The organism is Nocardiopsis xinjiangensis YIM 90004 (genome assembly GCF_000341145.1).
GTDB classification, from domain to species: Bacteria; Actinomycetota; Actinomycetes; order Streptosporangiales; family Streptosporangiaceae; genus Nocardiopsis; species Nocardiopsis xinjiangensis.
In genome coordinates this window covers 1-56,728 of the sequence record NZ_ANBE01000004.1, presented here as the reverse complement: position 1 = coordinate 56,728, position 56,728 = coordinate 1, and the positions used below count along the sequence as shown (strand labels likewise).

Sequence of the window (56,728 nt, the reverse complement as noted above, 5' to 3'; positions counted from 1 at the left end):
GGCTATCTCATCAACTCCTTCCTCTCACCCGTGGCCAACCACCGCACGGACCGCTACGGCGGCAGCCTCGACAACCGCATGCGCCTACCCCTCGAGATCGCCCGAGCCGTCCGCGCCGTCTGGCCCCAGGACCTGCCCCTGTTCTTCCGCACCTCGGCCACCGACTGGCTCACCGAGAACCCCGACGACCCCCGCGACGGTTGGACCGGCGACGACACGGTCCGCCTGGCCAAGGAACTGCAGGCCGTGGGCGTCGACCTGCTCGACGTCTCCAGCGGCGGCATGGTCCACGACGCACAGATCCCCGCAGGCCCCGACTACCAAGTGCCCCTGGCCGCCCAGGCCCGCCAGGAATCGGGCATCGCCACCTGCGCCGTCGGCGTCATCGTCGAACCCCGGCAGGCCGAGGAGATCATCGCCACCGGCCGGGCCGACGCCACCATGCTCGGCCGCCAACTCCTGCGCGAGCCCTACTGGGCCCAGCGCGCCCGCACCGAACTCGACGAAGTCCCCACCTGGCCCGAGCAGTACGGCTACGCCGTCGTACGCTGACCCCGTCCGACCCCGAACGAACCCCCGACACGGCAAAGGCCCGGGACACCACGTCCCGGGCCTTTGCCGTCCACTCACTTACCGGACTTCTCCTCAAGCCGCAGAGCCACACCCAGAGCGAAGAAGGTCGGCGCCCACTCACCGATGAACAGACCCCACCGGTCCGCACGATCCGTGCCGGCCTTCTCCCCCTGCCTGGACACCACCCAACTCACGACCGAAAGCCCGATACTGGCCGTCCCCGCGGCATAAGCCATCTCCGAGGTGACTCCCATCTCGGAAAGCTTGGCGATCATGGAACCTCCCTGTGCGCATGTGTCACTGACAGTTCCGTTCCCCTCTTCCCCAGTACAGGCCAATGCATTGGCCTGACCAGGCAAACATCCACAAGACCTCCGCGCCCCGGTCCCGCAGCAGCGTAATTCGGATCACCCCGCCCACACCCTGATCCGGGGATTGCCACCCCTTGGTCCTGTGTTGGAAGCAGGAGTCGCCCCGAGTGACAGCCCGCTCCCGCGAGCAGGCCCCTCCAGCCCCGGCCAAGGCCCCGCGCCCGTCCTCACGTAACTCGAATCACCGTGACGACGAGCCGAACCCGGGATTGCCACCCCTTGGTCCTGTGTTGGAAGCGGAGGTCGCCCCACGTGGGCACCTTCCACGCGCCCCGCCCGAAGGCGGTTCACGGCGCCCTTCTTCAGACCTCATCCCAGACGCACGGGAGATCCTGGTGAACTTCACCTCCGTTCGTCCGCGCCGCCGTGCCCGGACCACCTCCGCCCCGCGGCGCGGTGCGGTGCTGCTCGTCCTCGTCCTGGGCGTGCTCTCCGCACTGGGCCCGCTCGCCACCGACCTGTACCTGCCGGCCCTGCCGCAGATCTCCGACGACCTCGCCACGACCGAGTCACGGGTCAAGTTCACCCTGACCACCGTCATGATCGGTATGGCCCTGGGCCAGCTCGTCATCGGTCCCCTCAGCGACCGGTGGGGACGTCGCCGCCCGCTGCTGGTCGGCATCGCCGTGTTCACCCTGTCCACCTTCGGAATCGCTCTGGCCACCAGCGTGGAGACCTTCACCGTCCTGCGCTTCCTGCAAGGCCTCTCGGCCGCCGCCGGCCTGGTGATCTCACGCGCCGTGGTGCGTGACTCCTTCGACGGCGACGCCGCCGCGACCTTCTTCTCCCGGCTGGTGCTGCTCTCGGGCCTGGCCCCCATGCTCGGCCCCGTCCTGGGCGGACAACTGCTGCTCCTGGGGCCCTGGCCACTGCTCTTCGTGACCCTGGGTCTGGCCGGAGCCGCCTCCTTCGTCCTGGTCCTGACGGTCCTGCACGAGAGCCTGCCCGCCGACCAGCGCGAACAGGTCTCGGTACGGAACCAAGCAGCCCTGTTCGGCAGCCTGCTGCGCGACATGCGCTTCATCGGCCCCACACTGGTCGTGGCGCTGAACTTCGCGATGAGCTTCACCTACATCTCGACGTTCTCCTTCGTCGCCCAGTCCGAACTGGGCGCCAGCGCACAGCAGTTCAGCCTGGTCTTCGCCGTGACCACACTCGGCATGATCCTGGGCAACCAGGCCAACGCCGCCCTGGTCCCCCGCATGGAGGTGCACCGCCGCCTCGTGCTGGGCCTGACCGGCTCCCTGGCCTCGGTCCTGGCCCTGATCGCACTGGCCGCCACCGGCGCCGCCGGGCTCGTCTCGGTCACCGCGGCCCTGTTCGTGATGATGGTCTTCACCGGGCTGGTCGTACCCAACGCCACCGCCCTGGCCCTGACCGGACAGTCCCCGCGCGTGGCCGGCAGCGGATCCGCCCTCCTGGGCACCCTGCAGTTCGGCCTGGGCTCCACCCTGGCCTCCACCGCGGGCATGGCCGGTCCGGTCACCCTGGCCAGCATGAACACCGTCATGCTCCTCACCGCGATCGGCGCGTTCGTGGCCTTCGCCCTCTCCGCACGGCACACCTCGCGCCCCGCGGTCGAGAACACCCCGGGCGCGCAGGAGCACGTGTCGGAAGAGACCGCGCCCACCGCCGAGGAGGTGGCCGCGGCCGAGACCGTGGCGGTCCTCGACAACGTCCCGCACACGCAGGACACCGACGGGGAACCGGCGGAGCGTTCCCGGACCGTCGGCATCTGAGAGCAGGTTCGTGGCCCGGTCCCGTTCGGGGCCGGGCCACACCTGTATCCGAAAGGTGCAGGCCCTAGAGGTCGAAGACCAAGCAGCTGGAGGAGGCGGTGGCCACGGCCTTGCCCGCTCCGTCACGGATCTCCCCTTCGGCGAAGGCCATCCTGCGGCCCGGTTTGCTCACCCAGCCGCGCGTGTACAGCGGCGTGCCCGCGAAGACCGGGCGCAGGTAGCTGACTTTGATCTCCACCGAGGTGCGACCCGCCCCGACCGGGAGTGTGCTCTGGACCGCGCATCCGGTGGCCGAGTCCAGCAGGGTGCACATCATCCCGCCGTGCACGGCCCCGACAAGGAAGTTGGATATCCAAACCACTGGGTGGTGTGTGACATCCTGAGAACCATGACCGAGCCCGACCGGCGCCGCCCGCTGCCCGCCACCCCCCAGGCCCCCGGCCGTCCCTGTCCCGCAGCCGCCGCCCTGCAGGTCGTCGGCGAGAAATGGGCCCTGCTGGTGGTCCGGGAACTGCTCTTCGGGGTCGGCCGCTTCACCGACCTCGCCCGCAACACCGGCGCGCCCCGCGACCGGCTCACCGCCCGGCTGCGCACCCTGGAACAGGCCGGGGTCGTGGAACGGTACACCGACGGCAGCCGCAGCCAACGCCAGGAGTACCGGCTGACCGAAGCGGGCCAGGACCTGGCCCCGGTACTGTTCTCCCTGGTGCAGTGGGGCAACACCTGGCTCTTCGACCGGCCCCTGACACACCTGCACCACCACGCCGACCACGCCACCGGCCCCGAGGACCACCGGCACGAACTCACCCTGGCCACCACCTGCGCCACCTGCGGCGAGGCCGTCCGCCCCGGCGAGATCACCACCGTCCCGAACGGGGAGGGGACGCCGCAGCAGGGATGAGCTTCGACGCGGGCGCAACACGCCGAACCCCCTGGCCTGATGGAACATGGCGGCGCACACGTGACCTGGATCTTCGGCCTCACCCGAACAGCAGCCCCGGGCGAAGACAAGACACCCGGTCCCACGCCACGGCACAATCCTGTGCCATGTCCGTACATCACCGGCCCCGCGCCGGCCTCCGACTCGCCGTCCTCGCCGCCCCCACGACCCTGCTCCTGACCGCGTGCCTGCCCGACCAGGGCCACATCGGCCTCGAGGCCAGCGGCCATTTCACCGCCGAGCAGAAGTTCCCCACCGCACTCATCACCTGGTGCGGGGACTCCCCTCCGGCCCAGATCGATCTGGTCGCCGACGACCACCAATGGCGCCTGACCGCGACCGAGGAATTCACCGGCGGAGAGGTGGAGGTGGACCTGTCCGCCCCGGGCCAGAACTGGGAGATCACCGACGGCGAGGGCGGGGCGACCTACCGGGTCGTGCCCTCCTCCCCCGGGACCGAGTACACCCTCGGGGTGTCCACCGAGACCGTCGAAGCCGGCGAGGAACCCAGCAACGACATCGCCGACCTCGTCTTCACCACCGGCGACCTGGCCGCCCAGGAAGGGGTCTACGCCAGCGATTCGGAGGAAGGCGAGATGGTATCGGTCGAGGATTTCCCACCTGAGTGCTGAACCTTGCCTGATGGCACCGTTCGGGGTTTGCTCCCGTGGATGGTTCCAGTGAGAACAAACCGATACTTTTACGACGTAGATTCCTATCGGGATGCTTGTGCCCCGGCAAGAGCCACCCCAGTAGTCTTCGGTGCGCACCACCACAGCCCCCGCACATGGACAACACGGTAAGGATCACGTTGAACGCGCCGGAGGAGAGACCGCCCGCAGCCCAGGACACCCCGGCCACCGTCTGGCCACCCTCGACAGCCGGCGCTCAGCGGTCCGTGCCGTAGTACGCACCTACCCCCGTTATTCGGGTTCCCTGTTGGCTGCGGCGGTGCTCCCCTACTGCCCGTGGCCCTGGCGCTCCGGTCCCTGCACTTGTGGACTCTGCACGACGCAGCGATCGTCGACGGGCAGGTGCAGTCCTTCAGTCCCCTCGGCGCCCCCGCCTCCGCGCCCGAGCCGGAAGCGGATCCATGCCCGCCTGCCCGCGACCGCGGGGCGGGCGCCGGCGAGGGCCGCTGGGCCCTGCGGGCGGTGGCGGCCGTGCCGGTCCCCGTAACCTGGCTCCATGGACGCACCGCGACACCGGCCCCGGCGATGGACGGCTCCCGCCGCCGATCTCCTGTTGTGGACGGTGCTGGGATGGGCCGCCGTGGCCGAGTTGTCGGGCGACCCCGACCGGGCCACCGTGCCCGAGGCCGCGGTGGTTCTCGTGGTCTCCGCGATCGCGGTCGGACTCTTCCGGTGGTCGCCGGCCTCGACCCTGGCCCTGGTGACCGCCTACGCCACCGCACAGGCGGTCTCCACCGGGCTGGTGCTGTTCTCCTCGACCTTCCTCGTGGTGCCGGTGTTGTGGCAAGCGGTGTTCGCCTTCCGGCACGGCTCGCGTGCGGGACGGGCGGGGCCGGTGGTGGCCTCGGCGGCCATGGCGGCGGTGACCACGTTCGCAGCGATGGCCGGCTCAGCGGCCTGGGCCGGCCTGGACACCCGGACGCTCCTGTCGTCGTTGGTCGAATGGTCGGGCGGTGCGCTGGCGCTGGTGCTGGCCGTGGTGGCGCCGTGGCTGGCGGGACGGTACCGGCACCGGCTCCTGGAGCTCACGCGCGGCGGTTGGGAGACGGCCGCGCGGATGGAGCGCACTCGCGCCGCCGAGGCCGACCGGTCCCGGTTGCGCGAACGTGCGCACATCGCCGCCCGTATGCACGACTCCTTGGGGCACGAGCTGTCGCTGATCGCGGTACGCGCGGCGGCCCTGGAAATGGCCTCCCGGCACGATCCCGGGCAGATCGCGGCCGCCTCGGAGCTGCGTGCGGCGGCGCACGAGGCCAATCTGCGGCTGCGGGAGATCATCGGGGTGCTGCGCGAGGACCCCGACGACGACCCCGAGGACGTTCCCGGCGAGAGCCTCTCGGCCTTGGTGGAGCACGCCGCGGACGCCGGGCTCTCGGTTCATCTGCTGAGGGAGGGGCCCGGACCGGAGTCCGGCTCCTGGACGGGCCGCACGGTCCACGGGGTGGTCCGGGAAGCGCTCACCAACGCCGCCAAGTACGCACCCGGTTCGCGAGTGTCGGTGTACACGGTGCGCGAGGAGGACGCCGTCCGGGTGACGGTCTCCGACACCGGTCCGGGCGAGGTCCCCAGTCTGCCCACACGTGCCGGCCACGACGGCACGGGCGGACTGGCGCACCTGTGTTCGTGGCTGGAGGAGGCAGGCGGGCATCTGACGGCCGAGCCCGAACGGGAGGGGTTCGTGGTGCGCGCCCTGGTCCCGGACGGTTCAGGACCCCCCGAGCGTTCCCAGGCACCGGATCCTGCCGCCGCCCCGCCGGGCTCGGAGACCGGCCGGCTGCGCTCGCGGGCCGGCGCCAGGGCCTCGCGGAGTCTGGTCACGGCGCTGGTGGTCCCGGCCGCCCTGGGCGCACTCGTCCTCGGCGCAGCCTTCTCGACACTGTGGTGGGTGGGCGCCGAATCGGTGCTGCCCCCGCAGGATTACGAGCACCTCTCCGTCGGTGCCCCCGTGGACCGCGTCGAGACGATACTGCCCCGGTTCGAATACCCGCCGGACTCGGTAGAGGACCCGCCTCCGGCACCGGGCGGCGCCGACGAGTGCCGCTACTACCTGGTGTACCAGGAGAACGGGCTCCCCCCGGTGTACCGGTTGTGCTTCACCGACGGCGTTCTCGTCAGCAAGGAGGAGATCGAGCGGGCACCGTGACCCGGTTAGCCTGGACCCGTGGACGAGAGCGACGGCGAAGCGGCGATCCGGGTGGTGGTGGCCGACGACGAGGCCATGATGCGTGCCGGGATCCGGGCCATCCTCACCTCCGTTCCCGGGTTCGAGGTGGTGGGTGAGGCCGCCGACGGCGACGAGACGGTGTCCCTGGTGGCCGAGCTGGCCCCGGAGGTGGCCCTGGTCGACGTCCAGATGCCCGGGACCGGCGGGCTCGCCGCCACCGAGGCCATCTCCGCCGAGCACCCGGACACCGCCGTGGTCGTCCTGACCACCTTCTCCGAGGACACCTACATCGCCCGAGCCCTGTCCGGGGGCGCGGCCGGTTTTGTCCTCAAGTCGGGTGATCCGCGGCAGTTGATCTCGGGGCTGCGCGCCGTGGTGGCCGGCGGTGCCTACCTGTCCCCGGAGGTGGCCCGCCGGGTCAGCAACGAACTCGACGGCGGCCGGCTCTCGCGCGCCACGGCCGCCCGTGAACGGGTCGCCGCCCTGAGCGAGCGCGAACGCGAGGTCTTGGCGCTGCTGGGCGAAGGCTGCTCCAACGACCAGGTGGCACGTCGGCTCCACATCGCCCCGGGCACCGCCAAGGTGCACGTGCGGTCGATCCTCACCCGATTGGACCTGGGAAACCGGGTACAGGCCGCGGTGTTGGCGTACGAGGCGGGACTGACCGTCGGTGCCTGACCCGGCCCGCACGGCACCGGGCCGGCCACCCGCCCGGAAACGGTCGTCTACGCCTTTGTGACGAGTAGGTCGCCGCCGTTCGGGCGATGTGCCGGGCAGCACGGGCGTCGCAGGATACGGGCATGGTCGACACGAACACCTCCCGCACCGACATCCGCCACCGGGCCCCGACCCGCCTGTTCGCACATTCGGCCGCCGCCCTGGTCCTGACGGCCTCCTTCTGCGTGCCCGCCGTGCACTCGGCCGCCACCACCGGGGACCGTGTGGTCCTGGAACCGCCCGAGCCCACCGGCCCGCACGCGGTGGGGCGCACCGACGTGCACGTGGTCGACCCCTCACGGGGCCACCCGTGGGTCGAGGGTGTACAGGAGCGCGACCTCATGGTGGGGCTGTGGTACCCGGCCGAGGAGGACTCCGGCGCCGAACCGGCCCCCTACGTGTCCCCGTCCATCGCCGATACCTTGGTCTCCGCCCTGTACGGCTCGGGGGTGCCGCGCGGCGCGGTCGACCTGGAGGCCTCCACCGCCAACGCGCTCGCGGACGCACCCGTGGCCGGGGACACGGAGGACCTCCCGGTCCTGCTGTACTCCCCCGGGTTCGGCGAGTCACGGTTCACCGGCGCCGCCAACCTGGAAGAGCTGGCCTCGCACGGGTACGTGGTCGTGGCCATGGATCACCCCTACGAGTCCACTGCGGTGGACCTGCCCGACGGCCGGGTCCTGCGCCAGAGCTACCCGGACCGGGAGACCCCCACCTATCGGGAGGCGGTCTCCGTGCGCACCGAGGACACCCTGTTCGTCCTGGACGCACTGACCGGTGGCTCGCTCCTGCCACCGCCCCTGGCCGAGGCGGCCGACACCGCCACGGTGGGGATGTTCGGGCACTCGGCCGGCGGGCTGACCACCGCCGAGGCCATGCTGGAGGACGATCGGATCGCCGCCGGGGCGAACCTGGACGGGAGTATCGCCTACCACGTGGACGACGAGGCGTGGGCGGAGGTGACCACACGAGGGGTGGACCGCCCGTTCGCCTACTTCGGCGCCGGCCTGTCCGGGGCCGATCTGCCGCACCACAGCCGCAACCACCAGGACCTGAGCTTGTTCCGGTCCGCGTCCACCGGCCCCTTCCACGAGGTGTACATGGCCGACGGCGAGCACCGTTCCTACATCGACGACCAGTGGGCGCTGCCGGCGCTGCAAGCCGAGCACGGGCTGTCCGGGCGTTCCTGGGGCAAGAGGCTGGAGGGGATCGGACCGATCGGCGCGGCGGCGTCGATCGCCGCCCAGCGTGCCCACCTGAGGGCCTTCTTCGACGCCCATCTGCGCGGCACGGAGGAGCCGCTGTTGGACGGCCCCTCCGAAGAATATCCGGAGCTGGAGTTCATCGGCTGATCCCGGGCGCGGGTCCGGCCTCGGGCCGCGCCCGGGCGGCTCACACGTCGCGCAGGCGCAGTTCGGTGCGGGCCACCAGTAGGCCCGCCACCGCCCACCCCACGACCACGGCGATGTTGGCCGGACCGTCGAAGGGCGCGCTGTAGAACCCGACGTCACCGGCGGCGTAGAACTCGATCCCCGCGAGGCCTGGGGTGAGGGCGGCCAGATCGTCGACGGCGTCGACACCGGACAGCTGCATCACCAGCGGCAGCCCCAACAGCAGCAGGAACCCGGTCATGACGGTGCCGGCGGTCCCGCGCAGCGCGGTGCCCACCCCCACGAACAGGGCAGCGAAGAGGGCCATGCACACACCTGCACCGAGCACGGTGGTCAGGACCTCGCCCAGGGGCAGGCTCACGAACCGGGACAGCAGGGCCGCCAGCACCCCGGTGCCGGCCAGCCCCGCGACGACCGCGGTGGCGAAGGCGAGAGCGGCGGTGACGAGGGTGCGGGCCAGGAGCACCACGGAGCGGTCCGGGTTCCAGGTGAAGGTCCCCGCAGCGCCCCGGTTTCCGAACCCCCCGGTCGAAGCCAGCGCGGCCAGGATCAGGACGCTGAACTGCACCAGGTAGAAATAACCGTGTGACGTGAGTTGGGCGAACTCCGCCCCTTGGCTCGCGAGGGGATCCTCCAAGGCGTGTGCGAGCTGCGACCACCCGCTCAGGCCGGCGAAGGCCGCCATTCCGGCCACGGCCGCCGCCGCGCACCACCACGTGGAGCGCAACGAGGACTGGCGGATCCATTCGGCCGCGATCTCCCGGCGCAGTGCGTGCTGCCGCACCGCCCATACGCTCGGTTCCTTCATACTGCTCGCGCTCATGAGCCCACCTCCTCGGGGACACCGGCCCCGTACTCCACGGAGCCGTCGGTCAGTTCCAGGTAGGCCTGCTCGAGCGAGGCGCGGTGCGACCACAGCCCGTGCACCGGAACGCCGGTCTCGTGTGCGAGGTCGCCGATCCGTTCCGCGGACAGTCCGCTCACCCGCAGGGCCCCCTCGCAGGCCTCCTCCACGCGTATGCCGGTGTCCGCCCGCGCGGCCTGTGCCAACCGCAGCCGCAGGGGTTCGGTCCGCGGGCTGCGCACCAGCACGTGGGCGTGCGACCAGGCACCGATGAGCTCCTCCACGGAGGCGTCTGCGACCAGGCGGCCGCGCCCGACCACCAGCAGCCGGTCGGCGACCTGTTCGACTTCGCCCATCAGGTGGCTGGACACGAGTACGGTCCGCCCTTGGCCGGCGAGGCGGCGGATGAGTTCGCGCATCCACCGGACCCCGTCCAGGTCCAGGCCGTTGGCGGGTTCGTCGAAGAGCAGCACCCCGGGATCGGCCAGGAGCGCGTCGGCGACCCCCAGCCGTTGCCGCATGCCGAGCGAGTAGCCGGCGATGCGACGGTCGGCGGCCTCGCTCAGGCCGACCTCGTCGAGGACCTCCTCGATCCGTGTCCGGGGGAGCCCGCACACGTGGGCCTTGGACCGCAGGTGGGCGCGTCCGGTGCGGCCCGGGTGGGCCGAGCCGGCGTCCAGGAGCGCGCCCACTTCACGGGCGGGCCAGGCCAGGTCCGTGTAACGGCGCCCGTTGACCAAGGCGCGGCCGGAGGTCGGCCGGACCAGATCGAGGAACATGCGCATGGTGGTGGTCTTGCCTGCGCCGTTGGGTCCGAGGAACCCGGTCACGCGGCCGGGTTCGACGGTGAAGGAGAGCCCGTCGACGGCGGTCCGTGGTCCGTGGCGTTTGGTGAGCGTGTCTGCGGTCAGCACGGGATCGGTCCCTTCGTGGCCTTGCCGTTGGAAGGTCCACGCTAGGGAGGGACCCCGCGCCGCCGCATCGCCGTTCCGGCGGCTCTTGCCTACCCACTTGTGCGTACGCACGCGGCCGTTCCGGGTTCCCGCCACCCTTCGCGCTGCCGCCTGATGCGGGTATGGGCCGAGGCCGACCAGGGCCGACCGGGGCCGGCCGCCGACGCTGGACCGTCTCCACGTGTGCGCTGTGGGTCTCGTGGGTTTGGAGGGACCTGCGTCATCTCTTGTCACGAGTTTCGGTGTCTGCCTGGACTCACCGAAACCTAACACTGGTAGGTTTGCGCGTCCCCGAGGCGCCCGGAAAGCACGGTCCGCCCCTGCGCGCACGCTGACAGCACCGGTGAGCCCCCGCCCGCTCCCTCTTCGAAGGCGCACCGATGGAACGAACGACGATCCCGGCCCTGGCCACCGCCCTGGCCCTGGTCGCGTCCGGGCTCGGCTTCATCCCGATCGCGATGGGGTTGTTCGGGTTCGGCGAGGTGCTCTACAACATCGACAAGAGCCCGACCGGGACGCGAATCAAGCACAAGATCTCCCGGATCCGGCCGACCCGCTCCGACTTCCGGCAGGTCGGGGGCGCGCTGGCCCGCGGCACCGTGTTGGGAAGCCTGTTGGGGTTGATGCCGGGCGGAGGCAGCGTGGTCTCCTCGATGTCCTCCTACGTAGCCGACCGGGGCTGACACGGAGCGGGCCGGTGCCCTCCAGCACCGGCCCGCGCGCCCGCCCTCAAGGACGGAAGAGCACCTTCAGCGCGTTGTCCTCCTTCTTCTGGAACATCTCGTAGGCATGGGCGGCCTCCTCCAGGGGCACGTGGTGGCTGGCGAAGCTCTCCGCGCCGAGGACGTCGTCGGCGTCCAGCAGCGGGAGGATCTCCGGGGTCCAGTGCCGGACGTTGGCCTGGCCCATACGCAACTGGATCTGCTTGTCGAAGAGCGTGAGCATCGGCAGCGGATCGGCCATACCCCCGTAGACGCCGCTGAGCGAGATGGTTCCGCCCCGGCGGACCAGGTCGATGGCGCTCTGCAGGGCGGAGAGCCGGTCCACCCCAGCGGTCTCCATCATCTTGGCCGCGGTGTCCTTGGGCAGGAAGGAGGCCATACGCTGGGCGAACTTGGCCGACCCGTGTCCCGCGGCCTCCATCCCGACGGCGTCGATGACCGAATCGGGGCCACGACCGTCGGTGCGGTCCCGGATGTGGCCGATGACTTCGTCCATCCCTTCGGAGGGGTCGTAGACCTCCGTTCCCCAGCCGGCCACACGGTTGCGGCGCTCGGGGACCGGGTCGATACCGAACACCTGCCCTGCCCCTTGGTGCTGGGCGATCCGGCAGGCCATGTCACCGATCGGTCCCAGACCGAGGACGGCCACACTCCCGCCCCGGGGGACACCGGCGTAGGCGACCGCCTGCCATGCGGTCGGCAACACGTCCGAGAGCAGCACGTACCGGTCGTCGGGGCCCTCACGGGGTACCGGGACGGCGTTGGCCTGGGCCCGGGGCACCCTGAGGTACTCGGCCTGAGCGCCGGGAACGGAACCGTACAAGGCGCTGTAGCCGAAGAGTCTGGCCCCCGTCCCCTGTTCCTCGACCCGGGTGTTGTCGCACTGGGTCTGCAGCCCCGCCTCGCACATGTCGCACTGGTTGCACGAGATCTGGAAGGGCACGACCACCCGGTCCCCCGGTGCCAGGCCGGCGACGGCGCTGCCGGTCTCCTCCACGATCCCCATGGGTTCATGGCCCAGGATGTCGCCCTGGCGCATGAAGGGCCCCAGGACCTCGTACAGGTGCAGGTCGGATCCGCACAGCCCCGACGACGTGACACGGATGACGGCGTCGTCGGGCTGTTCGATCCCCGGGTCGGGGACGGTCTCGGTCCGTACGTCTCTGGTTCCGTTCCACACGACAGCCTTCATCGCAACCCCCGTGACGAGTGTGTCCGTCTCCTCGGGGATCGCCCTGCCCGGCCTTACCGCCGGGAACACACCCCGGAAGGGACCGCTTGTAGACCAGGAACCCCGCAGGTCAGGCCCCCGTACCCCCGCTGAACGCACGCGCGTTGGGGTGGTGCAGATCGAAAGCCGGACGCTCGGACCGGATCCGCGGAAGCGACGCGAAATTGTGCCGCGGCGGCGGGCACGAGGTCGCCCACTCCAGGGAGCAGCCGTACCCCCACGGGTCGTCGCTGCCCACCTTGGGCGCGCGCCGTGCAGTGTGCACGATGTTCCAGAAGAAGAGGAGCGTCGAGGCCCCCAGCACCAGCGAGGACACCGACGAGATCTGGTTCAGCGTGGTGAAGCCGTCGCCGGGCAGGTAGTCGGCGTACCTGCGGGGGAAGCCGGCCGCACCCAGCCAGTGCTGGACCAGGAAGGTGCCGTGGAAGCCCAGGAACAGCAACCAGAACTGGGCCTTGCCGATCTTCTCGTTGAGCATCTTCCCGGTGAACTTGGGCCACCAGAAGTAGAACCCGGCGAACATCGCGAAGACCACGGTGCCGAACACGACGTAGTGGAAGTGCGCCACCACGAAGTAGGAGTCGGTGACGTGGAAGTCGATCGGCGGGGAAGCCAGCAGCACCCCCGTCAGGCCGCCGAAGAGGAAGGTGGCCAGGAACCCGAGGGTGAACAGCATCGGTGTCTCGAAGGTGAGCTGTCCGCGCCACATGGTGCCGGCCCAGTTGAAGAACTTCACCCCGGTCGGGACCGCGATGAGGAACGAGAAGAAGGAGAAGAAGGGCAGCAGCACCGCGCCGGTGGGGAACATGTGGTGCGCCCACACGGTCATGGACAGGCCGCCGATGGCGATCGTCGCCGCCACCAGGCCCTTGTAGCCGAAGATCGGTTTGCGGCTGAAGACCGGCAGGACCTCGGTGACGATGCCGAAGAACGGCAGCGCGATGATGTAGACCTCGGGGGGTCCGAAGAACCAGAACAAGTGTTGCCACAGGATGGCGCCGCCGTGTTCTGGGTTGAAGACCTGCGTACCGATCATGCGGTCCGCGCCCAGGGCGACGAGCGCACCGGTCAGCACGGGAAAGGCCAGGAGCACGAGCACGCTGGTCAGCAGCGCGTTCCAGGTGAAGATCGACATGCGGAAAACCGTCATGCCGGGCGCGCGCATGCACACGCCGGTGGTGATGAAGTTGACGCTGCCCAGGATCGTGCCCAGACCGGAGACGAGCAGGCCCAGGACCCACAGGTCACCGCCCAGACCCGGTGAACGCACCGCGTCCGAGAGCGGGTTGTAGGCGAACCACCCGAAGCTGGCCGCGCCTCCGGGCGTGGCAAAACCGGCAATGACCATGAGCCCGCCGAAGAGGAACAGGTAGTAGCTGAACAGGTTCATCCTCGGGAACGCCACGTCGGGTGCACCGATGTGCAGCGGCATGATGACGTTCGAGAACCCGATGAAGAGCGGGGTCGCGAACAGCAACAGCATGATCGTGCCGTGCATCGTGAAGAACTGGTTGAACTGCTCGTGCGTCCACAACTGCATGCCCGGTTCGAACAGTTCCAGACGGATGAACAGCGCCAGCAGGCCTGCGAACAGGAAGAACCCGAACGAGGTGATCAGGTACATGTACCCGATCACCTTGTGGTCGGTCGACGTCAGCCAATTGACGATCATCGACCCCTCACGGGTGCTCTCCCCGGTCCTCTGCGGCGTCTCCTGGTCCAGCGCCACGGCGTCTCCTTCGAATGCTCCTCGTCGGTCGGCCCGCTCACCGGGCCGACTCGGCTCTCGTTCGCCGCGCCGTCAGCTACCGCCGCGGAAGGTCAGCCGTCCGGTCCTGTCCCTGCCGTAGCGCGCCCGCTCGCCGTCGAAGGTGCGCACGTCGAGGTGTGCACCGGGCAGCCGGCCGTTGGGTGCCACACGCACGCGCGCGCCGTCCATGGGGCCGCCGTGCAGCTGGACGCTGCGCGAGGAGCACCACACCAGGGCACAGCCCACGACGAGGGCGGTGGCGGCCGCGGCCGCCACCGCGAAGTACACGAGCCCGGTGGCGTACCAGGCGGTGAGGGACGTGGTGGCGGCGAGCATCAGAGCGCAGAGCACCAGACGTTGCCCGTGTTGCTCGCGCGCGATTGCGGGTCGCTCCATCTGAGATCCTCCCGGCGGCGGGGACGCGTCCGCGGACTCGCGCACCCCGGAACGGACGACAGAGGCCGACGCTAGAGCACTGCGGGCGGCGGGACCGAGCTCCGTGGCCAACCGGGAGGGTCGTCACCTCCCACCCCGAACCGGGTCGAACCCGCCGGAGTGGGGCCATAACAAGAACGTGTTCCAGTTCGGTGTTAGGTGCCGGATATGCGAGTCGACGAGTGCCTGAAACACGATGCGGTGGGCCTGGCCGGGCTGATCCGGGAGGGGCAGGTCGGTGCCGGCGAGGCGCTGAGCGCGGCCCTCGCCCGGTCCGAACAGGTCGATCCCCACATCAACGCGACCGTCCTGCCCATGCACGCCGAGGCGCGCCGGCTGATCGAGGAGGGGCGCCAAGGGCCGTTGGCAGGTGTGCCGCTCCTGATCAAGGACCTCTTCCAGGACTACGCGGGGTTCCCGACCTCGGCGGGCGACCGGGCCATGCGGCGCGTGCCGGCGGCCCGGCACTCGGAGGTGGTGCGGCGTTGGCTGCAGGCCGGTCTCGTGCCGTTCGCCAAGACCAACGTGCCCGAGTTCGGGGCCAAGGCCGTGACGGAACCGCGCGAGTTCGGCCCGGCCCGCAACCCGTGGAACACCGGGCACACACCGGGCGGGGCCTCGGGCGGGTCGGCGGCGAAGCAGGAAACCGGGCCTGTGAGGGCCGGGCCGTAGGGCCCGTGCACGCGTGAGCGTGTATCGCGATCCCCGTTCTTCACAGCGGGGAGGAAGCCAAGTTGACGGCCGACCTGACCGGGACCCCGGCGATGTCGGTGCCGCTGCACCGGACCTCTTCGGGACTGCCCCGGGCAGCTCATCCCTTGGGCGGGGCGGTGCTGTGCCTCTCGATCAGGCGGGTGGACAGTTCCACCCGGGTGGTTTCGGGTTCGTTGCCGTTGATGAGGTCGAACAGCATGCGCGTGGCGAACTGGGCCATGTCACGCAGCGGCTGGCGGACGGTGGTGAGCGAAGGGGTTACCTGCCGGGCCTCGGGCAGGTCGTCGAAACCCACCACCGAAACCTCTTCGGGCACGCGCAGTCCTCGTTTGTGCAGGGCGTCGTAGACACCGCTGGCCATCTGGTCCGAACCGGCGAAGATCGCCGTGGGCGGTTCGGGCAGGTCCAGGAGCTCCTCGGTCAGTTCCTCACCGGTCCCGGGCAGGAAGTCGCCGTGGCGGATGTAGCCCTCCGGGACGCCGAGCCCGGCTCCGCGCATGGCGCTGCGGTAGCCGTCCACACGGGCCCGGCTGCACATGACCTCGGGCGGTCCGGTGAGGGTGGCGACGCGCTCGTGGCCCAGCCCGAGCAGGTGTTCGGTTGCTGTCAGGCCCCCGTCCCAGTTGGCCGCGCCCACAGCGGGGATGCTGCTCGCCGGGTTGCCGACGGGGTCGACGCTCACCACTGATATGCCCAGGGCATCGAGCTGGTCCTGCTGCTGGGCGGAGAGCTCGGAGTGCGCCAGGACCACACCGTCGCAACAACGTGTGCGGACGTTCTCCAACCACTTGCGGCCCGGCCTGCTGCGTTTTCGGTCGTGGACGGCGGAGACGACGACGCCGAACCCGGCCTCGTGCGTGACCTCCTCGACCCCTGCGATGATCTCCAGCGCCCACGGACTGGTCAGGTCCGGGAAAACGAGATCGATGAGGCCCCCGGCACGGCGTTCCCCGTTGCCCCGCGGTTGGTAGCGGTGTTTCTCCAGGAGTTGTTCCACTCGGCGGCGGGTGGTCGCGGCAACGTCGAGATGGCCGTTGATGACCTTGGAGACGGTGGAGACGGAGACCCCCGCTTCACCTGCGATCTCGGTCAGGGTGGGGTGCTGCTTCGCCATGTGTCTCCTCGTCGCTGCGGGGGCGGGTCCCGCCTCCCCCTCTTCGGTAGATCCTATATCGAAAATTTTTCGGTACCCCACATCGCAACCTTCTCGCGACAACAGACCCTATTGACGTGGGAACGGCAGCGACTTAGCGTCAATCTTCCCGGTCGAAACTTTTCGGACCGTACCCCCCAGAAGATCGGTGTCAACACCATGAACCGCACCTACCGAGCTCCTGTGATCAGCAGTGCCTCCCTGGCCCTCTGCCTGACCCTGACCACCGGCTGCGGGACCTCCGGTCCCGCGGACTCGGCCTCCATGCAGGTCTGGGCCCTCGAGGACGCGGCGGTCAACGAGATCGTCGAGCAGGGGATCGACGCACACAACGAGACCCGGGAAGTTCCCGCCGAACTCGTCACCTTCGTCAACGACGCCTACAAGCAGCGCCTACAGGTAGCGCTCGGCTCACCCGAGGCCCCCGACGTGTTCTTCAACTGGGGCGGCGGCAACCTGGCCGAGTACACCGCGCAGGGCCAGGTCCACGACATGACGCAGGACCTGGACGACAACCCCGAGTTCCGGGACGCCTTCCTCCCGAGCGTGCTCGACGTGGCCCGGATCGACGGCTCCTACTACGGGGTTCCCCTGCTCGGGGTCCAGCCGGTGGTCATGTACTACAACAAGCCCGTCCTGGAGAGCGCCGGACTGGAGCCGCCCGAGACCTACGAGGATCTCCTGGCTGCGGTCGAGACCCTGAAGGAGGAGGGAACCACCCCGATCACCCTGCCCGGGGCCCAGGGCTGGACCCAATTGATGTGGTTCTCCTACTTGGTGGACCGGGTCGGCGGGCCGGAGGTGTTCCAGGCCATCACCGAGCAAGAGGAGGGTTCCTGGAACGACCCGGCCGTCCTCCAGGCCTTGGAGATGTGCCAAGAGCTGGTCGGGTCGGGGGCCTTCGGACCCAACTTCTCCTCCATCGACTACGACAATGGGAGCGCCTCCGCGCTGTTGGCCACCGGTGAGTCCGCGATGTTCCTCATGGGCAGCTGGGACCTGGCCCAGCAGATGGAGAACAACCCCGAGTTCGTCGAGAACGGCGATCTCGGCTACACCTCCTTCCCCGTCCTGGAGGAGGGCGCGGGCGAGCCCAACGCGATCGTCGGCAACCCCAGCAACTTCTTCTCCGTCAACGACACCAGCAACCACACGGACGCCGCGGTCGACTTCCTGGTCGAGACCATGGCCTCCGACGAATACGTGGACGAACTCATCGATGCCGGCCAGGTCCCTGCCGTCGAAGGCATCGAGGACGAGCTCCAGCAGAGCGACCACGCCGAGTTCGCCACGTTCACACACCAGTTGGTCTCCGAGGCACCGACCTTCACGCAGTCCTGGGACCAGGCGCTGCCTCCGGCAGAAGCCGAGGCGATGCTGACCAACCTCCAGCTCCTCTTCCTCGAAGACCTCACGCCGGAGGAGTTCGCGCAGGAGATGGAGCAGCTCCGGTGAGTTCTTCCACCACGGAACGGCCGGGTTTTGCCTGGGTCGTTCCGGCCCTGTTGTTCTTCGCACTGTTCGGCCTGGCCCCCGTGGCCATCGTGGGCTACCTGAGCTTCACCTCGTGGAGCGGACTCGGCGACCCCGAGTGGGTGGGAACAGCGAACTGGAGCGCCTTGTCCGGCGACGCACAGGTCCGGGGCGGTCTCGCCCTCACCCTGGGTCTGACCGTTCTGTGCTGGGCCACCCAGACACCGCTCGCGCTCGCCTTCGGGGTCTGGGCCGCGGGCCCCCAGAAGAGCCGTGCGGTGGTGAGCGCGGTCTTCTTCCTGCCGCTGCTGCTGTCCACGGCAGCGATCGCACTGGTCTGGCAGGCCCTGTTCGAACCGCACTTCGGCGTACCCGCCCAGCTCGACGACTGGTTCGGCCTTGCCCCGAGCAACCTTCTCGGAGACCCGACCCTGGCCCTGTACGCGATCGTGTTCGTGCTGCTCTGGCAGTTCCTGCCCTTCCACATGCTCCTGTACCAGGCCGCGGCCCGGCAGGTACCGCGTTCGCTCTACGAGGCCGCCGAGCTGGACGGGGCCTCCGGGCTCCAACGGTTCCTGCGCATCACCGTCCCCCAACTGCGCCACACCGTCATCGCTTCCTCGGTGCTGATCCTGGTGGGGTCCATGACCTACTTCGAGACGGTCCTGCTCCTAACCGCGGGCGGGCCGGGCAACGCGACCCGGATCCTTCCGCTGCACATGTACGAGCAGGGTTTCGTCTCTTTCGAGATGGGTTACGCGAGCGCGATCGCGGTGCTGCTCGTGGTCCTGGGCACGGGGCTGTCGCTGCTGGTGGTCCGGGTGACCGGTTACTCACGTATGTCCAGTCAACGGGAGGGGCTCTGACATGGCCGCCGGAATGCTCACGCGCGTATCCGCCCGGCTGCGTCCCAGGCCGGGCAAGCGGCCGGCGTACGCGTCGGGTCTCGGCGCCGCCCTGTGGCTGCTGGCCGTGGTGGTCCCGCTGTACTACCTCGTCGTCACCAGCCTGCGCGGCCCCGGCGACTACATGTCTCAGGGGCCCCTGTCGATCCCCGAGTCCCTCACCCTCGACAACTACATCAACGTCTTCGAGGTCGGTTTCCTCGGGTTCTTGACCAACAGCCTGATCGTGGGCACCGGCTCGATCGCTCTGGTCCTGCTGGTGGCGGTACCGGCGGCCTTCGCCATCGTGCGCAGCCGCAGCCGGATGGTCCGGGTCGGTTTCATGCTGTTCCTGCTGGGGCTGGCGGTGCCCGCTCAGGCCGTGATCATCCCGATCTACCTGATCATCACGCGGCTGAACCTGTACGACAGCCTGACCGCGATCATCCTGCCCACCGCCGCGTTCACTCTGCCGATCTCCGTCGTGGTACTCACCAGCTCCCTGCGGGACGTACCCGGGGAGCTGTACGAGGCGATGGCCCTGGACGGGGCCACGACCTGGCAGGTGTTCCTGCGCCTGGTCCTGCCGCTGTCGCGCCCCGGGGTGGCGACAGTGGCGATCTTCGTCGGCCTCAACGCCTGGAACAACTTCATTTTCCCGCTGGTACTGACCCAGAGCGAATCCACCCGGGTCCTGCCGTTGGGCCTGTGGTCCTTCCAGACCCAGTACGGCACCGACGTTCCCGGGCTGATGGCCGCAGTCGTGCTGTCGGCCGTCCCGATCCTGGCCCTGTACCTGTTCGGCCGCAGACAGTTGCTGAGCGGGTTGGCCGCCGGTTTCGGCAAATAGCCCCGACCGTCCCTCGACCCGACAGCACCTGCCTCGTCCCTGCCCGTTCCCTCGCCTCGACGAAAGGCCCTGATGAGGACCTCCCCCCTGGCCGGCGCCCGCGCCGGGACCATCACCAACCCGATCCTGCCCGGGTTCCACCCCGACCCGTCGATCCTGCGGGTCGGTGAGGACTACTACACAGCGACCTCGACCTTCGAGTGGAGCCCGGGTGTGCTGCTGCACCACTCACGGGACCTGGTCCACTGGCGCCCCCTGGGAGGGGTTCTGGACCGAAGCCGCCTCCTGGACCTGACCGGGCACCGCGACGGAGCGGGGGTATGGGCACCCGACCTGTCGTACGCACGCGGGCTCTTCCACCTGATCTTCACCAACGTGGAGAACTACGCCGAGGGTTTCTGGGACACCCCGAACTACGTGAGCACCGCACCCACGATCCACGGACCGTGGAGCGACCCGGCAGCGATCCACTCCATGGGTTTCGACCCGTCCCTGTTCCACGACGGGGACGGCCGGAGCTGGGTCCTCAGCACCCTGAGCGACTGGCGGCCCGACCGGCACGCGTTCGCGGGGATCGTGCTGCAGGAACTGGACACCGAGGAGATGCGGCTCCTGGGCGAGCCGAGAGTGATCTTCGAAGGCACCTCGGCGGCCGTGACCGAGGCACCGCACCTGTACCGCGAGAACGGCTGGTGCTATCTGGTCACCGCCGAGGGCGGAACACAGTGGGACCACCAAGTGACGGTGGCGCGCTCCCGCCGGATCACCGGACCCTACGAGGTGGACCCCGCCGGGCCGATGCTCTCCTCCCGCGAAGACCCTTCCCTCCCCTTGCAGAAGGCAGGGCACGGGAGCCTGGTCGCCACCCCGGACGGCGAGTGGTACCTGGCCCATCTGGCCTCGCGTCCGCTCACCGAACGCGGACGGTGCGTGCGCGGCCGCGAGACCGCCCTGCAGCGAGTGGAATGGACAGACGGATGGCCGCGTGTGGAGGGCGGGGTCCCGCATGTGGTGGTACCAGGACCGGACCTGGAACCCCACCCCTGGCCCGCAGCTGCTGCCGAGGACGGCTTCGACTCCCCGACCCTGGGCCCGGAGTGGAGTACGCTTCGGCGCCACCCGGACGAGGGGTGGGTGTCGCTGACCGAGCGCCCCGGCCACCTGCGCGTGCACGGAGGCCAGTCCCCCTCCGGGACCCGACGCCCGAGCCTGGTGGCCCGTCGTGTGCAGCACGAGCGGTGCGTCATGGAGACGGCCATGGAATTCTCCACCGGCACCTTCCAGCGCATGGCCGGTCTGACGGCGTACTACAACATGCGGCAGTGGCACTACTTGAGGGTGGGTTTCGACGAGCGGGACGGACTGTTCGCCGGGGTGCTCAGCTCCGATCGCGGCCGCGTGCGCGAGGTGGGTGAGCGGGTCGACGTCAGTGGTTGGGAGCGCTTTCACCTGCGTGCACAGATCGACCGCGCGGAGCTGAGGTTCATGCTCTCCCGGGACGGCCGCGAGTGGGCCGAGGTGGGCGGGGTGCTGGACGCGAGCATCCTCTCCGACGACTACGCGCACGAGAGGTCCGCCGACGGCCGGCGCATCGCTCTGTCGGGCTTCACCGGGGCGTTCCTGGGGCTGTGGGTGCACGATCTGACCGGTACCGGATGCCACGCCGACTTCGACCATGCCATCTACCACGAGGGCACAGCCGCCCCTTCCTGTCCCGGTCAGCCGCAATGCCGGTGAGTCAGGGCTGAGCGGGTGGCTGACCCGTCCGCCGCGGGGGCGACACACGCCTTCCGCAGCGGACCGGTCAGCCGCATGACCACAGGCCCTCGTGCCTGGCCTGCGCCGTCACGATGCAACTCCGACCGTGGAATGCGCAGATGGCCCTCCGGTTCTGCGGTGTCAAGGCCACGCAACTCTTCTCCTTGCCCTCCTCCTCAGCGAAGCGCGGCTGAGACCGCGCCCCTGAACGACCGCGGTTCGTGGCCGGTGACTTCCGCGACGACGGAGGTGGTCCTGTCCTCCGCCCCGGCCGCAACCGCGGCGTCCAGATCTGCGAGGAGGCGGGCGAACGCGGGCGGCATTCCGGACTCGGTCCACCGTCCGGCCAGTTCGGTGGTGCTCACGGAGCGGTGCCGCACCGGCCTCCCAGTGACTTCGCCGAGGATCGCGGCGACCTCGTCGTAGCTCAGTGCTTCCGGGCCGGTGATGATGTGGTCGGTGTTGTGCGGCACGGGGTCGATGAGAGCCGCGACTGCCACATCCGCGATGTCGTCGGCGGCGACGAAGGCGACACGGCCCGTCCCTGTAGCGCTGACGATCTCCCCGAACTCCCGGGCGGTCCGGGCGTGGAGGTGGTCGCCGGTGAAGTTGTCCATGAACCACGACGGCCGTAGGACCGCCCACCCGTCGAAGAGGCCGACCAGTTGGTCGTGGACGAGACCGAGGCCGGGGGTTCCCGGTTCGACGGCCGAAGCGCTGAGCAGGACGGCACGGCCGACGCCTTCCCGGGCGGCGCGTTCGAGGAACGGCGTCATGAGGGGCTCCGGGTCGGCTTCGCCGATCGGAGCGACCAGGTACACGGCGTCCACGCCGGCCAAGGCCTCACGGTGGGTCGCGGGATCGTGCCAGTCGAAGCGCACGCGGTCGCCGCTGCCGGTCCTGCTGGCGACCCGGGCCCGGTGGCCCTGTTCGCCCAACTTTCGGGCGACCCGGCTGCCCGTGGTGCCGGTGCCGCCGATGACGAGGGTGTTCACGACTTGCCACCTCCATCTGTCACCTGGAAGAACACCAGGGGACTCCAGTAGTCGCGGAAGTGCGCGATGCGCCCGTCCCGGATCGTCACGACAGAAATGTAGCGCGCTTGGTACGGCTCACCGGAAGCGACGACCACGCCTTCGGCGGAGAACTCCGCGATGATGACTCGCGGGTCGTGCGTCTGGTGCACGGTGCTGTCCTTGATCCGGCGGAGGTCGAGCCAGTCCGGGTAGCCGATCAGGTATTCGTGCACGGCCGCGTGCCCTTCCAAGCGGTCGGGACGCCCGGGCGGTGCGAACGGGAACTCCATGACCGCATCGTCGGTGAACAGGCCGATGAAGCCGTCCATATCTTTGTCGAGGAGGAGATCCAAGCCTTGGTGGAAGACCTCGACGGGATCGCTTGGCATGCGTGTGCCCTTCACAGTTGGGTGCCCACTCCTACTATCGTTCGGACCGACAGTCCGGTTAATTTACCGGACCGACAGTCCGTTTATCAAGGGGGTGGTCCCGTGCGTGCAGACGCCGCGCGCAACCGGGAGGCCGTACTGCGTGCTGCAGGACAGCTCTTCGACGCCGCGGACGATCCGGAGCAGGTGTCGATGGATGACATCGCCGCCGCGGCCGGCGTCGGAAAGGGAACCCTGTTCCGGCGCTTCGGCGACCGCGCCGGCCTGGTCCGGGATCTGTACGAGGAGCGGGCGCAACGGTTGCACGCGTTTTTGGAGGATGATCGCGACCGCCCCGCCGCGGGCACCGTCGCCCGCCTGATGGGCGCACTACTCCGGTTCAAGGTCGAGAACCGAACACTGGCCCGCGCGCTGGAGAACATGGGCGGTGCCAGCCCCTACACCAACTCGAGTTACGACCGCCTGCACTCCCGGCTCGAAGACCTGGTGGTCGAGGCACGCGGCCCGGAGGCCGCCGGCTTTCTCGCCCACGCTCTACTCGCGGCGACCCGCAGCGATCTTGTCGAGCATCTTGGTGACTGGCCCGAGGAGCGCTTGCAGGAAGGACTGTCGGCGTTGGTCCGTTCGGTCCTGGGGCCCGAATCCTCGTGAGGCCCAGACGCCACTCGACGGCGTGATGACCACGGCCGCCTGCACGCCACGGCCCGCGCTCTCCCGGGGCGTCTGTCCGAGCATCCTGCCGGTACGAGAGCAAGGTGAGGCATCCCGTCCCGGCGAACTCGCTTCCGTGAGTCCCTCGTGTCGTGCCCGGTCGAGTTCCTTCTCAGCCTCGGCCACGCCCCGCTCGGCCGGCCCGGTGCACGGGCCGGCGGACCCGTACGGTTCAGGGCACGTGGTGGCCGGCGGCCTGGACGAGGCCGTACCACTCGCTACGGGTGAGCGGGAGGTCCGAGCCCGCGGCGGCCTCGCTCACCCGCTGCGCTCTGGTGGTACCGAGCACGACCTGCATGGCCGCCGGGTGTCGGGTGATCCACGCCGTTGCGATGGCGGTGGGGGTGGCGCCGTACTCGGCCGCGAGGCGGTCGAGTTCGCTGTTGAGCTCGGGGTAGTCGTCGGAACCGAGGAACACGCCGTCCCGGGAACCTTTCTGGAACGGCGACCAGGCCTGCACCGTGACGTTGTTGAGGCGGCAGTAGTCGATGATGCCGCCCCCATCGATGGTGGCGGCTCCGGGCTCGGTGCTCATGTTCGAGGCCAGCCCCTGCGTGATGATCGGGGCGTGGGCGATGGACAGCTGCAGCTGATTCGCCACGATCGGTTGGCGGACGGCGCTCTTGAGCAACTCGATCTGTCGTGGCGTGTGGTTGGAGACGCCGAAGGCACGCACCTTGCCGGCGCTCTCGAGGTCATCGAAGGCACGGGCGACTTCCGCCGGTTCGACCAGCGCGTCCGGGCGGTGGATGAGCAGGACGTCGATGTAGTCGGTGTCCAGGGCCCGCAGCGATCTTTCGGCCGAGGCGACGATGTGGTCGTAGGAGGAGTCGTAGTGCCAGTCCTCGGACACGATGCCGGTCTTGGTCTGGAGCGTGATCTGCTCGCGTTCGGCGGTGCTGAGGCCCAGGGCCGAACTGAACCTGCTCTCGCACAGGTGCGGCCCGCCACCCGGGTGGTTGAACCCGTAGAGATCGGCGTGGTCGAAGAAGTCGATGCCGGCGTCGCGGGCGGCGGTGTAGAGGGCGCGGATGTCCTCGTCGGTCTTGTCGGCGATGCGCATCATGCCGGCGACGACGTTGGGAACGCGGCTGCCGGTCGGGCCGAAGGGTACGGAGTGCATGTCTCTCCTGTCGTGGAGCGTGGGAGTGGCCGGTGCGAAGCACGGTCGGCGGGGACGCTCACCCGTCCCACCGAAGCGGATCCGTACCCGTGGGAGTCCCCCCTGAGACCCTTCGAGCGCCGGGGCGGTCGGGGCTTCGGGTGTTGAGGACGGCGGGGTGCCGATCTCCCCCGGGCCGGCGGGTGCGGTGGTGCATTCAGGGAGCCCGGCCACGAGTGCGGTACTCGCGGCCAGGGCCGAGATCTATCGAGGGGCGCGAACATGATGCCCGCATTGTCGTGGGCCGTGTCGAGTCTGTCGAAGATCTCCACGGTGCGGGCGACGGAATCGGCCACCTGTTGCTCGCCGGACACGTCGCGCTGCAGGGCGAAAGCACGGCGCCCGGCCTCGGCGAAGGCCCGTGCGGTCCCCCGCACCCGTTCCCGTTACCCGCGCCGGTGACGAAGAACTTGCTGCCGGAGTACGAGCGCGTCTTCCGTGTACCGGTCGGTCCGCCCTCGCGCATCGGCGGTTCCTCCCCGGTGCATGCTGCTGAGGTAGATCAGTCGGGCCGGACGACGTCCTCGCCTTCTTCCCGGCGCACCCCCTCGTTCGTGGCTGTCAGGCTTCCCAGCAGGGCGAAGGCGTCCGCCGAAGGGCTGCCGGGTTCGACGGTGTAGGTGACGATCCACAGCCGCTCCTCACCGGCGGGCTCGAACACGTCGAAGTCCACCTCGACCAGGCCCACATCGGGATGGCGGAAGGACTTGGTGCCGGTGCGGTGGTTGTGCACGTTGTGGCGGGCCCAGTCCTGGGCGAAGACGGAGCTGTGCGCCGACAGCTCCCCGATCAGCGCGGTGAGCTGCTCGTCCAAGGGGTTGCGTCCGGCTTCCAGGCGCATCATCGCCGAGATGGTGCGCCGGGCCAGGGGCCAGTCGACGTAGTAGTCCTGGGCGCGCGGATCCAGGAAGACGAACCGCGCCGTGTTGGGTGTGCGGCCGGTGTCGAAGTGCGGTGCGTACAGGGCCCGGCCCAGCCGGTTGGCGGCCACCAGGTCCTGGCGCGCGTTGTGGGCGATCGCCGGGGTCCCCATCGAGTCCAGGACCCGCTGCACCGAGGTACGCACCCCGCCGGGCGAGGGCCTCCGGGCCGGGGCGCGTGTGCCGGACGGAGCCCGGGCCAGGTCGAACAGGTGGGTGCGCTCGGCCCCGTCCAGTCTCAGGGCGCGGGCGATCGACTCCAGGACGCTGTCGGAGGCCCCGGCGATGTGGCCGCGTTCCAGGCGGGTGTAGTAGTCGATGCTGACCCCTGCCAGTACCGCCGCCTCTTCGCGGCGCAGCCCGGGCACCCTGCGGTCGTCGCCGTAGGCAGGGATACCGGCCTGCTCCGGGGTGAGGCGGGCCCGCCTGCTGATGAGGAACTCGCGCACGGTTCTTCTGTCCATGCTCCCAGGTTAGGCAGAGGTTCCACACGGCGGCAGGCCCTACCGGAACCCCTCGGAGAGACCAGGCAGGGCCTGTGCTGTGTCGGGAGCCCAGAGCCTCTGGCCGCCGTCGACGACCAGGACGTGGCCGGTGGGAGACCTCCGGGAGCTCCCAGGATCTCCCAACCGCTTTGAAGGGCTCTCAACGGAATCCTTCGACTCGGCCGGTGGTGTCGTTCGTGCGGACGGCCCCGAGGAGCACATCCGTCCCTTCCGTCCCGGGTTAACCACCCCGACCACGGGAAATGGTGTGACCACCATCACTCCCCCATGCCCGCGGGGCAGAAAGGCGGCAAGGAACCATGACCGGCAACAGAGGCGTCGTCTACCAAGGTCCGGGCGAGGTCGAGGTCCAGGACATCGCTTATCCGGAGTTCGAACTCAAGGACGGCCCCGGGGTGAACCCGGCCAACGTGGGGCGCAAGGTCCCCCACGGGGCGATCGTCGAGGTCGTGGCCACCAACATCTGCGGCAGCGACCAGCACATGGTCCGAGGCCGCACCACCGCGCCGCAGGGGTTGGTCCTGGGGCACGAGATCACCGGCAAGGTCGTCGAGGCCGGCCCGGGTGTGGAGTTCGTCCGGGAGGGCGACCTGGTCTCGGTGCCCTTCAACATCTCCTGCGGGCGCTGCCGCAACTGCAAGGCGCGCCGCACCGAGATCTGCCTCAACGTCAACCCCGACCAGCCGGGTTCGGCCTACGGGTACGTGGACATGGGCGGCTGGGTGGGCGGCCAGGCCCAGTACGTCCTGGTGCCCTACGCGGACTGGAACCTGCTGGTCTTTCCCGACCGTGACCAGGCCATGGACAAGATCATGGACCTGACCATGCTCTCCGACATCTTCCCGACGGGTTACCACGGGTGTGTGACCGCCGGGGTGGGTGTGGGTTCGACCGTCTACGTCGCCGGGGCCGGACCGGTGGGGTTGGCCGCGGCGGCCGCCGCCCAGCTGCTGGGGGCAGCGGTGGTCGTCGTCGGCGACCTCAACGAGCAACGCCTGGCCCAGGCGCGCGGGTTCGGCTGCGAGACCATCGACATCTCGAAGGGGGATCCGGCCGACCTCATCGAAGAGGTGCTGGGCACACGGGTGGTGGACAGCGCGGTCGACGCGGTCGGCTTCGAGGCGCACGGAACGGGCTCCGATTCGGGCAGCGAGGCGCCGGCGAGTGTGCTCAACACCGCCATGGACGTGACCCGGGCCGGCGGCTCGGTCGGGATCCCGGGCCTGTACGTGACGGGCGACCCGGGCGCCTCCGACGAGGCCGCCAAGAAGGGCTCGCTCTCGATCCGTTTCGGTCTGGGATGGTCGAAGTCGCACGCCTTCTTCACGGGCCAGTGTCCGACGATGAAGTACCACCGTGAGCTGATGATGGCGATCCTGCACGAGAAGGTGAACATCGCCGACGCCGTGAACGCGATCGCGCTCCCGTTGGAGGAGGCCGCCCGCGGATACCAGGAGTTCGACCAGGGCGCGGCCAAGAAGTACGTGCTCGACCCCAACGGTTACCTGGGTACCGGCTGAGACCGAGGAACCACCGGCCGCCGACAGGCCCGTCCGGGCGTACCGGCCGGGCCTTCGTCCTGCATGAGGTCCCGGCCGCTCGGAGGGTCAAAACCCCGCCAGTACCTCTCGAAACCGGTTTAACGAGCAAAAACACGGCCAGCCCGATAGTGGAATGTTCTTGTATCGACCGCGACGGGGGCTTCTCATGTCCGAGAAAACCGACCGCACGCCCGTGAGTGTGTTCGCCTCACCCGGGCGTTACGTTCAGGGCCGGGGCGCGCTGGGCCGTCTGGGGGCCCTGATCAGCGGGTTGGGATCCCGCCGTCCCCTGGTACTGACCGACGACGTGGTCCGCGGCCTGACCGAAGAGGTGATCACGGAGTCCTTCGAAGAGGCCGGTCTCCCGTTGGTCTTCGAACGGTTCGGCGGTGTGCCGACCTCCGCCGAGGCCGAGCGTGTCGCCAGAGTGATCGACGAGGGCGGGCACGACGTCGTCATCGGCCTGGGCGGCGGCACGGCCATCGACACCGCCAAGGCCTCCGGGGACAACTCGGGGGTGCCGTGGGTGAGCGCGGCGACGGTGGCCTCCACCGACGCCCCCACCTCCGCCCTTTCGGTGATCTACACCGAGTCCGGTTCCTTCGAGGCCTACCGGTTCTACGACCGGAACCCGGCACTGGTGGTCGTGGACACCCAGTATGTGGCCGAGGCACCGGTCCGGTTCCTGTCCGCGGGTGTGGGCGACGCCTTCGCCACCTGGATCGAGGCGCGGGCCGTGCGCCGGGCCCACAGCCAGAACATGGTCGAGGGACTTCCCACCCACGCGGGCAGCACCCTGGCCGAACTGTGCTGGGACCTGCTGTGGCGCTCGGCGCTCCCGGCTCTGGAGGCCGTGGAGAAGAACCTGGTCACCCCGGACGTGGAGGCCGTCGTGGAGGCCACCACCCTGCTGTCCGGCCTCGGGTTCGAGTCCGGCGGCCTGGCCGCCGCACATGCGATCCACGACGGGCTCACGGCGGTGGACCGGACCCATCACCTCACCCACGGGGAGAAGGTCAACATCGGTTCGCTCACCCAGCTGGTCCTGGAAGGAGCTCCGGCCTCCGAGATCGATCCCTTCGCGGAGTTCACCGCACGTGCGGGCCTGCCCACCACCCTGACCGAGGCCGGGCTGGGCGATGCCGACGACGCGGTCCTGGACGAGGTCGTGCGCGCGGCCATGGCCCCGTCCGAGACCATCCACAAACTCGCCTTCGAACCCTCGCACCGGGACGTGCGCGACGCCCTGCATGCCGTGGAGGGGATCGGCCGCCGCGCGCGGACGCGGGTCGGCCTCGGCGAACCGACCCCGGAGGACTACACGTGAGGAGTTTCGTCCTGTCGTCAGCACGTTCGCCCGATACGGATCCCTGACCGGTTGGGGCAGCCCGGGGAAGAGGAGTAACGTACCCCTTCCCCGGCTTCATCGACACGACCGCCTCGTGAGAAGGGCACGTGAACGGTTCACGTTAGATATTCGTCAGCACGTTCCAGGAAGGAGAGGGCGTTTCCCCGTCTGAAGGCGGGGACTGCACGCCCGAACATCGGATGAGCACGACCTGGCAAACCCGATCCCCGGGGGTCCTGCGAATGCCCTCGGGACGCCTGTTCCGGGGACGGAGCCTGGCACGGCCGCTCCCTGCGGGGCCGCGCCCGGACTTCGCCCTGTACCTGCTGGGAGATGAACCGCCCGCCGTCACCTGGACGAACCGCTGGCTGCACTGGCCCGACTACGGGCTGCCCACGGACCGCGACGCCACTGCCGGGGCCTTCCGGGAGGCCTGGGAGCGCGCCGAGGCCGAGCGGGTGGAGATCGCCTGCGCAGGGGGCCACGGCCGTACCGGCACGTCCTTGGCCTGCCTGGCCGTTCTGGACGGGGTTCCGGCCGAGGAGGCGGTGTCCTACGTCCGCCACAACTACGACCCCAACGCCGTCGAGACGCCCTGGCAGCAGCGTTACGTGAGGCGTTTCGCCGAGCGGGCGCACAGCTGAACGGGGTGCGGGCCCCGACCCGGCGGGACCCGCACCCCGTTCAGCCCTCGAGGGCGCGAGCGGGACCCAGATGTAGGAGGGCTGGACGTTGGTGAGGCCTGTCGGGACTCGTGAGGCTGGTGGCCGGCCGCCTGCTCCGCTGTGTGGTCGGTGGTAGTTGTAGCGGATGCTCCAGAACGCGATCGCTGCTGAGCGGGCGTCCTCGCAGGAGAAGTCGCGGGCGTGGAGCAGCTCCTCAGCCAGAATGCGCTGATAGCGCTCCACCTTCCCGTTGTGCCGCGGCGTGTACGGCTTGGTTTCCGTAGAGGCGACGTCGTCCCTCGATGGCTCGAGACGCGTTGGCGTGGAGCACAGCGTTTCCTGTCGGCTACACGAGCTCGGTGGGCTCAGACGGTCGTGTTGCCTGAGCCCACCGGCTGAGAGGCATGGTGTCGGGCACTACCGGAGCGGGATGTCGGCGCCGTACTCATCGCTGGGCCGGGGACCGTGGATGCGCCGATCAGCTTCAGTGATGGCAACGTCGTTGATGCTCGCTTCGCGGCGCCGCATGAGGCCGTGCTCGTCGAACTCCCACAGTTCGTTGCCGTAACTGCGCCACCATTGGCCTTCTGCGTCGCGGCACTCGTACTGGAAGCGGACGGCGATCCGATTCTCGCGGAAACCCCAGAGGCTCTTACGCAGTGCGTAGTCCAGTTCACGCTCCCACTTCCGTGTCAAGAACGCGACGATCTCCTCGCGGCCGCGGACGAACGTGCCCCGATTCCGCCACGTCGAGTCAGGCGTGTAAGCCAGTGCCACCCGGTGCGGGTCGCGGGTGTTCCATGCATCCTCAGCCGCCTGGACCTTCTGCAGGGCCGTCTCCTGTGTGAACGGCGGGTACGGCGGACGGTCTTCGGACATTGCATCCTCCCAACGGCGAGAACGTGCGTTCTCTACCGATGCAGCCTACGATAGGGAACGTACGTTCTCAACCCCGAGGAGTCCGAATGCCGGCCCCGATCACCGAGGAACAGAGCCGACTGGACCGCGACGCCCTGCTCGATGCAGCAGAGAGACTCTTCTACGAGCACGGCATCCAGGCTGTCGGCATGGATGAGGTCCGGGCAGCATCCGGTCTACCGCTGAAGCGGATCTACCGGCTCTTCGCGGCGAAGGAGGACCTCGTGGTGGCGATGCTCAAACGTCGCGATCAGCGATGGAGAGCAAACCTGACCGCCTATGTGGAGGCGGTCGTAGATCCCCGTGAGCGCGCACTCGCTATCTTCGACTGGCTCGCCGAGTGGTTCGCAGAACCCGGCTTCCGCGGTTGCGCATGGATCAATGCCCACGGCGAACTCGGACCCTCATCCGAGGCGGTGCTGGCCGAAGTCCGGTCACACAAACAGGCATTGCACGACCAGATCGCGGAGTGGGTCCACCCCACCGGGCTGGCGGCAGTTGAACCGGTTTTCCTGCTCGCCGAAGGAGCCATCGTGACGGCCGGCATCAGTGGCGACCCTGCCCCAGCCCGTCATGCGCGCGCAGCCGCCGCGACGCTGCTCGGAACACCTTGATCACGGCCACGCCGTCAACAACCTCTCTGCCCGCAACACCGCAGGAAGGGTTCGCGGAAAGGCCGGGACCTCACGCGCACGTTGCCGTGGGCCACCGCGTCAACACGCAGCGGAATCCGTCACCGAGCCGTGACCAACCTGGGCCTCTCGGCGGTAGGAGCGTTCCCGGTGCCGGGCGGGAGAGCGGTCCCGACAGGGTGTCCGCGGGTTTGGCCGGGGTGCGCTCGGCAGGGCAGGATCGAAGGCATGGACGTCCTGAGTAGCCGAGTGTTGATCCGTCCCACCGACCCCGAGCGCAGCCGCACCTTCTACCGCGAGGTGCTCGGCCTGGCCCTACATCGCGAGTTCGGCGACCCCGAGTCCCCCGGGACCGTGTTCTTCCTGGGTAACGGGCTCGTGGAGATCTCGGGGAGCGCGGAGGCGACCCCGCCCTCCGGCATGGTGCTGTGGATGCAGGTGCGCGACGTGCACGCCGAGTACCAGCGCCTGGTCGAGCGGGGCGCCGAGGGTCTGCGCGAGCCCCGGAAGGAGTTCTGGGGCCTGGTCGAGGGCTGGATCGCCGACCCCGACGGGATCCGCATCGTCCTCGTGCAGATCCCCGAGGACCATCCCCTGCGGCGCGACCAGCGCAAGCTCTGACCCCGGGCCGCATCGGCCCGGGGCCGCTACGGCCTCAGGCTCCGCCCGTGCGCAGGTCGGGGAACTCCTCCTCGCGCCACTCCCCCTCGGTATCGGCGCCCTCCTGCTCGCGTGAGCGCAGTTCGACGCGGCGGATCTTGCCCGAGACGGTCTTGGGCAGGGCCGCGAACTCCAGGCGCCGCACCCGCTGCCACGGCGCCAGGTTCTGCCGGGCGTGGGCGAAGACCGCACGCGCGGTCTCGCGGGTGGGTTCGTGCCCCGGGGCCAGGAGGAGGTAGGCCTTGGGCACGCTCAGACGCACCGGGTCGGGCGCGGGCACGACCGCGGCCTCGGCGACGGCGGGGTGTTCGATGAGCACGCTCTCCACCTCGAACGGGCTGACCTTGTAGTCACTCGATTTGAAGACGTCGTCGGTGCGGCCCACGTATGTGATCTGCCCGTCGGTGTCGATGGTGGCCACGTCACCGGTGTGGTAGTAACCGCCTTCCTTGGCCTCGGCGTCGCGCTCGGGGTCGCCCTGGTAGCCCCTCATGAGGGTCAGTGGTGCCTGGGACAGGTCGAGGCAGATCTCGCCCTCCGCGCCCTCGGTTCCGGGCTCCACGGGCCCTCCGGTGGCCGGGTCGACCAGCACGACGGGAACACCGGGCAGGGGGCGGCCCATGGATCCGGGGCGCACGGTCTGGCCGGGGGTGTTGGCGACGGTCGCGGTCATCTCGGTCTGGCCGTAACCGTCGCGGATCGTCAGGCCCCAATGGTGTTCGATCTGCGCGATGACTTCGGGGTTGAGGGGCTCGCCGGCGCCGATGGCCTCGCGCAGGGCCCCGGGGCCACCGGACAGGTCGGCGTTGAGGAGCATGCGCCAGACCGTGGGCGGGGCGCAGAAGGTGGTCACCTCTTCCGAGGCCATGCGCCGGAGCAGGGCCTGGGCGTCGAAGCGCTCGTAGTTGTACAGGAACACGGTCGCCTCGGCCAACCAGGGTGCGAAGAAATTGGACCAGGCGTGCTTGGCCCAACCGGGCGAGGACACGTTGAGGTGCACATCGCCGGGCCGCAGGCCGAGCCAGTACAGGGTGCTCAGGTGGCCCACGGGATAGGAGATGTGGGTGTGTTCGACCAGTTTGGGGCGGTTGGTGGTGCCCGAGGTGAAGTAGAGCAGCAAACGGTCCGTGGAAGCGTTCCCGGGATGGTCGGGTCGCACCTCCCCCAGCTCTTGGGCGTCGGTGGGGTCGAGCCATCCGGGCGCGCCGCCGACGGCCACGCGGGTGAGATCCGTGCCCGCGTCGGCGAACTTGGCGGTGTCGCCGGCATCGCAGACCACGTGGCGGGCGCCGCTGCGTTCGATGCGGTCGACGAGTCCGGCGTGGTCCACGGCGGAGGTGGTGGGCACCAGAACGGCACCGAGTTTGATCGCCGCGAGCATGGTGTCCCACAGCTCGACCTGGTTGCCGAGCATGGCCAGGAGCGCGTCGCCGCGCCGCACCCCCTGGCGGGACAGCCAGACGGCGAGGCGGTCGGAACGGCGGGCCATCTCGTCGAAGGTGTGGCAGGTGCGGCTGCCGTCCGGTTCCACGATGACCAGGGCCGGCCGGTCGTTGCCGCGGGCCATGGGGTCGAACCAGTCGTGCGCCCAGTTGAATCGGCTCCCCACGTCGGGCCATGTGAAGCGTTCCAGGGCGGCGGCGTGGTCGGTGCGCAGGTCGAGCAGCTGATCGCGGGCTGCACGCAGGGCGTCGGTGGCAGAGCTCAATCCGGTCTCCGTTCGCTGTGCGGGTCGTGGACCGACACGTTATGGCCCGCATCATCCCGAATGCATCTCCTCGGGCTCAGGGTGCCAGGGCCAGATGCGTACCGAGTGTGAGCATCACCGCGGCCACGAGCAGGTCCAGCACACGCCAGGCGCCGGGGCGGGCGAACAGGGGACGCAGCAGGCGGGCGGCACCACCCAGGGCGGCGAACCACAGGAAACTCCCGGTGATGGCGCCGATCGCCCACCACCAGCGCAGGTCGCCGTCCTGCTGGTTGGCCAGGGACCCCAGCAGGACCACGGTATCCAGGTACACGTGCGGGTTGAGCCAGGTCAGGACCAGAGCGGTGGCCACGGCGCCGCCGCGTCCGGGGCCGGCGGGCGCGTCGGCGGCCACCAGGGCACCGGGGCGCAGGACCCGGCGCAGGGCCATCAGGCCGTAGGCGAGCAGGAACACCGCGCCCAGCAGGCGGATCGCCTCGATGAGGGAGGGCAGCGCCTGGACGAGGGCGCCCACTCCCAACACGCCGGCGCTGATGAGGACGGCGTCGGAGAGGGCGCACACGGCCACGAGGGGCAGGACGGTGCCGGGCCGGGCCTGGACGCCCACGCGCAGCACGTGGGCGTTCTGGGCACCGATGGCCACGATGAGGGCGAGCCCGGTGCCCATGCCGGTGAACAGGGAGATCAGCGGGGTCATGCCGGAACGCTAGGACGCTTCGGTCCCGCCTGTACAGTGGGATTCATCTTTTTCAGGTCTGTGAAGGGGAGCTTCACGTGCCGTTCCAGTTCGACCATCTGCGCACTTTGACCGCCCTGGTGGAGGAGGGTTCCTTCGAGGGTGCGGCCCACCGGCTGCGGGTGAGTACCTCTGCGGTCTCCCAACGGGTGCGGGCGATGGAGCAGGCAGCGGGAACGGTGCTGGTGCGGCGCACCGCTCCGGTGGGCACGACCCCGGCCGGCGACGTGGTGCTGCGGCACGCGCGGCAGGTGGTGATGCTGGACGAGGACACCACCCGGGCGCTGCGGGCCGTGGGGCGCGAGCACGGCCGGGTGACGGTTCCGCTGGCGGTCAACGCCGACAGTCTGGCCACGTGGTTCACCGAGGCTCTGGCCGCCGTCCCCGAGGATCTGGGGGCGGTCTTCGAGATCCACCGGGAGGATGAGCAGCACACCACGGAGTTGTTGCGTTCGGGCACGGTGATGGGGGCGGTCACCTCCCGCCCGGAGACGGTGCAGGGGTGTTCGGTGCACCCGTTGGGAGCGTTGCACTACCGGGCGGTGTGCAGCCCGGGTTGCGCTCGGCGCCATCTGCGGGGCCAGGACGCGGCCGCGTTGGCGCGGGCCCCGGTGGTCAACTACGACCGCAGCGACGAGCTCCAGGACCGTTTCGTGCGCGGGTTCGCAGGACGCGAGCCGGAGGGGCCGCGCCATTACGTGCCGGCCACGGAGGACTTCGCGCGGGTGGTCGTGCTCGGCCTGGGCTGGGGCGTGGTGCCCGAGCACCAGTGCGCCGGACTCGTGGCGGCGGGGCGTCTGGTGGAGCTGGCGCCCGAGCACCCGGTCCGGGTGCGGTTGCACTGGCAGCGGTGGAACGTCTCCTCCCCGGCCCTGGACGCGGTCTCCGGCGCGGTCCGTGCTGCGGCCGCCGAGCATCTGCACGCGCCGGGGTGAGTAGGCCCTCACGTGGCCCCGACCGGGTGCTCTGCCGTCGGTGCCCTAACCTGGTTCCGGGTCCCGGACGGTGCGCCGTGGCCCCGTCGTGTGCGGCCTACCGGAGAGCCCGAGGAAGAACGTGAACATCAAACCCCGTACGACAGCCCTGATCTTTCGCGTGGTGGCGGCGTTCGAAGCCTTCACCTGGGTCGGGCTCCTGATCGGCATGGGCGTGAAGTACCTGGGCAGCGGCAACGAGATCGGGGTGCAGATCTTCGGTCCGCTGCACGGGGGTGCTTTTGTCGCCTACGGGCTCGTGGCGCTGGCCGCGGCGCTGCGGTTCCGGTGGGGCCTGTGGGCGACCCTGGCGACCCTGGCGGCTTCGGTTCCACCGTTGACGACCCTGCTGGCCGACTGGTGGCTGCACCGGACGGGGCGCCTGGTTCCGGTGGCGCGCACCGAGAACGAGGCAGAACCCGTGGCGTGAACGTTTCCGGATCTCATTTAGGAACACTGAACCAAAAGGTTCTGTGTTCCTTTTTTTGCTCGACCATCAGATACCGGACCGCAGCAATGTGCATCAACACGAAAAGAGGGGCGGACGATTGTAGAAGAACACAATCTCCCCCTCTTCACCTAGCATGGAATGCGACTCCACCCCCAGAGGGGCACCGGGTTTACATTGTGGCCGGATTCGGCCCCGCATTCTTCCCTGCCCCCCTTTGCCAAACCCGAAGGGGCATGTTCCTTTACTACAGGCACACCAACGCCTGCAGAAGGAAACTTCCATGCCCCACTCCCCCGGCCCCGACCGCAGAACCGTGTTCCGCGGTGCCGCGCTGACCTCCGGCGCGGCCGTGCTCGGCGGCGCCCTCACCGTCTCGCCCGCGCACGCCGAGCCGATCCGGATCGCCGAACCAGCGCTGTACACACGCGGCGACTGGAACGCCCGCCCGCCTTCCGGCCCGGTCCAGATCCTGGCCGAGCCCCCGACCCGGATCGTGGTGCACCACACCGCCACCCCCAACACCGACGATCTCTCCGAGGGCGCCGCTCTGGCGCTGTCGAGGTCCATCCAGGACTTCCACATGGACACCCAAGGATGGATCGACGCCGGCCAGCAGCTCACCATCAGCCGCGGCGGGCACATCATGGAGGGCCGCAACCGCGCGCTGCCGGCCATCCGCGAGGGCACACAGTGCGTGGGTACGCACGTGGCCAACCACAACAACACCACCATCGGGATCGAGAACGAAGGGACCTACACCGACGTCGAGCCCACCGGCGAGCTCATCGACGCCCTCGTGGAGACCCTGGCGTGGCTGTGCGAGGCCTACGGGCTCAGCCCGGACGCGATCGTGGGACACCGCGACTTCAACGCCACCGAGTGCCCGGGCGAGGTCCTTTACGGGATGCTGCCCGAGCTGCGCAGCCGGACCATGGGTGTGCTCGAGGCCAAGGGTGTGCGGGTTCCTCCGAGCAGCCGGGTCGAGCCGGCCGACGCACCCAGCTACCCGCAGGTACCCGACGACGAGCCCGACCAGGCCTTCTACCACGGCCCCGTACGCGGGCCCGACGACATCTCCCGCTGACCCGGCGCACGACCTCTCACCCCGCTCGAGGTCGACCGCCCGCACCCGGTGCCCGCCGTCGTCGACGGCGGGCACCGTCATGTCCGGTCCCGGGCCGGCCCTGTTCCAAGGTGCGACCGGCCAGGAGCGAGACTGCGATCTGGCTCAACCGGATGGGGCGAGTACGGGGGTGGGCGCCACCGCCTCAGGCGGTCGTGGGACTCGTCGGGCTCTGACCGACGGCCCGGCCCTCCACCGACGCGTAGCGGCAGTTCTGCTCCTCCTGCACCAGGAACCCGGCGGACAGGAAGTGTTCCCGTTCTTCCTCGGTCATCGCCGTCATCCGTCGGCCTCCTGTGCCCGGCCCTCGGCCTCGTCGGAGGCCTCCTTCTCCTGTCCGAGCCCGCGCAACAGGCCGAACACGACCAGTGCCGCCAAGGGGGCGAGCACCGCCGCCGCCGCTGCGACCGTGTTCATACCGGTGGTGAACGCCGTGAATACGGCTTCCGTCAGTTGGACTGCAGCGTCCCCGTGCAGACCGTCCGCGACCCCCGCACCGGCCACCACGCTCTCCTGCGCGGCCTGAGCCGCTTCCTGAGGGATCCCGCCAGGGAGGTTCTGTGCCAGCGCGGCACGATAGACCACGGTGCCGAGGCTGCCCAGAGCCGCGACCCCCAAGGCCAGACCGAATTGGCTGCTCGTCTCCGACATCGCCGCCGCCGAACCAGCCTTGTCCGTGGGCGCGGAACCGACCACCAGATCGATGGCGAGCATGATCAGGGGAGCAGTGCCGGCAAAGGCGAGCACCATGCCCGTACCGAGCAGGACCGGGCTCGGATCCTGGCCGAGGAGCGCGAAACAGAGGAAGCCGAGGGTGGCGACCATGAGACCGCCGGCGATCACCACGGCCTTGTCGATGTGCACGGCCAACTTGGGCACGATGGGGGCCATGGCGCCCATCGCCGCTGTGGCCAGCAGCATCCACACTCCTGCGGTGATCGGTTCCATACCGAGCACGACCTGGATGTACTGAGCCAGCATCAGCAGGGTCCCGCCCATGAGCAGCTGGCCGATCAAGAGCGTACCGAGTGCACCGCTGAAGGAACGCAGCTTGAACAGCCGCATGTCCAGGAGCGGGCTCTCCAAGCTGTTCTGCCGGCGCACGAAGAGGTACGCGAATACGGCCCCGATGGCGATCGCCAGCAGAGCGTTCCAGCGGAAACCGTCGTTGGCCAGCTCCTTGAGCCCGTAGATGAGCGGGAACGCGGCCGCCATGGAGAGTCCTGCACTGGTGAAGTCGAGGCTTCCGGGCCGCTCCTCCTTGTACTCCGGCAGGAGCAACGGCCCCAGCAGCAGCGTGAGCAGCATGACGGGCACGCCCATGAGGAAGACCGATCCCCACCAGAAGTACTGGAGGAGCATGCCGCCCACGGCAGGGCCGAGCGCGGCCCCTCCCATGAAACANAGGTCGGCGCCAGGGCCGCTCCAGCCACACCCAGCAGGATCCGCGTCGCGATGAGCATCTCCGCGGAGACGGAGAGGGCCGCGAGCACCGAGGCCAGCCCGAAAGCGAGGGCTCCGATCAACAGCAGCTTCCTGCGACCGATGCGATCACCGAGCTTGCCCATGGTGATGAGGAAACCGGCGACCATGAAGGTGTAGATGTCCTGGATCCACAGAATCTGCGTGCCGCTCGCGCCGAGGTCGGCGCTGATGTGCGGGGTCGCCAGGAACAGCACGTTGTTGTCCATGGCGATGAGCAGCAGCGGAAACGCCAGGGCCAGTAGGCCGACCCACTCCTTGGCCCCCGCCCTCCCGGGCGGGGGCACCCCTCCTTGCGAGGACATGGCGGACTCCATCTTTTTGCGGGTGCAAAGGCGTGCAGCGCGAACAGCGACTCCGCGAGCTGTCCGAGGAGTCTGCGTCACGGCCCTCACGCCCGGCTCCGGAAATACTCATGGAACGCTCACGCTCTTCTCGCGGGACCGTTAGGACTGGATTAACTTGGGGCCCATGCACTTCGCGTGTCTCGGGCAGCTCATCGTCAGGTCCTCGTCGGGAAAGGCCCTCGACGTGCCTGAGACGAAAATTCGCACCCTTTTGGCCGTGCTCCTGGCCGAACGGGGCAGGACCGTTCTCAACGACCAGCTCACGGAGCTGATCTGGGGGGACTCACCTCCGCGCAATCCCTCGACCGCCCTGCAGACCAAGGTGTGGCAGCTCCGACGTGTTCTGGAGACGGCGGAAACGGGAGGGCGGCAGCTCATCGCCACACGGCACCAGGGATACGCGCTGACCGCGGCCCCCGAAACAGTGGACTCCGACCGCTTCGAGGCCCTGCTCTCGGACGCGCTGGGCACCGGGGACCCCACTGACAGGGCCGCCTCGCTCGGGGAAGCGCTCGGCCTGTGGCGCGGCCCGGCCTTCGAAGGTTTCTCCGACCCGTACTTCTCCGCGGTGGCCTCCCGTCTGGAGGACCGACGGATCACGGCTCTGGAAGCCCTCGGCGAAGCCCGGGTGGAGCTCGGCGACCATGCTTCTGTGGCCGACGACCTGAGCGCCGAGATGTACCGCTACCCCGGCCGGGAACGGCTGTGCTCGACACTCATGCTCGCGCTGTACCGGTCCGGCCGCCAGAGTGAGGCTCTGGCCGCCTTCTCACGCTTGCGCACACATCTCACCGAAGAGCTCGGAACCGATCCCTCCGCCGCCGTCCTGGAGCTGTACCAGGACATCCTGCGCCAGGATCCGCGGCTCGAGCCCCCATCGTCGCGCACCCGGCCCGTCGCCGTGGCGCCTGTCCCGCTGACCAGTCTGATCGGGCGCGCTCCTGCAGTGGCGCGGGTCGAGCGGACACTCGCCCAGGACCGGCTGGTCACGCTGCACGGTCCGGGCGGAGTGGGCAAGACACGCCTGGCGATGGAGGTCGCGGTGCGTTCGCGGGAGGACTTCCCCGACGGCGTCCACGTGGTCGAGCTGGCCGCACACGACCATGCGGCGGACCGGACGGCACGGAAACGCCCGTCGCCGCCGAGTGTCGCCGAGGCCGTGGCGAGGAAGACCGGTGTCCGCGACGACGCGAACAGCGCGGACGGCGGTTCCCCAGGTCCGGTGGAGCGCCTGTGCGCCGTCCTGCGCGACAAGAGGACCTTGCTCGTCCTGGACAACTGCGAACACGTGATCGACCAGGTGGCTGCCCTCGCCGAGCACCTGCTGTCGTCAGCCACAGGACTGCGTGTGCTCACGACGAGTCAGCAACCGCTGGGGGTCCCGGGTGAACGCGTGGAAGCGGTCCCCCCGCTCCAGGTCCCCTCGGCGACGGAAGGGACCGGACTCGACGCGCTCCTGGAAACGGACGCGGTCCGGCTCTTCGTCGAACGTACGCGCGCGGCCTCCCCCGGGTTCGTCCTGGACGGGTCGAACGCCGAGGCCGTCGCCATCCTGTGCCGCCGGTTGGACGGGATACCACTGGCCTTGGAGCTCGCCGCCACGCGGATCCGCGCCCTGGGGGTACGTGAGGTCTCCAACCGGTTGGACCAGCGCTTCCACCTCCTCAATGTCGGTGCGCGACGCGCCCCCGGGCGTCAGCAGACCCTGCGCTCGGCCATCGACTGGAGCTGGGACCTGTTGAGCGGGGCCGAGCGCGAGGTCCTGCGACGCAGCGCCGTCCACGTCGACGGTTGCACGATCGAGGCCGCCGAGAACACCTGCTTCGGCGGAGACGTCTCCCCGGAAGAAGTGCTCGACCTGCTGTCGGGGCTGGTCGACCACGCGCTGATCATCCCCGTGCACGGACCGGACGGCCCCCGTTATCGCCTGTTGGAATCGGTCTCGGACTACTGCTGGGAGAAACTGCGCCGGGCCGGAGAGCAGGATCAGCTCCTGCTCAGGCACCTGGAGCACTACAGAAACATCGCCGAACGGGCGGAGACGTTCCTGCGCGGCCCCCAGCAGCACGTCTGGCTGGGTCGGCTGGACACCGAGAGCACCAACCTGTACAGGGCGTTGGACAGCGCGCTCCGCCTCGGGGAGACCGAATCGGCATTGCGTCTGGTCAACGCCCTGGCCTGGTACTGGATCCTGCGCGGCAGGCTCGCGGAAGGTGCGCGCGCCCTGGGCCAGGCCTTGCGTGCGCCGGGGGTCGACTCGTTCCCCTCCCTGGTCGAGACCGCCAGGTCCTGGCACAGGGGGATCTCCCTCATGTCCGGGAGCCCCGTCCTCCACGAGCACGGTCCGCCGGCCGCGGACGAGCGCATCGAAGACACCGGCCGCGCCCGTGCCGAATGGTTCCACGGGGCGGCCATGGTCAACTTCGGCCACCCTTTCGAGGGCCAGGCGCTCATGGACGCGGCGCTCGAACGCTTCCGTGAGCTCGGTGACTTGTGGGGTCAGGCAGCCGTGTTGTGGACCCAGGGGTGGCACTCGCTCGAGGTCGGCGATCTGGCCTCCCTACGGGAGGACTCATCGCTGAGCCACACGTTCTTCCGGGAATTGGGCGACGACTGGGGGCGCATGCAGGCCATCGGCAACCTGGCGGAACTGGCACGGATCAACGGCGACCTGGACGAGAACGCCGCACTCCTGCACGAAGGCCTGCGTATCGCGGAGGAGTTCGGGTTGTGGACCGACGTCCCTTCCCGACTCTCCAAACTCGGAGACGTGTCACTATTGCAAGGGGACCTCGCACACGCGGAGGGGTTCCACCGCAGGGCCCTGGAGATCGCCTCGGAACAGTCCAACCTCTTCTGGGAGCTGTCGGCACGCAAGGGTCTCGGTGAGTGCGCGCGCCGACGCGGCGGTCTCGCCGAGGCCGGCAAGCACCTCGGACGGGCCCTGGAAGGTTACCGGCGGATCGGCTACCTGCTCGGCGAAGCACAGATCCTGATCGAACTCGGGTTCGTGGCCGAGTCGGAGGGTGATGCGGACCGAGCGCACGCCCAGCACGTCCGGGGGCTCAGAACAGCCGACGAGGCAGGCTCACCCCTCACCGTCGCCCTGTCACTGGAAGGCACGGCCGGTGCGCACGCGTTGGCGGGACGCGAGGCCGAGGCCGCGCGCATGCTGGGCGCGGCGGAGGCGGTGCGCGAACTCGCCTCACCCTCCTGTCCGGAAGCGCAGAGCGTGGACGGGGAGCGCATCAGCGCCGCGCTGCGGGCGGCCATGAGCGAGGAGGCCTTCGCAGCGGCGCACGAGGACGGCCGTACCCACCACCGTGCCCTGTCGGCAGGCTACGAACTGCCGTCGGAAGGACCGGCACGCGGGGTTTGACAGCGCCGGTGCGAGCAGAAGGATGAGGCACATGCCGATCACGTCCGATGCACCGATCCTGTTCCACAACACCATGCGCGTCCGGGAAGGACATTGGGAGGCTTTCCGGGTCGCCGCCGAACGCGCCGTGCGTTTCACCGAGGACCGCGCTCCCCAGATCATGGTGGAATTCTTCTCCGACGAGGAGAACATGCTCGCACACAGTTTCCAGCTCTACGCCGATTCCGAGTCCATCCGTACACACTGGCGGATATCGTCCGACCACATCGGCGACGTGATGGAACACTGCTCGGTGGAACGGCTCGATGTCTACGGTCGTCCCGATTCGGGGGTGAGCGCTTCCTTGGAGTCCTTCGGCCGCGACCTTCCCATCTCGATCCACCGACGCATCGCGGGTTTCACGCGTTTGGGCGGGACCGGAGGAGCCGGGTGAGGTGCCCCGGCCCGGCACGGGGCACTCCCGGCCCCAAGAGGTGATTCCAGCGAGTTTTATGCCAGGTGTCCGTGTTCGACGCGGGTGAGTGCGAGTGCGGCCTCGGCGATGTCTTCGATCCTGCTGGGGCCGGCCCTGACGTGCTGCAGGAGCCGCCATTGTCGTGTGGGCGGGGCGAACCCGCGTTCTCCCGGACAGCGAAGAGCACGCTGGTGCCGTCACGGTAGTGGCGCAGAACGGGCACCCCGTCGGGCATGTCGTCTTCGCCCCCCGCCGTCAGGGGGTAGGGCGATGGGCCCGCGTCCGCCTCTGCTCCCCGGCCGGAAAGCACACACGTGTGGGCCGCCTCCCCGACGGGAGACGGCCCACACGGCCTCACGAGTGCCCTGCGGCCCACACCGCGGGCAGTGGGCTCAGGCGCGCGGCATACGCTCGGCCAGCCAGGCCTCGACCTCGGCGGAGGAACGCGGGAGCCCGGCCGACATGACCGTGCGGCCCTGCTCGGTGACCAGCACGTCGTCCTCGATGCGCACGCCGGTACCGCGCAGCTCCTCGGGGACGGTGAGGTCGTCGGGCTGGAAGTACAGGCCCGGCTCCACCGTCAGCACCATGCCCGCCTCCAGCTCGCCGTACAGGTGTGCCTCCTGGCGGGCCACGGCGCAGTCGTGCACGTCCAGGCCGAGCATGTGGCCGGTGCCGTGCAGGGTGTAGCGGCGCTGCAGGCCCAGGTCCAACACACGCTCGACCGGCCCTTCCAGCAGCCCCCACTCGACCAGGCCCTCGGCCAGCACACGCTGGGAGGCCCGGTGGAAGTCACCGAAGGCACGGCCCGGGGCGACCGCGGCGATACCGGCCTCCTGGGCGGCGTACACCAGATCGTAGACCTTGCGCTGCAGGTCGGTGAAGGTGCCCGAGACCGGCATGGTGCGGGTGACGTCGGCGGTGTAGAGGGTGGTGGTCTCCACGCCGGCGTCCAGCAGCAGCAGGTCGCCCTCGCGGACCGGTCCGTCGTTGCGGGTCCAGTGCAGGGTGGTGGCGTTGGGGCCGGAGGCGGCGATGGTGCCGTAACCGACGTCGTTGCCCTCCACGCGGGCACGCAGGAAGAAGGTGCCCTCCACGAACCGCTCGGAGGTGTCCTGGGCCTGCGGCAGCGCAGCGACCACGTCGTTGAAGCCCAGCACAGTGGCGTCGACGGCGCGCTGGAGCTGGGCGACCTCCCACTCGTCCTTGACCAGACGGTGGTCGGCCAGCTCCACACCGAGCTCCTCGTCCAGACGGGCGGACTTGGCGCGGGCCTCGGTGTCGGCGCCACCGCGCACCTCGTCGACCAGGGCGTCCACGTCCTCGTCGTGGCCGCGCACCGCACGCAGGGTCGCTGTTCCCGTGCGCAGGTCCTCGGGCAGGGTGCGCACGTCGGCGGTGGGCACGCCGAAGAGGACGGAGGCCTCCTGGAGGCTGTTGCGGCGCCCGGTCCACAGTTCGCCGTACTGGCCGAGCCAGAACTCGCCGTTCTCGCGGTCCGAGCGCGGCTTGAGGTAGAGGAGCGCGTCGTGGCCGCCGCCGGCGTTCGGGCTCAGCACCAGGCACCCGCCGTCGGCGGTGTCGCCGGTGAGGTAGGCGTAATCGGTGGCCGCGCGGAAGGGGTACTCGGTGTCGTTGGAGCGGGTCACCAGCTGACCGGCCGGCACGACGAGGCGCTCACCGGGGAAGGCGGCGCTGAGGGCGGCACGGCGGCGAGCGGTGTGGGGGGCCTGCTCGATGGGGTCCAGGTCGCGCACCTCCGTGTCGGCCCACCCTGTGCCCATCCACGCGGCGAGCTCGTCGGAGACCGACTGGGACTGGCCGTTCTTGCGGGGGGTGAACACAAAGGCGTCGGCTCGGTCTCCGGGACGCTGCTGGTCGCTCACGTGGGTTCTCTCCTCGTGGGGTGTGCGGACTCGTGCGGGGCCGGGGCCGCTGGTGAGGGCCCGGGCCCGGTTCCCATCCTAGGCCCCGGAGCGCCGACCGGCCCGTGCGCGGACCATTCCACCGGCCATGAGACCGGCCGGTGCTAGAGCTCGGTGGCGAAGGGGATGGCCTTGGGGTAGGGCAGGTCGTCGATCGCGGCGGGGTCGAGGCGACGGTAGGCGAGGCGCTCGTAGAGGGCCACGGCCTCGGGCTGGGAAGGTCCGGTGAACAGCACCACACGGGTGTAGCCCAGGTCGCGGGCGGCCTGCTCGAGCGCGTTCATGACGGCGCGGGCCAAGCCCCTGCGGCGGTGCCGGTCGGAGGTCCAGATGCGCTTGAACTCGGCCGTTTCCGGTTCCTGGGAACGGTCGGTGCGGTAGGGACGCACGGCGCCGCCGGCCACGACCTGCCCCTCGAGCTCGACCAGGACCATTCGCCCGTCGGGGGCCACGAACTCCGTTACGGGGTACCGGGACAGCTCGTAGGCGGCGCCGTCGGCCCCGTAGCGCTGGGTGTACTCCTCCAGCAACCCGGCCAGGAGCCCGTCCACGCGCGGGTCGTCGTGCTCGACCGTCAGGATGCGCAGAGCCCCTTCGGGGGCAGCGGTGCGGTGCTGGTCGTTGCCGGTGTGGGTCACCTTTTCGTTCCTCCCCGAGCTCGGCCGGACGCCGCTCCCGGTGCCCGCATGGTCCGCCCGGAATCCTATGCGGGGCCGGTCTGGTCCGCCATGCGCGCCCGGAGTCGGACCTCTCACACCGTGCGGGCGGGACCGCCGTCCAGGAAGGCTTCACCCGGCGGGCCGGGCTCAGCGGGGCGCGGGCCCCTCCCCGCCGTCGTGGTCCTGCGGGTCGGCGTTGGTCCCGTAGCGGGCGTCGTGGTCCCTGGGGTCGTCGGGGTCGGCGAGGTTGCCCAGGGTCATCGCCACCGGAGGCAGCACGGAGGCGACCACACACATGGCCACCGCCCATCCGGTACCGAACAGGAAGTAGACGGGCGCGGACGCGGCGAAGAGCAGAACACAGGTTCCCATGAGGAGGCTGTACTGGCGTACCCGGCGTTTCATGCGCACCTCCCGGTCGCGGTGGTACTCAGGGAGCACATCTTCCACGCTACCGCCGCCCTCGTTACCCGCCCGAGGGCGGGAGGCAGGCAGAGGGTCTCCACCGGGTGCGCGTGGTCCCTGGGCCGCCACGACGACGTGCTCGCCCCTTCGCACGACCGCGCACAGATCGAACCGCTGCTGTCCGGTGGCGGGGTGGCGGCGCCGCGGAGGCGGTACGGGCCCACCGGGGTCCGGGCACCCGGTGGCCGTGGGGTCCGCGGCCGGCGCACCGGGTCGGTGAGCCTGCTCCGGCGCACACGGGTCTCCTGCGCCGGGGCCGTCATGGCCTGCTGGGACGGGCCGATTCCTCCACCGGCAGCCTCGCGCTCAACTCCCAGCCGCCGTCCGCTCGTTCGTGCGCCTCCAGCCGGCCGCCCTCGCCGTCCACCTGCTCACGCAGCCCGGCCAGTCCGAACCCGCTGCTCGGTACCGGCATCACGTTGCCCCGTGCCGGCCCGTTGGCGACCGTGACCTCCAACGCCCCTTCTGCGTGTTCCACCGCCACCCGGACCTGGGCACCGGTCGCGTGTTTGGCCGCGTTGGTCAGCGCCTCCCTGACGACCTGGTGCGCGACGCCCTGCACGGCGGCCGGAGCGTTCCAGGAGAGCCTGCCGGAGAGTTCGACGTCCATCCCCGCGGCCTTCCACTCCGCGACCAGGCCACGGAGCCGGCTCAGGTCCGGGACCTGCGGAGCCGACACCGAACTCCGGGGATACTCGCGCAGCACCCCCAGGATGTCGCGCAGCTCCCCCAGGGCCTGGCGTCCCGTACCGCGGATGAACTCGGCGGCCTCGGCCGCGTGCGGGTCGGCCGTGGAGACCTCCATCCCTCCGGCGTGCAGCACGATGAGGCTGACCCGGTGGGCGACCACGTCGTGCATGTCCCGGGCGATACGCGTGCGTTCGGCCCCCACGGCCTGTTCGGCCAGCAGGTGCTGTTCGCGTTCGAGGCGGGCGGCGCGTTCCCGGAGGCCTTCCACCAGTTGGCGCCGGGTGCCCACGTACAGCCCCAACATCAGCAGGAGCAACAAGCCCAGGACTGCCATGACGGACACACCGGCATCTTCCTGGGCGAAGACCGCCCACGCCGCCACGACCAGGGCCGTGCTCCACACCGCCAGGAGTGCACGGCGTGGGAAATGGACCGGGGAGGAGTACACGGCGATCAGCGCCGGAACGATGTTGCCGAACCCCGCCAACAGGATCAGTGCGACCCCCATCAACAAGGGGGGCCGGTGACGGCGCGCCAGAGTGACCGCGGCCGCGAGCAGCACGGGCAGACCGATGTAGAGCAGTCCCGGCAGGAGGGAACCGTAGCGGTCGGACTCACGCTCGAACAGGTCACCCATGGCGCCGCCCACCAGCCCCCAGCCCTCCAGTGACTGGATCTGGAAGAGCAGACCGAAGAACAGCACCGCCAGGGCGCAGCACCAGTCGGTCACCATCAGCCACAGTTCCCGTTGCCGTTGTGCGCCCAACCCCCGCCAGAGCCGCAGGGGACGCGCCAGAAGGCCTGTCCGTGTGTGCATGAGTGCACAGTCTAGAACCTGCTGGAGGGCGCTCCGCTCGCGGTCGCCGTCTCCCCGGTCTTCGTCCGCCACACCTTCGCTCTCGGCCCTGGCCCCGGCGGTGCGGGCGGCCCGTGTGGCCCCGTCGGCCGCCTCCGGTACTCAGGGCCGGGCAGCGAGGGTCGGCCGAGGGGCCCGGAAACCGCCGTCGTCGATCCGGTACCCGGCCTCGGTCAGGCGCTGCTTGGCCCGGTCGGCGCTGGCGACGGTGGCCTCGTCGAAGAGCTGGTCGTAGTAACGCTCGGGGATGCTGTGCAGACCGGCACGCAGCAGCCGCAGGCTCTCGGTGGTGACCGTGGACGCACCGGGAACCTCGGGCAGGATCCGGTAGGCGCGCCGGGCCCAGGCGGGCAGGGTGAAGTAGGACAGCGCCCCGACGGGGAGCCACAGGGGTTTGAGCGGGGCGAGCCGGGCCAGGCGCTCGGGCACATCGGGCCACAGCAGGAACCGCACGGCCTGCTCGGCCTCGGGGGTGACCCGCAACTGGGGACGCACACCCGCCAGGTAGCGGCGCAGGGAGGCCACGTCGCGCGGCACGTCGTCACGGTCCAGGCCCACGTGTTCGGCGGTGCGGGACTGTTCGTCCACGTAGCGGTCCCACTCGGCGGGGCTCAGCTTCAGGCCGGCGCGCACGGTGGTCTCCAGGTAGGAGGAGATCTCGGCGCAGTGCACCCACACGAGCAGGTCGTGCTGATCGACCCGGTGGGTGCGTCCGGTGTCGGGGTCGGTGAAGGCGAGGGAGCGGTGCACACGCTGTACACGTTCGCCCAGCGCGCGGGCTTCCTCGGGGCTGCCGTAGGTGGTCACGGCCACGAAGTGGGCGGTGCGCAGCAGCCTCCCGGTGGGGTCGTCACGGAAATCGGAGCGCTGCCACACCCCCCGCATGGCCAGCGGGTGCAGAGCCTGGAGCATCAAGGCGCGCACCCCCGCCACCCACATCATGCGGTCCAGGTGGATCTTCCAGGTCACGCTCTCGGGTGCGGCGACGGTGAGCTCCATCCGGTCCTCCTCAGGGGTTTCCGCGCCGCCGCCCAGACTAGTCGGCGCCCCCGGCGTCTACGGGACCGGGCCCCGGAAGGATCGTCGGCAGCGCAGGCACGGAACAGACGCCGTGCGGTCCGTGCGGGAGGGGGCCGGACCCGGCGGGTGCCTCGGCCCGGAACCGACCTCGCCGGCGGCCCGGTGCTGTTCGGCCAGGTCGGCGCTGCGGCCCCTGACCGCCGGCGACCCCTGGCACCACCCCTCGGAACGACTTGTCTAGTGTGTGTCCATGTCAGTTACCGAACGCACCCTGTTGGGACCAGGGCCCAGCAATCCCTACCCGGAGGCGACTCTGGGCTTGGCGACGCCCCTGCTCGGCCACCTGGACCCCCAGTTCATCGCCTTGCTGGAACGCACTTGCGAACGCCTGCGTTCTTTGTGGGGCACCGAGAACCCGCTCACCCTTCCGCTCTCCGGCACTGGTTCCCTGGGCATGGAGGCGGCCTTCGCCAACACCGTGCGCAGCGGTGACACGGTGGTCGTCGCTGTCAACGGACTGTTCGGCGAGCGCATGTGCGAGGTCGCCGGACGCTACGGTGCCGAGGTGATCCGTGTCGACCACGAGTGGGGCCGGCCCGTGGACGTCCAGCGAGTCCTGGACGCCCACCCCTCCCCCGCGTTGGTGGCCGCTGTGCACGCAGAGACCTCCACCGGCGCGGTCAGCGACATCGGTGCTCTGGGCCGGGCCCTTCGCGAGCGCTCCGACGACACCCTGCTGATCGCCGACTGCGTCACCTCCCTGGGCGGCATGCCCATGGAGCTGGACGAGTGGCAGGTGGACATCGCCTACGCCGGTACCCAGAAGTGCCTGGGTGTGGCGCCGGGTCTGGCGCCCTTCACCTTCTCCGAGCGCGCTTGGGAGCGGCGGGTGCAGTCCCCGCCCGTGTGGTACATCGATCTGGGGCTGCTGGGTGCCTACGTGCGCGGTGGCCCGGGCGGTCGCGCCTACCACCACACCGCACCGACCTCGATGGTCGCCTCCCTGGACGCGGCACTGGCCCGTATCGAGGCCGAAGGCGCGGAGGCCGTGGCGGCACGGCACGAGGCGGCCGGTGCCCGGCTGCGCGAGGGACTGCTGGAGATGGGCCTGGAACTGTTCGCCGCCGAAGGGCACCGGTTGTCGCAGCTGACGTCGGTGCGTGTTCCCGAAGACGTGGACTCGGGCAAGGTCCGCGAGCAGCTGCTGCGCGACTACGGGNCGGATCGGCCTCATGGGCCACAACGCCCGCCTGGACCGGGCCGAGCTGGTTCTGGGCGCTCTGCGCCGCGTCCTGGGGCGTTAGCCCGCTCCGCCGACCCTCCGTACCGGCCGTTGCCACTACTCGACGGGCCCGCGCCGGGTGAGCCGCTCGGCGCGGGCCCGTACCCGGGCTTCCTGCGCTTCACAGCGCCCCCGCAGGCGCCGGGGGTCAACCGGCCTCGGCCCGCAGGTAGGCCAGGACGGCCTGCACCCGGCGATGGATGTTGTCGTCGGGCGGCAGGTCGAGTTTGGCGAGGATGTTGCCGACGTGTTTGCCCACGGCGGCGTCGCTGACGACGAGCTGCCGGGCGATGGCGCTGTTGGAGTGGCCCTGGGCCATGAGCGCCAGGACCTCGCGTTCACGGTCGGTCAGGCGCTCCAACGGGTCCGAGCTGCGGCGCAGGAGCTGGCGCACCACCTCGGGGTCGACGAAGGTGCCGCCCTCCACGACCCGGCGCAGCACCGAAGCGAATTCACGCACGTCCCCGACCCTCTGTTTGAGCAGGTACCCGACCCCGGTGCCGTCACCGGAGTCGAGCAGGTCGGAGGCATAGCTCAGCTCCACGTACTGGCTCAGGGCCACCACCGCCAGTCCGGGCTCCGTACGGCGCAGGCGCACGGCCGCGCGCAGACCCTCGTCGGTGTGGTCGGGGGGCATGCGGATGTCGGTGACCACGAGCGCGGGCCGGTGCTCGGCCACGGCTTCCCTGAGGGCATCGGCGTCCCCGACGGCGGCGGCGACGGGGAAACCGAAGCGTTCCAGCAGGCCCGCGAGCCCTTCCCGGAGCAGGACACCGTCCTCGGCGAGCACGGTCGGGACGGAGCTCACGGTGTCGGCGGGGTCGGGTCGGTCTGGCACGGCAGCTCCACTCGTACTCGGGTCGGGCCGCCCGTAGGGCTGGACAGTTCCATTGTGCCGCCCATCACCGCGACCCGGTCGGCCATGCCGGTCAGTCCACTGCCCCCGGCGGTGTCTGCGCCGCCGGGACCGTCGTCGGACACGTCCAGGACCAGGCGTTCGTCGGGGCCCTCACCGTGGACGCGGGCGTGCACGGTGACGGTGCGGGCCTCGGTGTGTTTGTGGGCGTTGGTCAGGGCCTCGGCCGCCACGAAGTAGGCGGTGGCCTCCACGTGCGAGGGCAGCCGTCGCGGCAGATCGGTATCGACGGTGACGGGGGCGGGGGTATGGTCGGCCAGCTCGCCCAGGGCCGCGGGCAGGCCGCGGTCGACGAGCACGCGCGGGTGGATGCCGCGCACGAGTTCGCGCAGGTCGTCGATGAGTTCGCCGGTGCGGGTGTGGGCGGCGGCCACGCGGCGGTCGGCCTCGCTGCCTTCTTCCAGGTCCAGCCGGGCCATCCCGAGGTCCATCTGCACGGCGACCAGTTTCTGTTGGGCCCCGTCGTGCAGGTCGCGTTCGATACGTCGGCGCTCGTGCTCGAAGGCACCCATGAGGCGGGCCCGGGAGTCGGTGACCTCGGTGAGTTCGGCGCGCAGCTGCTCGGGCGGGGGCCCGGTGATCAGGGCACGGGCGATGAGCCCGTGGATCCCGGCCAGGAACGCGTTGGCATAGAGCACCAGGACCAACAGCACCGGGGCGGCCAGAGTGTAGGGCAGGGCCTGCTGGGGACTGGTCAGTGTGAGCGGTCCCAGGGCGACGGTCTCCCCGGGGGTGGTGAGCAGCAGCGGGGACAGGGCCAACAGGAACGCGGACAGGACGAGGCTGAGGACGACGAATGCGGTGAGAGCGTGGATCAGGGGTGAGATCGCGGCGTAGGCGACCTCGCGCCAGGTGGCGGCCTCGGTGTAGCGCACGCGCAGCCAAGCAGTCGGGCCCGGTTCGCTCACGGAGCGGTGGCCGTTCGGGGACGCGTGGTCGTGGAGCAGGCCGAGGCGCCACCGGTCGACGATGCCCAGGGCCAGGCCCAGCAGCGGGCCGAAGAGCGCTCCCAACGTCAGGCCGGACAGGACCAGTACGATGCCCACCCCGCCGAGGAAGGCCCCGGGGTCCACGAGCACGAGACCGAGCGAGATGGCCCAGGGCGCGTAGAGGGGGCCTGCGACCGAGAGGAGCGCTCCGAGCACGGCCATGCTGCCGGCGCTGAAGGCCAGCGCGCGCCAGGGCCATGTGCTCAACAGGAACCGGGGCCGGAGCAGGGCGTGCAGGATCGTGTCGGGACCGCGCGGACGGTTCCGTTCGGTGATGGCAACGCTGTGTTCGTACATGGTTCCAACGCTAGGGATCCGGACCGGCGACCGGAATCGGCTGCGCCACCGTCCTGGGGTGGGGCCTGCACCACCCCGCGCACGCGGTCTCTGGCGCGGGCGTTGCGAGCTGGGCGTCCGCGGGCGGTGGCGGACCGCTAGGATGAGGCGGCGTGAGTGCGAAACCGCTGATCCCCGATGTCCTGGCCGCCCGGTACGCGTCCCCGGAACTGACCCGGCTGTGGTCCCCCGAATACAAGGTGGTCGCCGAACGGCGGCTGTGGCTGGCCGTACTGCGGGCCCAGAAACGTCTGGGCGTGGACGTGCCCGACGGTGTGGTCGAGGACTACGAGAAGGTCCTGGAACAGGTCGACCCGGCCTCGATCGCCGAACGTGAGCGGGTCACGCGACACGACGTCAAGGCGCGGATCGAGGAGTTCAACGCCCTGGCCGGGCACGAGCACGTGCACAAGGGCATGACCTCGCGTGATCTGACCGAGAACGTCGAGCAGTTGCAGGTGCGCGACAGCCTGGTGCTGGCCCGGGACCGCACGGTGGCGCTGCTGGCGCGGCTCGGGCGGCTGTCCGCGGAGTACGGCGAGACGGTGATGGCAGGGCGTTCGCACAACGTCGCGGCCCAGGCCACCACGCTCGGCAAGCGGTTCGCCTCCATCGCCGACGAGGTCCTGGTGGCCCACGGGCGCCTGGAGGAGCTCATCGCCCGGTACCCCCTGCGCGGGATCAAGGGCCCGGTGGGCACGGCCCAGGACATGCTGGACCTGCTCGGGGGCGACCGCTCGGCGCTGGCCGCCCTGGAGGAGGAGGTGGCCGCGCACCTGGGGTTCGCGCACCGTTTCACCAGTGTGGGCCAGGTCTACCCGCGCTCGTTGGACTTCGAGGCGGTCACGGCTCTGGTGCAGTTGGCTGCGGGTCCCTCCTCGTTGGCCAAGACGATCCGGCTGATGGCCGGACACGAGCTGGTCACCGAGGGTTTCGTGGAGGGCCAGGTGGGTTCCTCGGCGATGCCGCACAAGATGAACACACGTTCGTGCGAGCGGGTCAACGGGCTGTCGGTGATCCTGCGCGGGTACGCGTCGATGACCGGTGAGCTGGCCGGGGACCAGTGGAACGAGGGCGACGTGTCGTGCTCGGTGGTGCGCCGGGTGGCCTTGCCGGACGCCTTCTTCGCCTTCGACGGCCTGGTCGAGACGATGCTGACGGTGCTGGACGAGTTCGGGGCCTTCCCCGCGGTGGTATCGGCCGAGTTGGACCGCTACCTGCCGTTCCTGGCGACGACGAAGATGCTCATGGCGGCGGTGCGTGCGGGCCTGGGCCGGGAGAGCGCGCACGAGGTCATCAAGGAGCACGCGGTGGCCTCGGCCCTGGCGATGCGCCAGGAGGGCGCCGGCAACCAGCTGCTGGACCGGTTGGCCGAGGACGGGCGTTTCCCGTTGGACCGGGCCGAGCTGGACGCGTTGCTGGCCGAGCGCCTGACGTTCACGGGTGCGGCCGCCGACCAGGTCGCTTCCGTGGTCGAGCGGGTGGAGGAGGTCCTCTCCGCCCACCCGGAGGCCGCGGCCTACACTCCGGGCGCGATCCTCTGAGGTTCGCGAAATCTGCTGTGCAGGGCCCCGTCCGTTCCGGGCGGGGCCCCGCGGCATCGCGGCCCGTTCCCACCACCACGGGTATGGCGCAGTTCACTGTCGCGAACAGTGGGTTTGAAAGTTAACACCTATTACGGTTAGGGACGACGGCGTCAACCCCACTCCCGGAGCCCCTCATGATCGACCCCACGTCCTTCGGTACCGCGCTCACCGTCCTCGCGGTCATCGCCGTGCTGGTCACCGCCTTCGGCCTTGCCGTTCTGTCCGACATGGCCATGCGCCGCCGCGAGGACCGCGCCGCCACCTCGGAGCAGACAGCGAAGGGGCCGGACGAGCCCACTGCGGAGCTGCCGAACGGTCTGCACGGGGCCGGGGACCTGGCCGCCCGCGCCCCCACCGGCCCCGTAGCCGCCAACGGGCGCGAACCGAGCACCCCCTGAGCTCTCACGCGGTGGCGACCAGGCGGGCGAACAGGTCCGGGTCCACGTTGCCGCCGGAGACCACCGCGACCGTGGACTCGGGCCGCGCAGGGTCACTGGGGACCCGGCCGGACAGGATCGCGGCGGCCGCCAGAGCACCGCTGGGTTCGGCCACCAAGCGGGCCTGGCGTGCCAGCACCGTGACGGCGTGGGCGATCTCGTCCTCGGTGACGGTGACGATGCCCTCCGAACGGGCCCTCAGGTGCTCATAGGTCCGATCCGACAATCCGGTACGCACCCCGTCGGCCATGGTGCGCCCGGTGAACTCCTCCGGCCAGGTGACGCGGCGGCCCAGGCGCAGGCTCTCGGCGGCGTCGGCGGCCAGCTCCGGTTCCACCCCCACGACCCTGACCCCGGGGACGGTACGGGCAGCGGTGGCCACCCCCGAGGCCAGCCCTCCCCCGCCGACAGGAACCACGATGGTCTCCACGTCCGGGGACTGTTCCAGGATCTCCAACCCGACGGTGCCCTGCCCGGCGATCACGTTCGGGTCGTCGAAGGGCGGAACCAGGGCCAACCCCTGCTCCTCCTCCAGTTGCCGCGCCCGGGTGAGACGCTCCTCGGCCGGAACGAGCTCGACGCGGGCCCCGACCTCGCGGATACGGTCCACCTTCACCGGCGGGGCGCCCTCGGGCACCACGACCGTGCAGGCGACCCCCTGGGCGCGGGCGGCCTGCGCCAGCGCCAAACCGTGGTTGCCCGAGGAGTGGGTGACCACCCCGTTGGCGCGTCGGTCCGGATCGAGCAGGGCGACCGCGTTGCCGGCCCCGCGCAGTTTGAAGGCACCGGTGGGCTGCAGGCTCTCGGGTTTGAGGCAGAAACCGGCGTCGGCTCCAGGCCCCGTGGTCAAAGGCGTACGCACCACCAGTCCGGCGATCCGGGTGGCAGCTGCACGCACGTCGTCGGCGGTGACAAGCTCCATCAGGCGAGTATGCCCTGGCCGGTGTCACGCACACGGGACAATGGATGGTGATGCGTACAGAATGGACCCCGAAGGACCTGTCCGGCCGCGACTTCTACAAGCTCATGACGGCCGTGGTGGTCCCCCGACCGATCGCCTGGGTCTCGACGACCTCCACCGAGGGTGTCGACAACCTGGCCCCGCACTCCTTCTTCACCGTCTCGTGCGTCGAACCACCGATCGTGCAGTTCACCTCGGTGCGCCGCAAGGATTCCCTGGCCAACGCCGAGGAGAGCGGCGAATTCGTGGTGAACCTGGCCCCGGAGTGGTTGCAGGACCAGATCAACGCCAGCGGGACCCCTTATCCGGCGCATCTGAGCGAGTTCGACGAGCTGGGTGTGGAGCGCCGGGCCAGCAGCCTGGTGGGGCCGCCCCGCGTGGCGGGGTCACCGGCCGCGCTGGAGTGCGAACTGCACTCGACGCTGCGTCTGGGCAACTCCACCGTGGTCTTCGGCCGGGTCGTCAACATCGCCGTGGACGAGGCGGTGCTCACCGAGGACGGCCACCCCGACGTGGAGCTGTTGCGCCCGCTCGCGCGTCTGGGCCGCAACGAGTGGTCGGCGCTGGGTGAGGTGCGCGCCATCGACCGGCTCCCCTACCAGCCCGGCTGAGTCGTCCTGTCCGGTGGGAGGACTGTGACCGAGTGGGAGGACTGCGACCACTGCTTGTGGCATGTGCGCGGCTGTTGGCTCCTGCGGGTGGCCGGGCCGGGGTCAGGACCGGGGTCGGGGGAGAGTTCATGGGCTGGTTGGTGTGGGTGGTGTTCGTCGGAGCGTCGAGCTTAGCCCGGCCGGGGCTTTCCGCAACCCGCTTCGGCGCCCCGCCACACACCTTTCCCCGGGTGGGGATGGTGGCGGGGTTGTGGTGGGTTGGTGTGGGGCGCCTCGGGGTATGCGGTCCACCCCTTGACGCCGGGCTGTTCCGCTCTCGCCGCCGAACACCTACCGGCCGGCCCTCTCATCCGGCCGAAGAAGTGGGGTCCCAACTACCAAACCCCCTCGGGTGGCCACATTGTGACCACCGCTTGCGGCGTGGGCATGGTGGCTCACCCCTGCGGAAGGCACAGGCCTGGCCCCGGCACTCCCGGTGACGGCATTGAGGCCGGGGGCGAGTGGCGTGTGCGCAGTTCGGGAAGGCCCTGCTGCCCGGGATCTTGCTACCAGTGCCAGGCTCGGCCGCCAGGCCGGCCCCGGGGCCAGGCCTCGAGTGTTGACAGTGCTCCCATGAGCACCAACAGCGGGGTGTGCGGGACGAGCCCTCGCTTTGCAGTCGTTTTCGGCGCCGGGGATGACTGTAAAGCGTGCCCTCACCCGCCTACACCGCCGAACACACCCACCCGAGCGCCTCTGGCCGGGAACAATGCCTCCCGGCCGGGGGGTGCCATGGGGCAGGCCCCGGGGTGCTCTCTTCCCGGGGGTGAGGGTGGTGGTGTCAGCCCGTGGAGTCGGGTGGGCCGGCCGCACCCGGCGGGCCCGGCGGGGCCTCGCCGTCCGGCCGGTTCTTGCTTCCCGGCGGGGCCTTGGCCCCGGCTCCGGTTCCGGTTTTGTTCCGGGTGCGGCGGGTGTTGCGGCGGTACTTGAGCCGGTTGTGGGTCGAGCACAGGGGTTGAAGGTTGGCGGCGCTGGTGGTGCCGCCGTGGGAGAACTCGGTGATGTGGTCGGCCTCGCACCGCGAGACCGGCACATCACACCCGCCGCCCCAGGCGCAGGTGGAGTGCTTCGCGAACGCCAACGTGCGCAAATAGCCGGGCGCCAGGCGTTGGGCCCGGCCCAGGTCCAGGGGCAGGCCGGTGCGGTCATCGAAAACCAGGCGGCGCAACTGCGCCTCCGGCGCCATCGCCCGCACCACCGAGGCGGCCAGGACGTTGCCGTCCTCGGTCCGCGCCGGCCCGCCGCCCCCACACGGACCCGGGACCGGGGTCTGATCCCCGTCCTGGTTCTGGAGCTGGCCCGGGTCCGGGTTGGGGTTCTGGGTGTTCAGGCCCATCAGGGTGGACAGGGGCACGGTAATGTTGATGACCGCCTTGGGACCCGGCGCCCTCTGACAACCGTGGTGGCCATGGGCCATAGTCATCGCCGCCATGAGCGCGTCATAGGTACGCGCATACCGCGAAACGGGCGCCTCCCCGTC

At 70.0% G+C, this 56,728-nt stretch carries 52 protein-coding genes and 3 pseudogenes (1 of these 55 cut by a window edge); 28 read left to right on the top strand and 27 right to left on the bottom strand.

From position 1 onward, the window contains the following. Positions 1-552: the 3' portion of an NADH:flavin oxidoreductase/NADH oxidase gene (locus tag D473_RS0102810; RefSeq protein ID WP_017607580.1), read on the top strand. 549 nt of this gene lie to the left of the window's left edge; the window shows 552 of its 1,101 coding nt (coding positions 550-1,101); its start codon lies off the left edge, out of view; it ends in the stop codon at positions 550-552. Between the two features lie 74 nt (positions 553-626). Here D473_RS0102810 and D473_RS0102805 read toward each other — a convergent pair whose 3' ends face one another. Further along, positions 627-848 carry a hypothetical protein gene (locus tag D473_RS0102805; protein ID WP_017607579.1) on the bottom strand — a complete coding sequence of 74 codons (222 nt, stop codon included), beginning with the start codon at positions 846-848 and terminating at the stop codon, positions 627-629. Positions 849-1,279: 431 nt separating this feature from the next. On the opposite strand from D473_RS0102805, the gene D473_RS0102800 reads away from it, so the two are divergent. Beyond that, a complete protein-coding gene (locus D473_RS0102800; RefSeq protein ID WP_017607578.1) occupies positions 1,280-2,683 on the top strand; it encodes a multidrug effflux MFS transporter in 1,404 nt (467 codons plus the stop codon). A gap of 64 nt (positions 2,684-2,747) precedes the next feature. Here D473_RS0102800 and D473_RS26890 read toward each other — a convergent pair whose 3' ends face one another. After that, on the bottom strand, positions 2,748-3,044 hold the full coding sequence (locus D473_RS26890; protein ID WP_241474694.1) for a PaaI family thioesterase: 297 nt from the start codon (positions 3,042-3,044) through the stop codon (positions 2,748-2,750). Between the two features lie 27 nt (positions 3,045-3,071). Between D473_RS26890 and D473_RS0102790 the strand changes: the two genes are divergently transcribed. The 5 genes from D473_RS0102790 (at position 3,072) to D473_RS0102770 (ending at position 8,548) form a co-directional block, all read left to right on the top strand. After that, positions 3,072-3,584 (top strand): winged helix-turn-helix transcriptional regulator, encoded by a 513-nt coding sequence (locus tag D473_RS0102790; RefSeq protein WP_017607576.1) that lies wholly within the window; start codon positions 3,072-3,074, stop codon positions 3,582-3,584. A gap of 146 nt (positions 3,585-3,730) precedes the next feature. Beyond that, entirely contained in the window at positions 3,731-4,255 is a 525-nt protein-coding gene (locus D473_RS0102785; RefSeq protein WP_017607575.1) for a hypothetical protein, read from the top strand. A gap of 556 nt (positions 4,256-4,811) precedes the next feature. Further along, complete coding sequence (locus D473_RS0102780; RefSeq protein ID WP_026126539.1) at positions 4,812-6,458, top strand: sensor histidine kinase; 1,647 nt, start codon at positions 4,812-4,814, stop codon at positions 6,456-6,458. A gap of 18 nt (positions 6,459-6,476) precedes the next feature. Continuing rightward, positions 6,477-7,157 carry a response regulator gene (locus tag D473_RS0102775; protein ID WP_017607573.1) on the top strand — a complete coding sequence of 227 codons (681 nt, stop codon included), beginning with the start codon at positions 6,477-6,479 and terminating at the stop codon, positions 7,155-7,157. Positions 7,158-7,279: 122 nt separating this feature from the next. Beyond that, positions 7,280-8,548, top strand: a complete 1,269-nt coding sequence (locus D473_RS0102770) for an alpha/beta hydrolase family protein (RefSeq protein ID WP_017607572.1) — start codon at positions 7,280-7,282, stop codon at positions 8,546-8,548. A 40-nt stretch (positions 8,549-8,588) separates the two neighbouring features. Here D473_RS0102770 and D473_RS0102765 read toward each other — a convergent pair whose 3' ends face one another. Together D473_RS0102765 and D473_RS0102760 are read right to left on the bottom strand one after the other, a co-directional pair. Further along, entirely contained in the window at positions 8,589-9,410 is an 822-nt protein-coding gene (locus D473_RS0102765) for an ABC transporter permease (protein ID WP_152436742.1), read from the bottom strand. Further along, positions 9,407-10,345: an ATP-binding cassette domain-containing protein gene (locus D473_RS0102760; RefSeq protein ID WP_017607570.1), complete on the bottom strand. Its 939-nt coding sequence runs from the start codon at positions 10,343-10,345 to the stop codon at positions 9,407-9,409. Before D473_RS0102760 ends, D473_RS0102765 begins: the two co-directional genes overlap by 4 nt. 419 nt (positions 10,346-10,764) lie before the next feature. Between D473_RS0102760 and D473_RS0102755 the strand changes: the two genes are divergently transcribed. Then, a complete protein-coding gene (locus D473_RS0102755; RefSeq protein ID WP_017607569.1) occupies positions 10,765-11,067 on the top strand; it encodes a tripartite tricarboxylate transporter permease in 303 nt (100 codons plus the stop codon). Positions 11,068-11,113: 46 nt separating this feature from the next. On the opposite strand, the gene D473_RS0102750 is transcribed toward D473_RS0102755, so the two are convergent. From D473_RS0102750 to D473_RS0102740, 3 genes are all read right to left on the bottom strand, one after another. Then, the gene (locus tag D473_RS0102750) at positions 11,114-12,298 is read right to left on the bottom strand and encodes an alcohol dehydrogenase catalytic domain-containing protein (RefSeq protein WP_017607568.1); all 1,185 of its coding nucleotides are present in this window, start codon (positions 12,296-12,298) and stop codon (positions 11,114-11,116) included. A gap of 109 nt (positions 12,299-12,407) precedes the next feature. Further along, on the bottom strand, positions 12,408-14,009 hold the full coding sequence (ctaD, locus tag D473_RS0102745) for an aa3-type cytochrome oxidase subunit I (RefSeq protein WP_051042938.1): 1,602 nt from the start codon (positions 14,007-14,009) through the stop codon (positions 12,408-12,410). Positions 14,010-14,138: 129 nt separating this feature from the next. Next, positions 14,139-14,483: a hypothetical protein gene (locus D473_RS0102740; RefSeq protein WP_017607566.1), complete on the bottom strand. Its 345-nt coding sequence runs from the start codon at positions 14,481-14,483 to the stop codon at positions 14,139-14,141. Between the two features lie 207 nt (positions 14,484-14,690). Here D473_RS0102740 and D473_RS0102735 point away from each other — a divergent pair, with 207 nt between their 5' ends. Continuing rightward, the gene (locus D473_RS0102735) at positions 14,691-15,194 is read left to right on the top strand and encodes an amidase family protein (RefSeq protein ID WP_026126537.1); all 504 of its coding nucleotides are present in this window, start codon (positions 14,691-14,693) and stop codon (positions 15,192-15,194) included. 139 nt (positions 15,195-15,333) lie between these two features. Here the strand turns inward: D473_RS0102735 and D473_RS0102730 are convergent, their stop codons facing one another. After that, entirely contained in the window at positions 15,334-16,350 is a 1,017-nt protein-coding gene (locus tag D473_RS0102730) for a LacI family DNA-binding transcriptional regulator (RefSeq protein ID WP_017607564.1), read from the bottom strand. 198 nt (positions 16,351-16,548) lie between these two features. Here D473_RS0102730 and D473_RS0102725 point away from each other — a divergent pair, with 198 nt between their 5' ends. The 4 genes from D473_RS0102725 (at position 16,549) to D473_RS0102710 (ending at position 21,333) form a co-directional block, all read left to right on the top strand. Further along, complete coding sequence (locus D473_RS0102725) at positions 16,549-17,844, top strand: ABC transporter substrate-binding protein (RefSeq protein ID WP_017607563.1); 1,296 nt, start codon at positions 16,549-16,551, stop codon at positions 17,842-17,844. Next, a complete protein-coding gene (locus D473_RS0102720) occupies positions 17,841-18,728 on the top strand; it encodes a carbohydrate ABC transporter permease (protein ID WP_017607562.1) in 888 nt (295 codons plus the stop codon). The genes D473_RS0102725 and D473_RS0102720 overlap by 4 nt, the downstream gene beginning before the upstream one ends. A 1-nt stretch (position 18,729) precedes the next feature. Next, entirely contained in the window at positions 18,730-19,596 is an 867-nt protein-coding gene (locus D473_RS0102715) for a carbohydrate ABC transporter permease (protein ID WP_017607561.1), read from the top strand. Between the two features lie 72 nt (positions 19,597-19,668). Then, a complete protein-coding gene (locus tag D473_RS0102710) occupies positions 19,669-21,333 on the top strand; it encodes a glycoside hydrolase family 43 protein (protein WP_017607560.1) in 1,665 nt (554 codons plus the stop codon). Positions 21,334-21,530: 197 nt separating this feature from the next. Here the strand turns inward: D473_RS0102710 and D473_RS0102705 are convergent, their stop codons facing one another. Beyond that, positions 21,531-22,349 (bottom strand): NAD(P)H-binding protein, encoded by an 819-nt coding sequence (locus D473_RS0102705; RefSeq protein ID WP_017607559.1) that lies wholly within the window; start codon positions 22,347-22,349, stop codon positions 21,531-21,533. Further along, positions 22,346-22,759: a nuclear transport factor 2 family protein gene (locus D473_RS0102700; RefSeq protein ID WP_017607558.1), complete on the bottom strand. Its 414-nt coding sequence runs from the start codon at positions 22,757-22,759 to the stop codon at positions 22,346-22,348. The genes D473_RS0102705 and D473_RS0102700 overlap by 4 nt, the downstream gene beginning before the upstream one ends. A gap of 102 nt (positions 22,760-22,861) precedes the next feature. Here D473_RS0102700 and D473_RS0102695 point away from each other — a divergent pair, with 102 nt between their 5' ends. Beyond that, complete coding sequence (locus D473_RS0102695; protein ID WP_017607557.1) at positions 22,862-23,410, top strand: TetR/AcrR family transcriptional regulator; 549 nt, start codon at positions 22,862-22,864, stop codon at positions 23,408-23,410. A 232-nt stretch (positions 23,411-23,642) separates the two neighbouring features. Here the strand turns inward: D473_RS0102695 and D473_RS0102690 are convergent, their stop codons facing one another. Both D473_RS0102690 and D473_RS0102685 read right to left on the bottom strand, forming a co-directional pair. After that, a complete protein-coding gene (locus tag D473_RS0102690; RefSeq protein ID WP_017607556.1) occupies positions 23,643-24,593 on the bottom strand; it encodes an aldo/keto reductase in 951 nt (316 codons plus the stop codon). Positions 24,594-25,134: 541 nt separating this feature from the next. After that, on the bottom strand, positions 25,135-26,016 hold the full coding sequence (locus D473_RS0102685; protein ID WP_026126536.1) for a helix-turn-helix transcriptional regulator: 882 nt from the start codon (positions 26,014-26,016) through the stop codon (positions 25,135-25,137). Between the two features lie 341 nt (positions 26,017-26,357). Here D473_RS0102685 and fdhA point away from each other — a divergent pair, with 341 nt between their 5' ends. From fdhA to D473_RS0102670, 3 genes are all read left to right on the top strand, one after another. Then, positions 26,358-27,578, top strand: a complete 1,221-nt coding sequence (fdhA, locus tag D473_RS0102680; RefSeq protein WP_017607554.1) for a formaldehyde dehydrogenase, glutathione-independent — start codon at positions 26,358-26,360, stop codon at positions 27,576-27,578. Between the two features lie 187 nt (positions 27,579-27,765). Then, positions 27,766-28,926, top strand: coding sequence for a glycerol dehydrogenase (locus D473_RS0102675; protein ID WP_017607553.1), 1,161 nt, complete (start codon positions 27,766-27,768; stop codon positions 28,924-28,926). Positions 28,927-29,147: 221 nt separating this feature from the next. Continuing rightward, positions 29,148-29,591, top strand: a complete 444-nt coding sequence (locus D473_RS0102670) for a protein-tyrosine phosphatase family protein (RefSeq protein ID WP_017607552.1) — start codon at positions 29,148-29,150, stop codon at positions 29,589-29,591. A 72-nt stretch (positions 29,592-29,663) separates the two neighbouring features. On the opposite strand, the pseudogene D473_RS26255 reads toward D473_RS0102670, so the two are convergent. Further along, positions 29,664-29,882, bottom strand: a pseudogene (locus D473_RS26255) (integrase core domain-containing protein); the annotation flags it as partial. Between the two features lie 147 nt (positions 29,883-30,029). Further along, on the bottom strand, positions 30,030-30,491 hold the full coding sequence (locus tag D473_RS0102665) for a nuclear transport factor 2 family protein (protein WP_017607551.1): 462 nt from the start codon (positions 30,489-30,491) through the stop codon (positions 30,030-30,032). 86 nt (positions 30,492-30,577) lie between these two features. On the opposite strand from D473_RS0102665, the gene D473_RS0102660 reads away from it, so the two are divergent. Continuing rightward, positions 30,578-31,144, top strand: coding sequence for a TetR/AcrR family transcriptional regulator (locus D473_RS0102660; protein ID WP_017607550.1), 567 nt, complete (start codon positions 30,578-30,580; stop codon positions 31,142-31,144). A gap of 246 nt (positions 31,145-31,390) precedes the next feature. Further along, positions 31,391-31,783, top strand: coding sequence for a VOC family protein (locus D473_RS0102655; RefSeq protein WP_026126535.1), 393 nt, complete (start codon positions 31,391-31,393; stop codon positions 31,781-31,783). 34 nt (positions 31,784-31,817) lie between these two features. On the opposite strand, the gene D473_RS0102650 is transcribed toward D473_RS0102655, so the two are convergent. After that, positions 31,818-33,530 (bottom strand): AMP-binding protein, encoded by a 1,713-nt coding sequence (locus tag D473_RS0102650; RefSeq protein ID WP_017607548.1) that lies wholly within the window; start codon positions 33,528-33,530, stop codon positions 31,818-31,820. 76 nt (positions 33,531-33,606) lie between these two features. After that, a complete protein-coding gene (locus D473_RS0102645) occupies positions 33,607-34,227 on the bottom strand; it encodes a LysE/ArgO family amino acid transporter (protein ID WP_017607547.1) in 621 nt (206 codons plus the stop codon). 77 nt (positions 34,228-34,304) lie between these two features. Between D473_RS0102645 and D473_RS0102640 the strand changes: the two genes are divergently transcribed. From D473_RS0102640 to D473_RS0102630, 3 genes are all read left to right on the top strand, one after another. After that, positions 34,305-35,201, top strand: a complete 897-nt coding sequence (locus D473_RS0102640; protein ID WP_017607546.1) for a LysR family transcriptional regulator ArgP — start codon at positions 34,305-34,307, stop codon at positions 35,199-35,201. 121 nt (positions 35,202-35,322) lie between these two features. Continuing rightward, positions 35,323-35,670, top strand: coding sequence for a DUF3817 domain-containing protein (locus D473_RS0102635; RefSeq protein WP_017607545.1), 348 nt, complete (start codon positions 35,323-35,325; stop codon positions 35,668-35,670). Between the two features lie 301 nt (positions 35,671-35,971). After that, on the top strand, positions 35,972-36,775 hold the full coding sequence (locus tag D473_RS0102630) for a peptidoglycan recognition protein family protein (RefSeq protein ID WP_017607544.1): 804 nt from the start codon (positions 35,972-35,974) through the stop codon (positions 36,773-36,775). Positions 36,776-36,959: 184 nt separating this feature from the next. Here D473_RS0102630 and D473_RS27410 read toward each other — a convergent pair whose 3' ends face one another. Next, positions 36,960-37,097 (bottom strand): hypothetical protein, encoded by a 138-nt coding sequence (locus D473_RS27410; protein ID WP_161626402.1) that lies wholly within the window; start codon positions 37,095-37,097, stop codon positions 36,960-36,962. Next, positions 37,094-38,505: pseudogene (locus tag D473_RS27945) on the bottom strand (MFS transporter). Before D473_RS27945 ends, D473_RS27410 begins: the two are co-directional and overlap by 4 nt. A gap of 322 nt (positions 38,506-38,827) precedes the next feature. Between D473_RS27945 and D473_RS0102615 the strand changes: the two are divergent. Next, positions 38,828-42,022, top strand: a complete 3,195-nt coding sequence (locus D473_RS0102615; RefSeq protein WP_206539008.1) for a BTAD domain-containing putative transcriptional regulator — start codon at positions 38,828-38,830, stop codon at positions 42,020-42,022. A gap of 31 nt (positions 42,023-42,053) precedes the next feature. Next, positions 42,054-42,455 (top strand): hypothetical protein, encoded by a 402-nt coding sequence (locus D473_RS0102610; RefSeq protein WP_033352533.1) that lies wholly within the window; start codon positions 42,054-42,056, stop codon positions 42,453-42,455. A gap of 413 nt (positions 42,456-42,868) precedes the next feature. On the opposite strand, the gene D473_RS0102605 is transcribed toward D473_RS0102610, so the two are convergent. The 5 genes from D473_RS0102605 to D473_RS0102585 all read right to left on the bottom strand — a co-directional run bounded on the left by D473_RS0102605 (position 42,869) and on the right by D473_RS0102585 (position 48,070). After that, on the bottom strand, positions 42,869-44,362 hold the full coding sequence (locus tag D473_RS0102605) for an aminopeptidase P family protein (protein ID WP_017607539.1): 1,494 nt from the start codon (positions 44,360-44,362) through the stop codon (positions 42,869-42,871). A 143-nt stretch (positions 44,363-44,505) separates the two neighbouring features. After that, entirely contained in the window at positions 44,506-45,039 is a 534-nt protein-coding gene (locus D473_RS0102600; protein WP_017607538.1) for a GNAT family N-acetyltransferase, read from the bottom strand. 168 nt (positions 45,040-45,207) lie between these two features. Continuing rightward, positions 45,208-45,501, bottom strand: a complete 294-nt coding sequence (locus D473_RS0102595) for a DUF3099 domain-containing protein (RefSeq protein WP_017607537.1) — start codon at positions 45,499-45,501, stop codon at positions 45,208-45,210. A gap of 283 nt (positions 45,502-45,784) precedes the next feature. Continuing rightward, positions 45,785-47,032, bottom strand: a complete 1,248-nt coding sequence (locus tag D473_RS0102590; protein WP_033352531.1) for a sensor histidine kinase — start codon at positions 47,030-47,032, stop codon at positions 45,785-45,787. 141 nt (positions 47,033-47,173) lie between these two features. Beyond that, positions 47,174-48,070: an oxygenase MpaB family protein gene (locus D473_RS0102585; RefSeq protein WP_017607535.1), complete on the bottom strand. Its 897-nt coding sequence runs from the start codon at positions 48,068-48,070 to the stop codon at positions 47,174-47,176. A gap of 271 nt (positions 48,071-48,341) precedes the next feature. Here D473_RS0102585 and D473_RS26245 point away from each other — a divergent pair. Further along, positions 48,342-49,395, top strand: a pseudogene (locus D473_RS26245) (pyridoxal-phosphate-dependent aminotransferase family protein). A 126-nt stretch (positions 49,396-49,521) separates the two neighbouring features. Here D473_RS26245 and D473_RS0102575 read toward each other — a convergent pair. Together D473_RS0102575 and D473_RS0102570 are read right to left on the bottom strand one after the other, a co-directional pair. After that, on the bottom strand, positions 49,522-50,211 hold the full coding sequence (locus D473_RS0102575; protein WP_017607533.1) for a LuxR C-terminal-related transcriptional regulator: 690 nt from the start codon (positions 50,209-50,211) through the stop codon (positions 49,522-49,524). Next, on the bottom strand, positions 50,178-51,575 hold the full coding sequence (locus D473_RS0102570) for a sensor histidine kinase (protein ID WP_017607532.1): 1,398 nt from the start codon (positions 51,573-51,575) through the stop codon (positions 50,178-50,180). Before D473_RS0102570 ends, D473_RS0102575 begins: the two co-directional genes overlap by 34 nt. A gap of 152 nt (positions 51,576-51,727) precedes the next feature. On the opposite strand from D473_RS0102570, the gene purB reads away from it, so the two are divergent. Then, complete coding sequence (purB, locus tag D473_RS0102565; protein WP_017607531.1) at positions 51,728-53,158, top strand: adenylosuccinate lyase; 1,431 nt, start codon at positions 51,728-51,730, stop codon at positions 53,156-53,158. Between the two features lie 176 nt (positions 53,159-53,334). After that, on the top strand, positions 53,335-53,598 hold the full coding sequence (locus D473_RS0102560; RefSeq protein WP_017607530.1) for a hypothetical protein: 264 nt from the start codon (positions 53,335-53,337) through the stop codon (positions 53,596-53,598). 4 nt (positions 53,599-53,602) lie between these two features. On the opposite strand, the gene D473_RS0102555 is transcribed toward D473_RS0102560, so the two are convergent. Further along, on the bottom strand, positions 53,603-54,559 hold the full coding sequence (locus D473_RS0102555) for a threonine ammonia-lyase (protein WP_017607529.1): 957 nt from the start codon (positions 54,557-54,559) through the stop codon (positions 53,603-53,605). A 50-nt stretch (positions 54,560-54,609) separates the two neighbouring features. On the opposite strand from D473_RS0102555, the gene D473_RS0102550 reads away from it, so the two are divergent. Further along, positions 54,610-55,209, top strand: a complete 600-nt coding sequence (locus D473_RS0102550; protein WP_026126531.1) for a flavin reductase family protein — start codon at positions 54,610-54,612, stop codon at positions 55,207-55,209. 820 nt (positions 55,210-56,029) lie between these two features. Here the strand turns inward: D473_RS0102550 and D473_RS24045 are convergent. After that, positions 56,030-56,728, bottom strand: a 699-nt coding sequence (locus D473_RS24045) for an HNH endonuclease signature motif containing protein (protein ID WP_033352527.1), incomplete at its 5' end; no start/stop codon positions are given.

Excerpts from the sequence above, each read along its gene's own strand:
- D473_RS0102805 (WP_017607579.1), bottom strand. The coding sequence starts at position 848 with ATGATCGCCAAGCTTTCCGAGATGGGAGTCACCTCGGAGATGGCTTAT.
- D473_RS0102790 (WP_017607576.1), top strand. The coding sequence starts at position 3,072 with ATGACCGAGCCCGACCGGCGCCGCCCGCTGCCCGCCACCCCCCAGGCC.
- D473_RS0102785 (WP_017607575.1), top strand. The coding sequence starts at position 3,731 with ATGTCCGTACATCACCGGCCCCGCGCCGGCCTCCGACTCGCCGTCCTC.
- D473_RS0102780 (WP_026126539.1), top strand. The coding sequence starts at position 4,812 with ATGGACGCACCGCGACACCGGCCCCGGCGATGGACGGCTCCCGCCGCC.
- D473_RS0102770 (WP_017607572.1), top strand. The coding sequence starts at position 7,280 with ATGGTCGACACGAACACCTCCCGCACCGACATCCGCCACCGGGCCCCG.
- D473_RS0102765 (WP_152436742.1), bottom strand. The coding sequence starts at position 9,410 with ATGAGCGCGAGCAGTATGAAGGAACCGAGCGTATGGGCGGTGCGGCAG.
- D473_RS0102755 (WP_017607569.1), top strand. The coding sequence starts at position 10,765 with ATGGAACGAACGACGATCCCGGCCCTGGCCACCGCCCTGGCCCTGGTC.
- D473_RS0102750 (WP_017607568.1), bottom strand. The coding sequence starts at position 12,298 with ATGAAGGCTGTCGTGTGGAACGGAACCAGAGACGTACGGACCGAGACC.
- ctaD (WP_051042938.1), bottom strand. The coding sequence starts at position 14,009 with ATGATCGTCAATTGGCTGACGTCGACCGACCACAAGGTGATCGGGTAC.
- D473_RS0102740 (WP_017607566.1), bottom strand. The coding sequence starts at position 14,483 with ATGGAGCGACCCGCAATCGCGCGCGAGCAACACGGGCAACGTCTGGTG.
- D473_RS0102735 (WP_026126537.1), top strand. The coding sequence starts at position 14,691 with ATGCGAGTCGACGAGTGCCTGAAACACGATGCGGTGGGCCTGGCCGGG.
- D473_RS0102730 (WP_017607564.1), bottom strand. The coding sequence starts at position 16,350 with ATGGCGAAGCAGCACCCCACCCTGACCGAGATCGCAGGTGAAGCGGGG.
- D473_RS0102725 (WP_017607563.1), top strand. The coding sequence starts at position 16,549 with ATGAACCGCACCTACCGAGCTCCTGTGATCAGCAGTGCCTCCCTGGCC.
- D473_RS0102715 (WP_017607561.1), top strand. The coding sequence starts at position 18,730 with ATGGCCGCCGGAATGCTCACGCGCGTATCCGCCCGGCTGCGTCCCAGG.
- D473_RS0102710 (WP_017607560.1), top strand. The coding sequence starts at position 19,669 with ATGAGGACCTCCCCCCTGGCCGGCGCCCGCGCCGGGACCATCACCAAC.
- D473_RS0102700 (WP_017607558.1), bottom strand. The coding sequence starts at position 22,759 with ATGCCAAGCGATCCCGTCGAGGTCTTCCACCAAGGCTTGGATCTCCTC.
- D473_RS0102690 (WP_017607556.1), bottom strand. The coding sequence starts at position 24,593 with ATGCACTCCGTACCCTTCGGCCCGACCGGCAGCCGCGTTCCCAACGTC.
- D473_RS0102685 (WP_026126536.1), bottom strand. The coding sequence starts at position 26,016 with ATGGACAGAAGAACCGTGCGCGAGTTCCTCATCAGCAGGCGGGCCCGC.
- fdhA (WP_017607554.1), top strand. The coding sequence starts at position 26,358 with ATGACCGGCAACAGAGGCGTCGTCTACCAAGGTCCGGGCGAGGTCGAG.
- D473_RS0102675 (WP_017607553.1), top strand. The coding sequence starts at position 27,766 with ATGTCCGAGAAAACCGACCGCACGCCCGTGAGTGTGTTCGCCTCACCC.
- D473_RS0102670 (WP_017607552.1), top strand. The coding sequence starts at position 29,148 with ATGAGCACGACCTGGCAAACCCGATCCCCGGGGGTCCTGCGAATGCCC.
- D473_RS0102665 (WP_017607551.1), bottom strand. The coding sequence starts at position 30,491 with ATGTCCGAAGACCGTCCGCCGTACCCGCCGTTCACACAGGAGACGGCC.
- D473_RS0102660 (WP_017607550.1), top strand. The coding sequence starts at position 30,578 with ATGCCGGCCCCGATCACCGAGGAACAGAGCCGACTGGACCGCGACGCC.
- D473_RS0102655 (WP_026126535.1), top strand. The coding sequence starts at position 31,391 with ATGGACGTCCTGAGTAGCCGAGTGTTGATCCGTCCCACCGACCCCGAG.
- D473_RS0102645 (WP_017607547.1), bottom strand. The coding sequence starts at position 34,227 with ATGACCCCGCTGATCTCCCTGTTCACCGGCATGGGCACCGGGCTCGCC.
- D473_RS0102630 (WP_017607544.1), top strand. The coding sequence starts at position 35,972 with ATGCCCCACTCCCCCGGCCCCGACCGCAGAACCGTGTTCCGCGGTGCC.
- D473_RS27410 (WP_161626402.1), bottom strand. The coding sequence starts at position 37,097 with ATGACGGCGATGACCGAGGAAGAACGGGAACACTTCCTGTCCGCCGGG.
- D473_RS0102610 (WP_033352533.1), top strand. The coding sequence starts at position 42,054 with ATGCCGATCACGTCCGATGCACCGATCCTGTTCCACAACACCATGCGC.
- D473_RS0102590 (WP_033352531.1), bottom strand. The coding sequence starts at position 47,032 with ATGCACACACGGACAGGCCTTCTGGCGCGTCCCCTGCGGCTCTGGCGG.
- D473_RS0102585 (WP_017607535.1), bottom strand. The coding sequence starts at position 48,070 with ATGGAGCTCACCGTCGCCGCACCCGAGAGCGTGACCTGGAAGATCCAC.
- D473_RS0102570 (WP_017607532.1), bottom strand. The coding sequence starts at position 51,575 with ATGTACGAACACAGCGTTGCCATCACCGAACGGAACCGTCCGCGCGGT.
- D473_RS0102560 (WP_017607530.1), top strand. The coding sequence starts at position 53,335 with ATGATCGACCCCACGTCCTTCGGTACCGCGCTCACCGTCCTCGCGGTC.
- D473_RS0102555 (WP_017607529.1), bottom strand. The coding sequence starts at position 54,559 with ATGGAGCTTGTCACCGCCGACGACGTGCGTGCAGCTGCCACCCGGATC.
- D473_RS0102550 (WP_026126531.1), top strand. The coding sequence starts at position 54,610 with ATGCGTACAGAATGGACCCCGAAGGACCTGTCCGGCCGCGACTTCTAC.